At 44.6% G+C, this 57415-nt stretch carries 55 protein-coding genes, 9 tRNA genes and 1 pseudogene (1 of these 65 only partly in view); 61 read left to right on the forward strand and 4 right to left on the reverse strand.

Annotated features, from left to right (window positions below):
- Positions 1-15 precede the first annotated feature (15 nt).
- The 26 genes from HMPREF9389_RS08405 to purH all read left to right on the forward strand — a co-directional run bounded on the left by HMPREF9389_RS08405 (position 16) and on the right by purH (position 19646).
- Positions 16-89 (forward strand) — tRNA-Pro (locus HMPREF9389_RS08405).
- 5 nt (positions 90-94) lie between these two features.
- Positions 95-168, forward strand: a tRNA-Met gene (locus HMPREF9389_RS08400).
- Positions 169-181: 13 nt separating this feature from the next.
- Positions 182-255 (forward strand) — tRNA-Ile (locus HMPREF9389_RS08395).
- Positions 256-267: 12 nt separating this feature from the next.
- A tRNA-Ser gene (locus HMPREF9389_RS08390) sits at positions 268-357 on the forward strand.
- 19 nt (positions 358-376) lie between these two features.
- Positions 377-450 (forward strand) — tRNA-Met (locus tag HMPREF9389_RS08385).
- 5 nt (positions 451-455) lie between these two features.
- A tRNA-Phe gene (locus tag HMPREF9389_RS08380) sits at positions 456-528 on the forward strand.
- A gap of 20 nt (positions 529-548) precedes the next feature.
- Positions 549-619, forward strand: a tRNA-Gly gene (locus HMPREF9389_RS08375).
- Positions 620-652: 33 nt separating this feature from the next.
- Positions 653-726, forward strand: a tRNA-Ile gene (locus HMPREF9389_RS08370).
- A 9-nt stretch (positions 727-735) separates the two neighbouring features.
- A tRNA-Ser gene (locus HMPREF9389_RS08365) sits at positions 736-823 on the forward strand.
- Positions 824-896: 73 nt separating this feature from the next.
- Positions 897-1712: a rod shape-determining protein MreC gene (mreC, locus tag HMPREF9389_RS08360; RefSeq protein ID WP_032906689.1), complete on the forward strand. Its 816-nt coding sequence runs from the start codon at positions 897-899 to the stop codon at positions 1710-1712.
- Position 1713: 1 nt separating this feature from the next.
- On the forward strand, positions 1714-2214 hold the full coding sequence (mreD, locus tag HMPREF9389_RS08355; protein ID WP_002928636.1) for a rod shape-determining protein MreD: 501 nt from the start codon (positions 1714-1716) through the stop codon (positions 2212-2214).
- A 96-nt stretch (positions 2215-2310) separates the two neighbouring features.
- Entirely contained in the window at positions 2311-3525 is a 1215-nt protein-coding gene (pcsB, locus tag HMPREF9389_RS08350) for a peptidoglycan hydrolase PcsB (protein ID WP_032906270.1), read from the forward strand.
- Between the two features lie 124 nt (positions 3526-3649).
- Positions 3650-4615 carry a ribose-phosphate diphosphokinase gene (locus HMPREF9389_RS08345; RefSeq protein WP_002928639.1) on the forward strand — a complete coding sequence of 322 codons (966 nt, stop codon included), beginning with the start codon at positions 3650-3652 and terminating at the stop codon, positions 4613-4615.
- Between the two features lie 308 nt (positions 4616-4923).
- Positions 4924-5493, forward strand: a complete 570-nt coding sequence (locus HMPREF9389_RS08340; RefSeq protein ID WP_002928640.1) for a hypothetical protein — start codon at positions 4924-4926, stop codon at positions 5491-5493.
- A gap of 94 nt (positions 5494-5587) precedes the next feature.
- The gene (srtB, locus tag HMPREF9389_RS08335; protein WP_002928642.1) at positions 5588-6433 is read left to right on the forward strand and encodes a class B sortase, LPKTxAVK-specific; all 846 of its coding nucleotides are present in this window, start codon (positions 5588-5590) and stop codon (positions 6431-6433) included.
- Between the two features lie 178 nt (positions 6434-6611).
- Entirely contained in the window at positions 6612-7784 is a 1173-nt protein-coding gene (locus HMPREF9389_RS08330; RefSeq protein WP_002928645.1) for a pyridoxal phosphate-dependent aminotransferase, read from the forward strand.
- Positions 7777-8550: a DNA repair protein RecO gene (gene recO, locus HMPREF9389_RS08325; RefSeq protein WP_002928646.1), complete on the forward strand. Its 774-nt coding sequence runs from the start codon at positions 7777-7779 to the stop codon at positions 8548-8550. The genes HMPREF9389_RS08330 and recO overlap by 8 nt, the downstream gene beginning before the upstream one ends.
- 5 nt (positions 8551-8555) lie before the next feature.
- Positions 8556-9554 (forward strand): phosphate acyltransferase PlsX, encoded by a 999-nt coding sequence (plsX, locus tag HMPREF9389_RS08320; RefSeq protein WP_002908390.1) that lies wholly within the window; start codon positions 8556-8558, stop codon positions 9552-9554.
- Positions 9555-9556: 2 nt separating this feature from the next.
- A complete protein-coding gene (locus tag HMPREF9389_RS08315; protein ID WP_002926485.1) occupies positions 9557-9805 on the forward strand; it encodes an acyl carrier protein in 249 nt (82 codons plus the stop codon).
- A 153-nt stretch (positions 9806-9958) separates the two neighbouring features.
- Complete coding sequence (gene purC / locus HMPREF9389_RS08310; RefSeq protein WP_002928655.1) at positions 9959-10666, forward strand: phosphoribosylaminoimidazolesuccinocarboxamide synthase; 708 nt, start codon at positions 9959-9961, stop codon at positions 10664-10666.
- A gap of 19 nt (positions 10667-10685) precedes the next feature.
- Positions 10686-14420 (forward strand): phosphoribosylformylglycinamidine synthase, encoded by a 3735-nt coding sequence (locus tag HMPREF9389_RS08305; RefSeq protein ID WP_002928656.1) that lies wholly within the window; start codon positions 10686-10688, stop codon positions 14418-14420.
- Positions 14421-14518: 98 nt separating this feature from the next.
- Complete coding sequence (purF, locus tag HMPREF9389_RS08300; protein ID WP_032906273.1) at positions 14519-15958, forward strand: amidophosphoribosyltransferase; 1440 nt, start codon at positions 14519-14521, stop codon at positions 15956-15958.
- A gap of 59 nt (positions 15959-16017) precedes the next feature.
- The gene (purM, locus tag HMPREF9389_RS08295) at positions 16018-17040 is read left to right on the forward strand and encodes a phosphoribosylformylglycinamidine cyclo-ligase (RefSeq protein WP_002928658.1); all 1023 of its coding nucleotides are present in this window, start codon (positions 16018-16020) and stop codon (positions 17038-17040) included.
- Positions 17037-17588, forward strand: a complete 552-nt coding sequence (gene purN, locus HMPREF9389_RS08290; RefSeq protein ID WP_002928659.1) for a phosphoribosylglycinamide formyltransferase — start codon at positions 17037-17039, stop codon at positions 17586-17588. The genes purM and purN overlap by 4 nt, the downstream gene beginning before the upstream one ends.
- A gap of 44 nt (positions 17589-17632) precedes the next feature.
- Entirely contained in the window at positions 17633-18097 is a 465-nt protein-coding gene (locus tag HMPREF9389_RS08285) for a GNAT family N-acetyltransferase (protein ID WP_002928661.1), read from the forward strand.
- A gap of 1 nt (position 18098) precedes the next feature.
- A complete protein-coding gene (purH, locus tag HMPREF9389_RS08280) occupies positions 18099-19646 on the forward strand; it encodes a bifunctional phosphoribosylaminoimidazolecarboxamide formyltransferase/IMP cyclohydrolase (RefSeq protein ID WP_002928666.1) in 1548 nt (515 codons plus the stop codon).
- Positions 19647-19781: 135 nt separating this feature from the next.
- On the opposite strand, the gene HMPREF9389_RS08275 is transcribed toward purH, so the two are convergent.
- Complete coding sequence (locus tag HMPREF9389_RS08275) at positions 19782-21737, reverse strand: GBS Bsp-like repeat-containing protein (RefSeq protein ID WP_002928668.1); 1956 nt, start codon at positions 21735-21737, stop codon at positions 19782-19784.
- A 320-nt stretch (positions 21738-22057) separates the two neighbouring features.
- On the opposite strand from HMPREF9389_RS08275, the gene purD reads away from it, so the two are divergent.
- The 11 genes and pseudogenes from purD to purB all read left to right on the forward strand — a co-directional run bounded on the left by purD (position 22058) and on the right by purB (position 29479).
- Positions 22058-23323, forward strand: a complete 1266-nt coding sequence (gene purD, locus HMPREF9389_RS08270; protein ID WP_002928670.1) for a phosphoribosylamine--glycine ligase — start codon at positions 22058-22060, stop codon at positions 23321-23323.
- Positions 23324-23519: 196 nt separating this feature from the next.
- Positions 23520-24011, forward strand: a complete 492-nt coding sequence (gene purE, locus HMPREF9389_RS08265; protein ID WP_002928671.1) for a 5-(carboxyamino)imidazole ribonucleotide mutase — start codon at positions 23520-23522, stop codon at positions 24009-24011.
- Positions 23998-25077 (forward strand): 5-(carboxyamino)imidazole ribonucleotide synthase, encoded by a 1080-nt coding sequence (gene purK / locus HMPREF9389_RS08260; RefSeq protein WP_002928674.1) that lies wholly within the window; start codon positions 23998-24000, stop codon positions 25075-25077. The genes purE and purK overlap by 14 nt, the downstream gene beginning before the upstream one ends.
- Before the next feature lie 147 nt (positions 25078-25224).
- Positions 25225-25860 (forward strand): YdcF family protein, encoded by a 636-nt coding sequence (locus HMPREF9389_RS08255; RefSeq protein ID WP_002928675.1) that lies wholly within the window; start codon positions 25225-25227, stop codon positions 25858-25860.
- 14 nt (positions 25861-25874) lie between these two features.
- Positions 25875-26102, forward strand: a complete 228-nt coding sequence (locus HMPREF9389_RS08250) for a hypothetical protein (RefSeq protein ID WP_002928687.1) — start codon at positions 25875-25877, stop codon at positions 26100-26102.
- Between the two features lie 3 nt (positions 26103-26105).
- The gene (locus tag HMPREF9389_RS08245) at positions 26106-26798 is read left to right on the forward strand and encodes an aspartate/glutamate racemase family protein (protein WP_002928689.1); all 693 of its coding nucleotides are present in this window, start codon (positions 26106-26108) and stop codon (positions 26796-26798) included.
- Positions 26799-26800: 2 nt separating this feature from the next.
- Positions 26801-26896, forward strand: a pseudogene (locus HMPREF9389_RS12080) (hypothetical protein); the annotation flags it as partial.
- A 1-nt stretch (position 26897) separates the two neighbouring features.
- On the forward strand, positions 26898-27164 hold the full coding sequence (locus HMPREF9389_RS08240; protein ID WP_002928690.1) for a hypothetical protein: 267 nt from the start codon (positions 26898-26900) through the stop codon (positions 27162-27164).
- 31 nt (positions 27165-27195) lie between these two features.
- Entirely contained in the window at positions 27196-27408 is a 213-nt protein-coding gene (locus HMPREF9389_RS0111245) for a phosphoribosylaminoimidazole carboxylase (protein WP_235787862.1), read from the forward strand.
- 2 nt (positions 27409-27410) lie between these two features.
- Complete coding sequence (locus HMPREF9389_RS08235) at positions 27411-28166, forward strand: hypothetical protein (protein ID WP_032906280.1); 756 nt, start codon at positions 27411-27413, stop codon at positions 28164-28166.
- A 17-nt stretch (positions 28167-28183) separates the two neighbouring features.
- Positions 28184-29479, forward strand: a complete 1296-nt coding sequence (gene purB, locus HMPREF9389_RS08230) for an adenylosuccinate lyase (RefSeq protein ID WP_002928693.1) — start codon at positions 28184-28186, stop codon at positions 29477-29479.
- A 190-nt stretch (positions 29480-29669) separates the two neighbouring features.
- On the opposite strand, the gene HMPREF9389_RS08225 is transcribed toward purB, so the two are convergent.
- Positions 29670-30236 carry an NAD(P)H-dependent oxidoreductase gene (locus HMPREF9389_RS08225; protein WP_002928694.1) on the reverse strand — a complete coding sequence of 189 codons (567 nt, stop codon included), beginning with the start codon at positions 30234-30236 and terminating at the stop codon, positions 29670-29672.
- On the reverse strand, positions 30233-30829 hold the full coding sequence (locus HMPREF9389_RS08220; protein WP_002928695.1) for a TetR/AcrR family transcriptional regulator: 597 nt from the start codon (positions 30827-30829) through the stop codon (positions 30233-30235). Before HMPREF9389_RS08220 ends, HMPREF9389_RS08225 begins: the two co-directional genes overlap by 4 nt.
- Before the next feature lie 216 nt (positions 30830-31045).
- Here HMPREF9389_RS08220 and dhaK point away from each other — a divergent pair, with 216 nt between their 5' ends.
- The 3 genes from dhaK to dhaM are packed head-to-tail and all read left to right on the forward strand — an operon-like array spanning position 31046 to position 32998.
- Positions 31046-32035, forward strand: coding sequence for a dihydroxyacetone kinase subunit DhaK (dhaK, locus tag HMPREF9389_RS08215; RefSeq protein ID WP_002928696.1), 990 nt, complete (start codon positions 31046-31048; stop codon positions 32033-32035).
- Positions 32036-32045: 10 nt separating this feature from the next.
- Positions 32046-32624 (forward strand): dihydroxyacetone kinase subunit DhaL, encoded by a 579-nt coding sequence (gene dhaL, locus HMPREF9389_RS08210; protein WP_002928697.1) that lies wholly within the window; start codon positions 32046-32048, stop codon positions 32622-32624.
- Positions 32624-32998, forward strand: a complete 375-nt coding sequence (dhaM, locus tag HMPREF9389_RS08205; RefSeq protein ID WP_002898815.1) for a dihydroxyacetone kinase phosphoryl donor subunit DhaM — start codon at positions 32624-32626, stop codon at positions 32996-32998. Before dhaL ends, dhaM begins: the two co-directional genes overlap by 1 nt.
- Positions 32999-33326: 328 nt before the next feature.
- Here dhaM and HMPREF9389_RS08200 read toward each other — a convergent pair whose 3' ends face one another.
- Positions 33327-34043: a GntR family transcriptional regulator gene (locus tag HMPREF9389_RS08200; protein WP_002907683.1), complete on the reverse strand. Its 717-nt coding sequence runs from the start codon at positions 34041-34043 to the stop codon at positions 33327-33329.
- A 107-nt stretch (positions 34044-34150) separates the two neighbouring features.
- Here HMPREF9389_RS08200 and HMPREF9389_RS08195 point away from each other — a divergent pair, with 107 nt between their 5' ends.
- From HMPREF9389_RS08195 to HMPREF9389_RS08095, 21 genes are all read left to right on the forward strand, one after another.
- Complete coding sequence (locus tag HMPREF9389_RS08195; RefSeq protein WP_002928698.1) at positions 34151-35971, forward strand: glycoside hydrolase family 35 protein; 1821 nt, start codon at positions 34151-34153, stop codon at positions 35969-35971.
- Positions 35968-36444 (forward strand): PTS system mannose/fructose/N-acetylgalactosamine-transporter subunit IIB, encoded by a 477-nt coding sequence (locus HMPREF9389_RS08190; RefSeq protein WP_002928699.1) that lies wholly within the window; start codon positions 35968-35970, stop codon positions 36442-36444. The genes HMPREF9389_RS08195 and HMPREF9389_RS08190 overlap by 4 nt, the downstream gene beginning before the upstream one ends.
- Before the next feature lie 25 nt (positions 36445-36469).
- Positions 36470-37375, forward strand: a complete 906-nt coding sequence (locus HMPREF9389_RS08185) for a PTS mannose/fructose/sorbose/N-acetylgalactosamine transporter subunit IIC (RefSeq protein ID WP_002928700.1) — start codon at positions 36470-36472, stop codon at positions 37373-37375.
- Positions 37362-38186 carry a PTS system mannose/fructose/sorbose family transporter subunit IID gene (locus tag HMPREF9389_RS08180; RefSeq protein ID WP_002928701.1) on the forward strand — a complete coding sequence of 275 codons (825 nt, stop codon included), beginning with the start codon at positions 37362-37364 and terminating at the stop codon, positions 38184-38186. Before HMPREF9389_RS08185 ends, HMPREF9389_RS08180 begins: the two co-directional genes overlap by 14 nt.
- Before the next feature lie 11 nt (positions 38187-38197).
- Complete coding sequence (locus HMPREF9389_RS08175; RefSeq protein ID WP_002894390.1) at positions 38198-38602, forward strand: PTS sugar transporter subunit IIA; 405 nt, start codon at positions 38198-38200, stop codon at positions 38600-38602.
- Between the two features lie 312 nt (positions 38603-38914).
- The gene (locus HMPREF9389_RS08170; protein ID WP_002928702.1) at positions 38915-40093 is read left to right on the forward strand and encodes an SIS domain-containing protein; all 1179 of its coding nucleotides are present in this window, start codon (positions 38915-38917) and stop codon (positions 40091-40093) included.
- Positions 40094-40107: 14 nt separating this feature from the next.
- Positions 40108-41145: a tagatose-bisphosphate aldolase gene (lacD, locus tag HMPREF9389_RS08165; protein ID WP_002928703.1), complete on the forward strand. Its 1038-nt coding sequence runs from the start codon at positions 40108-40110 to the stop codon at positions 41143-41145.
- A gap of 24 nt (positions 41146-41169) precedes the next feature.
- Complete coding sequence (locus HMPREF9389_RS08160; RefSeq protein ID WP_002928704.1) at positions 41170-42216, forward strand: aldose epimerase family protein; 1047 nt, start codon at positions 41170-41172, stop codon at positions 42214-42216.
- 559 nt (positions 42217-42775) lie between these two features.
- Positions 42776-43774, forward strand: a complete 999-nt coding sequence (ruvB, locus tag HMPREF9389_RS08155; RefSeq protein ID WP_002928705.1) for a Holliday junction branch migration DNA helicase RuvB — start codon at positions 42776-42778, stop codon at positions 43772-43774.
- Positions 43771-44340, forward strand: coding sequence for a nucleotidyltransferase family protein (locus HMPREF9389_RS08150; RefSeq protein ID WP_002928706.1), 570 nt, complete (start codon positions 43771-43773; stop codon positions 44338-44340). The genes ruvB and HMPREF9389_RS08150 overlap by 4 nt, the downstream gene beginning before the upstream one ends.
- A gap of 275 nt (positions 44341-44615) precedes the next feature.
- Positions 44616-45038, forward strand: a complete 423-nt coding sequence (locus HMPREF9389_RS08145; protein ID WP_002928707.1) for a low molecular weight protein-tyrosine-phosphatase — start codon at positions 44616-44618, stop codon at positions 45036-45038.
- Positions 45031-45456 (forward strand): MORN repeat-containing protein, encoded by a 426-nt coding sequence (locus HMPREF9389_RS08140; protein WP_002928709.1) that lies wholly within the window; start codon positions 45031-45033, stop codon positions 45454-45456. Before HMPREF9389_RS08145 ends, HMPREF9389_RS08140 begins: the two co-directional genes overlap by 8 nt.
- A complete protein-coding gene (locus tag HMPREF9389_RS08135) occupies positions 45446-47251 on the forward strand; it encodes an acyltransferase family protein (RefSeq protein WP_032906289.1) in 1806 nt (601 codons plus the stop codon). The genes HMPREF9389_RS08140 and HMPREF9389_RS08135 overlap by 11 nt, the downstream gene beginning before the upstream one ends.
- Positions 47252-47555: 304 nt before the next feature.
- On the forward strand, positions 47556-50210 hold the full coding sequence (gene adhE, locus HMPREF9389_RS08130) for a bifunctional acetaldehyde-CoA/alcohol dehydrogenase (protein ID WP_002928713.1): 2655 nt from the start codon (positions 47556-47558) through the stop codon (positions 50208-50210).
- A 268-nt stretch (positions 50211-50478) separates the two neighbouring features.
- Positions 50479-51159 (forward strand): DUF6796 family protein, encoded by a 681-nt coding sequence (locus HMPREF9389_RS08125; protein ID WP_002928716.1) that lies wholly within the window; start codon positions 50479-50481, stop codon positions 51157-51159.
- 107 nt (positions 51160-51266) lie between these two features.
- Positions 51267-52268, forward strand: coding sequence for an acetylxylan esterase (locus HMPREF9389_RS08120; protein WP_002928717.1), 1002 nt, complete (start codon positions 51267-51269; stop codon positions 52266-52268).
- 382 nt (positions 52269-52650) lie between these two features.
- The gene (locus HMPREF9389_RS08115) at positions 52651-53349 is read left to right on the forward strand and encodes an N-acetylmannosamine-6-phosphate 2-epimerase (RefSeq protein ID WP_002928718.1); all 699 of its coding nucleotides are present in this window, start codon (positions 52651-52653) and stop codon (positions 53347-53349) included.
- A gap of 13 nt (positions 53350-53362) precedes the next feature.
- On the forward strand, positions 53363-54499 hold the full coding sequence (locus HMPREF9389_RS08110) for an ABC transporter ATP-binding protein (RefSeq protein ID WP_002928720.1): 1137 nt from the start codon (positions 53363-53365) through the stop codon (positions 54497-54499).
- Between the two features lie 256 nt (positions 54500-54755).
- Complete coding sequence (locus HMPREF9389_RS08105; RefSeq protein ID WP_002922735.1) at positions 54756-56075, forward strand: ABC transporter substrate-binding protein; 1320 nt, start codon at positions 54756-54758, stop codon at positions 56073-56075.
- 95 nt (positions 56076-56170) lie between these two features.
- Positions 56171-57058: a carbohydrate ABC transporter permease gene (locus tag HMPREF9389_RS08100; RefSeq protein WP_032906291.1), complete on the forward strand. Its 888-nt coding sequence runs from the start codon at positions 56171-56173 to the stop codon at positions 57056-57058.
- Positions 57059-57074: 16 nt separating this feature from the next.
- Positions 57075-57415, forward strand: partial view of a carbohydrate ABC transporter permease gene (locus HMPREF9389_RS08095; RefSeq protein WP_002905745.1) — the 5' end (the start) only. The gene runs 490 nt beyond the window's last position; 341 of the gene's 831 nt are visible here — the first part of the coding sequence; its start codon is at positions 57075-57077; its stop codon lies beyond the right edge, outside the window.

Below are 57415 nucleotides of genomic sequence, written 5' to 3' on the forward strand. Positions count from 1 at the left end.
GTAATAACTTAAGTTCGGGAAGTAGCTCAGCTTGGTAGAGTACTTGGTTTGGGACCAAGGTGTCGCAGGTTCGAATCCTGTCTTCCCGATAGATGGCGGTGTAGCTCAGCTGGCTAGAGCGTCCGGTTCATACCCGGGAGGTCGGGGGTTCGATCCCCTTCGCCGCTATAATGATCTTGTCGGACCTTTAGCTCAGCTGGTTAGAGCTCTCGGCTCATAACCGAGTGGTCGTAGGTTCAAGTCCTACAAGGTCCATAGTGTTATCTTGGAGGATTACCCAAGTCCGGCTGAAGGGAACGGTCTTGAAAACCGTCAGGCGTGTAAAAGCGTGCGTGGGTTCGAATCCCACATCCTCCTTAGGGACGAATAGTAATAACGCGGGATGGAGCAGCTAGGTAGCTCGTCGGGCTCATAACCCGAAGGTCGTAGGTTCAAATCCTGCTCCCGCAATAGTTGGCTCGGTAGCTCAGTTGGTAGAGCAATGGATTGAAGCTCCATGTGTCGGCGGTTCGATTCCGTCTCGCGCCATACATCATCGTATTGGAAATGCGGGTGTAGTTTAGTGGTAAAACTACAGCCTTCCAAGCTGTTGTCGCGAGTTCGATTCTCGTCACCCGCTTTGAATGAAAGTTCATACCAAGTTTTCGAACTTGGGCGCGTAGCTCAGGTGGTTAGAGCGCACGCCTGATAAGCGTGAGGTCGGTGGTTCGAGTCCACTCGTGCCCATTAAATATTGGAGAATTACTCAAGAGGCTGAAGAGGACGGTTTGCTAAATCGTTAGGTCGGGTAACCGGCGCGGGGGTTCGAATCCCCCATTCTCCGTATGAATAAGGAGTTTAGCATTTGCTATCTCCTTTTCTTATACTTTCTTGTCCTGTTTAGTGAGGTTTTTCTGATGAATCGATTTAAAAAGTCTAAGTTTCTGATTTCTTTTTTTGTATTGGTTGTTGCAATGACGATACTCATCTTATCTACCTCTTCTAGTTGGTTTGTATCAACTACTTCAAATATTATTTCATTGGTAGATAGACTTGTCAGCTCTCCTTTTACTTTTGTAGCTGATAAAAAAGAAGAAATGTCAGATTTGATGTCTACTTACAGAGAGAATCAGCAGCTCAAGAAAAATCTTTATGAGGTTGAGGAAAAGGCTGGGAAGGCAGATTCCTTAGAAGATGAGAATGAGCAGTTGCGACAACTTCTGGAATTTAAAGAGGCCGATAAAAATCAAATACAAATTGCCAGCGAAGTGATTGCCCGTACGCCAGCATCTTGGAAAAATGAGCTGACTATTGACAAGGGAGAATCTGATAATGTGACTGATGCTATGTTAGTAGTCGCTAATGGTGGTCTTGTCGGAAGTGTTTCTGAAACTAGTAATCAGTCTAGCTTAGTATCTCTACTGACTAACGAGGAAAACTCAACTAAAATTTCTGTTAGAATTCAAACTAAGTCTGGTCCAGTTTATGGGATTATTACTGGTTATGATGAAAAAAACTCTGCTTATATCATCAGTCAGTTAAATAGTGCTGAAGATATAAAAGAGGGAGATGAGGTTGCAACCAGTGGTTTGGGTGCTTATAATGCAGAAAATATTCCTGTCGGTAAGGTACTTTCTGTGTCTGAGGCTAAGGATCAGTTAAATAAGGTTGTCCTGGTTAAGCCGGCTGCGGATTTGTCGGATATTCGTGCTGTAATGTTGGTAGGGAACTGATATGAGAGATATTAAAGAACATCTTTTGACTCCTATTATTTTATTTTTTGTTTTATTGATTGATGGGCAGATTTCGACTTTTCTGGCTAATATTCTGCCTTTACAATGGCATTTAGTCAGTCATTTTATCTTTATTTTCATGCTTTTTGTGTCCATCAACCTCTCTAGAAACTACAATATTCTCTTGTTTTGCTGTCTGGGGTTGATTTACGATGTTTACTATTTTCATACCATCGGTATTGCTCTTATTCTTTTTCCTCTTTTAAGTCTCTTGGTTTGTCAGTCTAGTTCGACTATGCTTTTAAATAAATTTACTCGCTTTTTATCTGTTTTGATTCTTGTATTTTTATTTGAATTAACTAGTTTTGCTTTTGCAGTATTTTTGAATCTTTCTAGTCTGAATTTACAAGATTTTGTCCTTAGCAGTTTAGTACCGACTATACTCCTCAATAGCTTGATATTCCTCATTTTTCAGCCTATTTTCGAAAAAATATATTTATGATAAACAAGAAATAAAAATGTAACAAATGCGTAACATATGATACGGTATTTTCTGGTATACTAGATAATGTCTTATAAGAAGGAGTGTATTATTTTTATGAAGAAAAAACTACTCACATCAATTTTATTGAGTACAGTTATCCTTTCACAAGGAGCTGCACTTGTGAGCGTTAAAGCGGAGACAACTGATGAAAAGATTGCTGCACAAGACAGCAAGATTAATAGTTTGACAGAGCAACAACAATCAGCTCAGGCACAAGTCAACGAGATTCAAGGCCAAGTATCTGCTATTCAAAAGCAACAAGAAGAGCTTAAAGCAGAAAACGAAAAATTGTCTGCTGAATCTGCAAGACTTTCTGCTGAGATTGACGAACTGTCTAAAAACATCGTAGCTCGTAATGAGTCACTTGCTAATCAAGCGCGCAGTGCCCAAACAAACGGAACTGCTACTAGCTACATCAATACAGTTGTAAATTCTAGCTCTATCACAGAAGCTATCTCTCGTGTAGCAGCTATGAGCGAAATCGTTTCAGCAAATAACAAGATGCTGGAACAACAAAAGAAAGATAAAGAAGCAATTGCTGAAAAGCAAGTTGCGAATAACGAAGCTATCAATACTGTTATTGCCAACCAAGAAAAGTTAGCTGATGATGAACAAACTTTGGCAACAAAACAAGCTGAACTGAAAGCAGCTCAGGCAAGTCTTGCAGCTGAAAAAGCGACTGCTGAAAACGAAAAGAATTCTCTTCTTGAAGAAAAAGCAGCCGCTGAAAAAGCAGCCGCTGAAGCAGCGGCCCGTGAAGCAGCTTATAAAGCAGAACAAGAAGCACAACGTCAAGCAGTTGAAGCTTCAGGAAATACTACTCTGCAAGCTCAGGTCCAAGCAGTTGTTAATTCACCTTCATCATCTGCAGCAGCAGCTCCGGCAGCACCTGCAGTGACTCAATCTGTTGCCCGTGCAAATAGACCAGTTTATAGCTCATCTGCCTCTTCTTATCCAGTAGGTCAATGTACTTGGGGTGCTAAGACATTAGCTCCTTGGGCTGGTGATTACTGGGGTAATGGTGGACAATGGTCAGCAAGCGCAGCAGCAGCAGGCTTCCGTGTTGGTTCACAGCCAGAGGTTGGAGCAATTGCATGTTGGACTGACGGTGGATATGGACACGTTGCAGTAGTAACAGCTGTTCAATCTACTACAAGCATCCAAGTATCAGAAGCAAACTACCTTGGACAACAATCAATCGGTAACTACCGTGGATGGTTTAACCCAACAACTGCACAAGGTACAGTTTCATATATCTATCCGAACTAATCAGTAAAAAGCGCCTCTGGCGTTTTTTATTTTTAATTGAAAAATCAACTGAAAAAAGTTACAATGATAGTTGGGAAAAGTTGTAATTGGACAATGAAAGACGATTTAGAATCTGGAGGGAATCATGTCTTTTTCTGATTTAAAACTCTTTGCTCTTTCTTCTAATCAAGAATTAGCGCAGCGTGTTGCTCAAGAGATTGGATTGCCACTTGGGAAATCAACTGTCCGTCAGTTCTCTGATGGAGAAATTCAAGTGAATATTGAAGAATCTATTCGCGGGAAACACGTCTTTATTTTGCAGTCTACCAGTTCGCCGGTCAATGATAATTTGATGGAAATCTTGATTATGGTAGATGCTTTGAAACGGGCTAGTGCTGAATCAATCAATGTTGTCATGCCTTACTATGGCTATGCTCGACAGGATCGCAAGGCTAGAGCTCGTGAGCCAATTACATCTAAATTAGTTGCTAATATGTTGGAAATTGCTGGTGTGGATCGGATGCTGACTATTGACTTGCACGCAGCGCAAATCCAGGGCTTCTTTGACATTCCAGTAGATCACTTGATGGGTGCACCTTTGATTGCTGACTACTTTGAGCGCCGTAATATGACAGGGGGCGACTATGTGGTAGTCAGTCCTGACCATGGCGGTGTGAGTCGGGCCCGTAAGTTGGCGGAATTTCTGAAAACTCCTATTGCGATTATTGATAAGCGTCGCAGTGTGGACAAGATGAATAGCAGCGAAGTCATGAACATTATCGGTAAGGTAGAAGGAAAAACCTGTATCCTGATTGATGATATGATTGATACAGCGGGAACAATCTGTCATGCAGCTGACGCTTTAGCTGAAGCGGGGGCTGTAGAAGTCTATGCTAGCTGTACGCATCCAGTCTTGTCTGGTCCGGCTATGGATAATATCCAAAAGTCGGCGATTAAAAAATTGGTTGTGTTGGATACGATTTATCTACCTCAAGAGCGCTTGATTGATAAGATTGATCAGATTTCCATTGCGCATCTTTTAGGGGAAGCCATTGTCCGTATTCATGAGAAACGGCCGCTGTCACCCTTATTTGAAATAGGGAAAAAATAATCTGATATGTATGGCTGGGAAGTTTGATTCCTAGCTTCTTTTTATTTCATTCCTACTTTTTTGAAAAAATCTAACATCAACTTTGGAAGACAACTCAAACTACTTGATGTTTCAAATATAAATAAATGACCATTTAAATAGTTGGTAAATTGACAATTTGTCTCATCCCTTGGTATTCTTTGATTTTAGAAATTTTTATGTAGTAAAATTCTTGACTTTTTTTAGAGTTCGAACTATACTTAATAGTAGGTAATATTAGGTAACGGGGAGTTACAATTATTTTTGAAAAGTAAAGAGGAGATGAGATAATGAAAAAGGTTTTACTTTCAAGTGCTGTAGCCCTTTCTCTTTTTGCGGCTGCTGCACCAGTATTTGCTGAGGGTACAGGCAGTCTTTGGGTTAATGACATTGATAATAATGAAGTTCCCCAAGGGAGTACGGACGCAGAATCCAGCAAAGTTATGGATGAACTGCAGGCCTATAGAGACGCACAATCAGCTCTGGATCAGCAAGTTGCTGAAGCTAAGAAAGCTCCAGTTGGTAAAAGTGCAGTGATGGAGGATCAGGCTGGTAACAAAGTTCTTGTTATTGGTGAAGGAGAGTCGGCTAATGCAGATCAGTCTTCAGCGACACCGTCTACTACAGATCCATCTACACCGGCTTATTCGGCAGCACCTTACTCCACAGCTTCTTCATCAGTTCCGACTTTTCCGGTACCGTCTCAATCTTCGGCGGCATCCTCTTCAGCAGCAGGTAAAAAGAGGACTAAAAAATCAGAAAATAAAGCAAAAAAAGCTCCGGAAGTAAAAGAAGAAAACAAGGAAAATGAGGAAAATTCTGAAGACAAGTCACTTCCTAAAACAAGTGCAGTCAAATAATTTTGTCTTTAATTTGTGCTAACGCCTAAATATCACTGAGCCTTCGTTCGGTGATATTTTTTATCAAAAATGAAAAATAAAGGATTTTTAAATTATGCAAGAAAAAGATAGGAGTCAAGCTTCGAATAAGAAACAGCTCCTTGTTGTTGGCATCTGCCTCCTGTTGATTGTTCTGGTTATTTTTTCTGTTTTTTATGCTTTCCGTTCTTCAGGAACAGGCAGTAAGCCTCGAGTTTCGCCTCCCAGCAGGATTGAAACGTCAAGCTCTTCTACAGCAGACTCCAGTCAGACAGAAAAGGATTATTTAGCGGAGCGTTTTGCTAAACTGAAGGCTGTGAATTTAGAAACGATAGGCTATGTCTATGCTCCTGGTACACAGCTGGATGAGCCAGTGGTGCAAACGAAAGATAATGCGACTTATCTGCTGAAGACTTTTGAAGGGAAGCAAGAACCCTATATGGGTGCGGTCTTCATGGATAAAGATAATCATAAAGATTTCAGCGATCGACTTACCTGGCTTTTCGGGCATGCTCGGGGCAGCAAGGCAGGAGATCATCGCATGTTTAATGATGTCAACTACTATGATCGTCAGGATTATTTTGACAAACATAGGTATGTCGTGATTGAGACTCCTGAGCGTAAGTATTATTATCAAGCTATGGGATTGGTCATCGTGCCGGAAGAGACGGCTTTTTATCGGACGGAGTTTAAGGACGACGAGGACTTTACAACTCAGCTCAGAAATATCTATGAAGCTGCTCGCACTAAGGATCCTAAGATCCAGATTAAGGCGAGCGACCGGTATTTAGTTCTCTCAACCTGCCGTGAGGAAGATGACACGATTCGTTCTAACCTTTATTTGCGGCAGATTCCTGATTCAGAACTGCCAGATTTTCTGGCTAAGCATGGCAAGGAATTGACCTATACTCCGACTCGTTGACTGGTCAGTCACGTGAGATGTGGCTATATCCATTATCTAGCAGTAAAGAATTTTAAGGCAAGGAAAAAGGGACTGAGTGCAAGCTTAGTCCTTTTTTTGCATAAGAAATCATGTAATAGCTTTTGCTATGCTTCTGCATTTATAGTATAATAGTTCTATTGAGCGGCTGGAGGTATGTATGGATTTAAGTAAGAAATTTAATAAAAACTTAGGAAAAATAGAAATTTCGCTGATTCGTCAGTTTGACCAGTCGATTTCTGCTATTCCGGGGGTCCTTCGGCTGACCTTGGGAGAGCCGGACTTTACGACACCAGAACATATTAAGGAGGCAGCCAAGGCAGCGATTGATGCCAATCAAAGTCACTACACTGGTATGAGCGGTCTCTTGGAGCTGCGCCAGGCGGCTAGCAGCTTTGTGAAAGAAAAATACAATCTGAACTATCGCCCAGAAGATGAGGTCTTGGTCACGATTGGGGCAACAGAGGCTTTGTCGGCTACACTGACAGCCATTTTAGAAGAAGGAGACAAGGTCTTGCTGCCAGCTCCTGCTTATCCAGGCTATGAGCCCATTGTCAATCTAGTGGGAGCAGAGATTGTCGAGATTGATACAACAGCAAATAATTTTGTCCTTACTCCAGAGATGCTGGAAGCAGCTATTTTAGAACAGGGCGAGCAGCTAAAAGCGGTCATTCTTAATTATCCAGCCAATCCGACCGGCGTGACTTATTCGCGGGAGCAGATAAAAGCTCTGGTGGATGTCCTAGAAAAATACCAAGTCTTTGTGGTCTGTGATGAGGTCTATTCTGAACTGACCTATACGGAGCAGGGACATGTCTCCATCGCGGAGTATCTGCCAGATCAAACCATTGTCATCAACGGCCTGTCTAAGTCTCATGCCATGACTGGCTGGCGGTTGGGCTTTATCTTTGCTCCAGCAGTTTTCACTGCTCAGCTGATTAAGAGCCATCAGTATCTCGTAACAGCGGCCAATACTATGGCTCAGTTTGCCGGCATTGAAGCTCTGACAGTTGGGAAAGATGATGCGGAACCAATGAAATCTGAGTATATCCAGCGTCGCGATTATATCATAGAGAAAATGGCAGAGCTAGGCTTTAAGATCATCAAGCCAGATGGGGCTTTTTATATTTTTGCTAAGATACCAGATGGTTATAATCAAGATTCTTTCGCCTTTCTGCAGGATTTTGCAGAGAAGAAGGCTGTGGCCTTTATCCCGGGGGCGGCTTTTGGTCAATACGGGGAAGGATATATCCGCCTGTCCTACGCGGCTAGTATGGAGACGATTCAAGAAGCCCTGAAGCGCCTCAAGGACTACATGGAGGACTATGCTTAAATCTCTAACAAGTCAAGGTCTGGTTCTCTATAACCGCAATTTCCGTGAGGATGATAAGCTGGTCAAAATCTTTACGGAACAGGCTGGTAAGCGTATGTTTTTCGTCAAGCATGCTGGGAAGTCCAAGCTAGCACCCGTCATTCAGCCTTTGACTGCGGCGAACTTGCTGATGAAAATCAATGATGATGGCCTTAGCTATATCGAGGACTATCAGGATGTAGTCGCCTACCATCGCATCAATGAGGATTTATTCATCATGGCCTATGCCAGCTATGTGGCGGCCTTGGCAGATGCCAGTCTTCAGGATAATCAGCCAGATCCGGCGCTCTTTGCCTTTCTGCAGAAAACCCTGGAGCTGATGAATAATGGTCTGGACTATGAGGTGTTGACCAATATCTTTGAGATTCAGATTTTGTCACGTTTTGGAGTTTCGCTGAACTTCCATGACTGTGCCTTTTGTCATCGGACGGGTCTGCCCTTTGACTTCTCTTTCAAATATAGCGGAGTGCTTTGCCCTGATCATTACCATCAGGATGAAAGACGATGTCATCTCAATCCCAACCTTCCTTTTCTGCTGGACCAATTTCAGGCGGTCCGCTTTAGCGAATTGGAGACCATTTCTTTGAAGCCAGATATTAAAAAGCAGCTGCGAGATTTTATCGACCTGCTCTATGATGAATATGTCGGCATTCATCTCAAATCCAAAAAATTTATAGATTCTCTGGGGGACTGGGGAAACATTTTAAAAGATAAGAACGAGGAATAAATCGAATGAAAAAAATAGCTGTTGATGCTATGGGAGGGGACAATGCCCCTCAGGCTCTGGTCGAAGGAGCCAATCGAGCGGTACAGGAGTTTTCGGATATTGAAATTCTTCTCTATGGCGACGAGGCCAAAATCAAGCCTTATCTGACTGCTGGTGAGCGGGTCCGCATCATCCACACGGAGGAAAAGATTGACTCGGATGACGAGCCGACCAAGGCCATTCGTCAAAAGAAAGAGGCTAGTATGGTGCTGGCAGCCAAGGCTGTCAAGGCAGGGGAAGCAGATGCCATGTTGTCTGCTGGAAATACTGGAGCGCTTTTGGCGGCAGGTTTCTTTATCGTAGGGCGTATCAAGAATATTGACCGACCGGGGCTCTTATCTACTATGCCAACGGTTGGCGGTCAGGGATTTGATATGCTGGATCTGGGAGCCAATGCTGAAAACACAGCCCATCATTTACACCAGTATGCGACTTTGGGTTCTTTCTATGCTGAAAATGTCCGAGGAATCAAGAAGCCGCGGGTGGGTCTCTTGAATAACGGAACAGAAAGCAGCAAGGGCGACCCTCTGCGCAAGGAAGCCTATGAGCTTTTAGCTGGTGATTCAACACTTAACTTTATCGGCAATGTGGAAGCGCGTGATTTGATGGATGATGTGGCGGATGTTGTCGTTGCAGATGGCTTTACTGGTAATGCCGTTCTGAAATCAATCGAAGGAACTGCTATCAGTATCATGGGTCAGCTGAAGAAGTCTATTTTAGGCGGTGGTTTCAAGGCTAAATTGGGAGCTTGGCTGCTCAAGGACAGCTTGCGAGGGCTCAAGAATAGTCTGGACTATTCTAGTGCAGGCGGTGCAGTTCTATTCGGCTTGAAAGCGCCAGTTGTCAAAACGCATGGCTCTAGCGATGCTAAGGCTGTTTATAGCACGATTCGTCAGATTCGGACTATGCTGGAAACGGATGTTGTTGGTAAATCGGTCATTGAATTTTCAGATGCAAAGGAGTAACTATGAGCGAAAAAGAAATTTATGCAAAAATTGTCGAAATCATTCAAGAACATGACAGCAGTAAGCTGCATATCACTCCAGAACTCAGCTTGAAAGAGGAGCTGGGAGTGGACTCTGTTGATTTGATGGAATTTATCATCAATCTGGAAGAAGCTTTTGATATTGAGATTCCTGATGAGGATATGGATAACTTCAAAACGATTTCCGATGTGGTGGCTTATATCCACGAAAAACTGAAGAAGCAACATTAAAAATCAAAGATCGGTATTTTCCGGTCTTTTTTCGTATCTTGGAAAGGAAACGATTTCTTTAACTGGATGCAGAAAGTTTATACGGAATTTCTTGTAAAATATATTTAAAGATGATAAAATGAGGGTATAAAACCACGAAAGGCGAATATTAAAATGTCTAATAAGTTGTTATATTCGGGAAAAGCTAAGGATATTTTCTCTACAGATGATGAGCAAGTCATTCTGGCACGCTACAAGGACCAGGCAACGGCCTTTAATGGAGTCAAGAAGGAGCAGATTGCTGGTAAAGGAGTGCTCAACAACCAGATTTCATCTTTCATTTTTGAGAAACTCAATGCAGCTGGTGTGGCGACACATTTCATTGAGAAGGTTTCGGATACGGACCAGCTGAATAAAAAAGTAGAGATTATTCCTTTGGAGGTGGTGTTGCGCAACTACACAGCGGGTTCTTTTTCCAAACGTTTTGGAGTAGAAGAGGGCATCGCGCTTGAAACTCCGATTGTGGAATTTTACTACAAAAATGATGATTTGGACGATCCTTTCATCAATGACGAACATGTGAAATTCTTGAAGATTGCCAGCGACAAAGAAATTGCCTTTTTGAAAGAGGAGACTCGTTGGATCAATGAGCTCTTGTCAGACTGGTTCCGCCAAATCGGACTGAAATTGATTGATTTCAAGTTAGAGTTCGGCTTTGATAAAGATGGCAAGATTATTCTGGCAGACGAATTTTCACCAGACAACTGTCGCCTCTGGGATGCGGAAGGCCATCACATGGACAAGGATGTTTTCCGGCGTGGCCTTGGTGAACTGACAGATGTCTATCAGGTTGTTTGGGAAAAATTGCAGGCGATTAAGTAAGGACAGGGTGTGAAAAATCATGGACAAGCGTATTTTTGTAGAGAAGAAGAGCAACTTCGGTGTCAAGTCACAGAGCTTGGTGAGAGAGCTGACGCATAATCTCCAGTTGAAAACATTGTCAGATCTTCGGATGATTCAAGTGTATGATGTCTTTCATCTGGCAGAAGACTTGGTAGCTCGTGCTGAAAAGCATATTTTCTCCGAGCAGGTGACAGATAGATTGCTAGCGGAAGAGGAAGTAGAGGCTGCACTTGCAGAGACAGCGTTTTTTGCCATTGAAGCGCTGCCGGGTCAGTTTGATCAGCGGGCAGCCAGCTCTCAGGAGGCCCTCTTTTTGCTCGGTGCTGGGACAGATGTCCTGGTGAGAACCGCTCAGCTTTATTTGATCAATAAAGACATCTCAGACAGCGAGTTGGCAGCAATCAAGAAATATTTGCTAAATCCAGTTGACTCACGCTTTAAAGATATTGAGCAGCCGATCCAGCTGGAGCAGTTCTCTGAGTCTGACAAGACCATTCCGGTTCTGGACTTCTTTAAGGACTATACAGAAGCGGACTTTAAAGCCTACAAACAGGAGCATGGTCTGGCTATGGAAGTAGCAGATTTGCTCTTCATTCAAGACTATTTCAAGTCAATTGGCCGTTTCCCGACAGAAACAGAGCTCAAGGTTTTAGATACTTACTGGTCCGACCACTGTCGACATACGACCTTTGAGACGGAGTTGAAGAAGATTGATTTTTCAGCTTCTAAGTTCGAAAAGCAGCTGCAGGCTACTTATGATAAATATTTGGCTATGCGCGATGAGCTGGGCCGTGGGGACAAACCGCAGACCCTCATGGATATGGCGACTATTTTTGGTCGCTATGAGCGAGCCAATGGCCGTCTGGATGACATGGAAGTGTCTGATGAAATCAATGCCTGCTCAGTAGAGATTGAAGTGGATGTGGATGGTGTCAAGGAGCCTTGGCTGCTGATGTTTAAAAATGAAACTCACAACCACCCAACAGAAATTGAGCCCTTTGGTGGGGCTGCGACCTGTATCGGAGGAGCCATTCGTGATCCGCTTTCTGGCCGTTCTTATGTTTATCAGGCTATGCGGATTTCTGGTGCAGGGGATATTACCCAACCGATTGCTGAAACGCGGGCTGGCAAGCTCCCTCAGCAGGTCATTTCCAAAACTGCAGCACATGGCTATTCTTCTTACGGAAATCAAATTGGTCTAGCAACGACCTATGTCCGTGAGTATTTCCATCCAGGCTTTGTAGCCAAGCGGATGGAGCTTGGGGCAGTTGTTGGAGCAGCTCCTAAGGAAAATGTTGTCCGTGAAAAACCAGTAGCAGGTGATGTGGTTATCTTGCTGGGAGGCAAGACGGGTCGTGATGGTGTCGGCGGTGCCACTGGCTCATCCAAGGTGCAGACAGCTGCGTCTGTGGAGACGGCTGGTGCGGAAGTCCAAAAAGGAAATGCTATTGAGGAGCGCAAGATTCAGCGCCTTTTCCGCGATGGCAATGTAACTCGCCTCATTAAGAAATCCAATGACTTTGGAGCTGGCGGTGTCTGCGTAGCTATTGGCGAATTGGCAGACGGGCTGGAAATTGACCTTGACAAGGTGCCGCTCAAATACCAAGGACTTAACGGTGCAGAAATCGCGATTTCTGAGTCGCAGGAGCGGATGGCAGTGGTGGTCCGCCCAGAAGATGTGCAACAATTTATCGCTGCAGCAGCTAAGGAAAATCTGCTGGCAGTCGTTGTTGCAAAAGTGACGGAAAAGCCAAATCTGGTCATGCACTGGAACGGGGAAACCATCGTCGATATTGAGCGGAGTTTTCTGGATACCAACGGTGTGCGCGTGGTTGTGGACGCCAAGGTTGTGGATGCTCAAGCAGCACTGCCAGGGCAGACTGTGACTTCTGAAGCAACTTTGGAGCAGGACCTCAAGAGCATGCTCAGCGATCTCAACCATACCAGTCAAAAGGGGCTGCAGACTATCTTTGACAGCTCTGTTGGCCGCTCTACTGTCAATCATCCAATTGGCGGGCGCTACCAGATTACGCCGACTGAGGCTTCTGTGCAGAAATTACCAGTTGAGCATGGCAAGACAGAGACAGTATCTGTGATGGCGCAAGGTTACAATCCTTATGTGGCAGCTTGGTCACCTTATCATGGAGCAGCTTATGCAGTGATTGAAGCGACAGCTCGCTTGGTTGCTGCTGGTTCGGACTGGTCCAAGGCTCGCTTCTCTTATCAGGAATACTTCGAGCGGATGGACAAGAAGGCTGAGCGTTTTGGACAGCCAGTCTCTGCTCTGCTTGGTTCGATTGAAGCACAGATTCAGCTCGGTTTGCCGTCTATTGGTGGCAAGGATTCCATGAGCGGAACTTTTGAAGAATTGACAGTACCGCCGACCTTGGTAGCTTTTGGAGTGACTACTTCTACTGCTGGGCGCATCCTGTCTCCAGAGTTTAAGGCTGCAGGAGAGTCCATCTACTATCTACCAGGACAGGCCCTGTCTCAGGATATTGACTTTGACTTAATCAAGAAAAACTTTGAAAATTTTGCGGATATTCAGGCTAAGTATCAGATTACAGCCGCCGCCGCTGTCAAATACGGTGGTCTAGCAGAGAGTCTGGCTTTAATGAGCTTTGGTAATCGCATTGGTGCTCAAGTGGATGTTGCTGACTTGCCTTCCATTTTGCAGGCGCAGCTGGGTGGATTTGTCTTTACCAGTCCTGAGCAGGATATTCCAGGTGCAGTGAAGATCGGTCAGACCAAGCCGGACTTTACCCTGATTGTCAATGGTGTCCAGCTTGAGGGAGCAAAGCTTTTGGCAAGCTTTGAAGGCCGACTAGAGCCTATCTATCCGACAGAATTTAAACAGGAAACAGTTATTGAAGAAGTCCCAGCACTTGTCGCTGATACAGTCATCAAAGCCAAAGAGACAGTGGCGGAGCCACTGGTTTACATCCCAGTCTTCCCTGGAACCAACTCAGAATACGACTCAGCCAAAGCCTTTGAAGCAGCAGGAGCCAAGGCCAATCTAGTTCCATTCGTTACTTTGGATGAAGCAGCCATTGTCAAGTCCGTTGACAGTATGGTTGACAACATTAACAAGGCAAATATCATCTTCTTTGCAGGTGGCTTCTCTGCTGCAGATGAGCCAGATGGCTCAGCTAAGTTTATCGTCAACATTCTGCTCAACGAGAAGGTCAAGAAAGCCATTGATACTTTCATCGCTCGCGGCGGTCTCATCATTGGTATCTGTAATGGCTTCCAAGCTCTGGTTAAATCTGGTCTTCTTCCTTACGGAAACTTTGAAGAAGCAGGAGCTAGCAGCCCAACTCTCTTTTACAATGATGCCAATCAGCACGTAGCCAAGATGGTTGAAACCCGCATTGCCAATACCAACTCGCCTTGGCTGGCTGGTGTGCAAGTGGGAGATATCCATGCCATTCCGGTTTCACATGGTGAAGGGAAATTTGTCGTGACGGCTGAGGAATTTGCTGAACTGCGTGACAATGGTCAGATTTGGAGTCAGTATGTAGACTTCGATGGTCAGCCAAGCATGGACAGTAAGTATAATCCAAACGGCTCGCTTTACGCTATTGAAGGTATTATGAGCAAGAACGGCCAAATCATCGGGAAGATGGGCCACTCAGAGCGTTATGAAGACGGACTTTTCCAAAATATTCCAGGTCAGAAAGACCAGAAATTGTTTGAAAGCGCCGTTCGTTATTTCCAAGCGAGTCACGAATAAAGTTGGCTTGCAAGAGCAAGCAATCAAAAAAGGAGTCTGCTTGGCCTGAAAGGCCAGGTTTTCTCCCTTTTACTAGACAAAAGAATTTAGGTAAAACAATGACATACGAAGTAAAGTCACTGAATGAAGAGTGCGGTATTTTTGGAATCTGGGGCCATCCACAGGCGGCTCAGGTCACCTATTTCGGACTCCATAGTCTGCAGCACCGCGGTCAGGAAGGAGCAGGCATCCTGTCAAACGACCATGGAAAGCTCAAACGCCACCGTGATTTGGGGTTGGTTGCAGAGGTTTTTAGAAACCCAGCAGATTTGGACAATTTGACAGGAGAAGCAGCTATCGGCCACGTCCGCTATGCAACGTCTGGCGGGGCCTTCATCAACAATGTCCAGCCTTTCTTCTTCAGTTTCTATGATATGCAGATGGGCTTGGCGCATAATGGCAATCTGACCAATGCCCATTCACTGAGACGGGAGTTGGAAAAGAAGGGTTCCATCTTTGCTAGCTCGTCTGATACGGAAATTCTCATGCACTTGATTCGCCATAGTAAGCAGGAAAATTTCTTAGACAAGCTCAAGGAATCCTTGAGACGAGTTCAGGGCGGCTTTGCCTATCTCATCATGAGAGAGGACAAGCTCTACGCTGCGCTGGATCCTAATGGCTTTCGTCCTTTGTCCATCGGCCGCATGAAAAATGGAGCCTGGGTCGTTTCCAGTGAAACCTGTGCTTTTGAAGTGGTGGGTGCCGAATGGGTGCGTGACCTTAAGCCAGGGGAAATCGTGATTATTGATGATGAAGGCGTGACCTATGACAGCTATACGACAGATACCCAGCTGGCTATTTGCTCAATGGAATATGTCTATTTTGCTCGGCCGGACAGCGTCATTCACGGGGTCAATGTCCATGCAGCCCGCAAACGGATGGGCCGCAGGCTGGCTCAAGAATTCCAACATGAGGCAGATATCGTTGTCGGCGTGCCTAATTCTTCCTTGTCAGCGGCCTCTGGCTTTTCTGAAGAGTCTGGCCTGCCAAATGAAATGGGTCTGATTAAAAATCAATACATCCAACGGACTTTTATCCAACCGACGCAGGAGTTGCGAGAGCAAGGAGTTCGCATGAAATTATCTGCTGTTTCCAGCATTGTCAAGGGCAAGCGCGTGGTCATGGTGGATGACTCTATCGTACGGGGAACGACCAGCCGACGCATCGTCCAGCTCCTACGAGATGCAGGTGCTGCTGAAGTCCATGTGGCTATCGGCAGCCCAGAACTTAAATATCCATGTTTCTACGGAATTGATATCCAGAATCGGCGCGAGCTCATCTCGGCCAATCATACGGTTGATGAGGTTTGTGAGATTATCGGAGCAGACAGCCTGACCTATCTGTCGCTGGAAGGTCTCATTGAATCAGTTGGTATTGAGACGAACGCTCCGAATGGCGGGCTTTGTGTAGCTTACTTTGACGGTCAGTACCCAACTCCGCTCTATGACTATGAAGAGCGATATCTGGAAAGCCTGAAGGAGAAGACAAGTTTTTATTAAAACGAGGTCAGCGGTAGTTGTCGCAATCTTTTTCAAAAATAAGAGTAAGGAAGAAAATTATGACAAATAAAAATGCATACGCTCAATCCGGTGTGGATGTTGAAGCAGGTTATGAAGTTGTTGAGCGAATCAAAAAGCATGTGGCACGTACAGAGCGGGCTGGTGTCATGGGAGCACTGGGTGGCTTTGGCGGCATGTTTGACCTGTCTCAGACTGGGGTCAAGGAGCCAGTACTGATTTCTGGTACGGATGGGGTCGGAACCAAGCTCATGCTGGCCATTCAGTATGACAAGCACGATACCATTGGGCAGGACTGTGTGGCTATGTGTGTCAATGACATCATCGCTGCAGGAGCTGAGCCCCTTTACTTCCTGGACTATATTGCCACTGGGAAAAATGAACCGGCAAAACTGGAGCAAGTTGTCGCAGGTGTGGCTGAAGGCTGCGTCCAGTCTGGATCTGCCTTGATTGGTGGAGAAACCGCTGAAATGCCTGGTATGTACGGTGAAGATGATTATGACCTAGCTGGTTTTGCGGTTGGGGTCGCTGAGAAGTCAGAGATTATTGATGGCTCTAAAGTCGCTGAGGGCGATGTCCTTCTGGGATTGGCGTCAAGTGGTATCCACTCAAATGGTTACTCGCTCGTTCGCCGGGTTTTTGCAGACTACACTGGTGAAGAAGTCTTACCAGAATTGGAAGGTAAGCAACTTAAAGAAATCCTGCTTGAGCCGACTCGTATCTATGTCAAGGCTTTGCTGCCGCTGATTAAGGAAAAGCTGGTTCATGGGATTGCCCATATTACTGGTGGTGGTTTTATCGAAAATGTGCCCCGCATGTTTGCCGATGACTTGGCTGCTGAGATTGAAGAAGACAAGATTCCAGTCTTGCCGATTTTTAAGGCCTTAGAAAAATATGGTCACATCAAGCACCAAGAAATGTTTGAAATTTTCAATATGGGGTTAGGAATGATTTTGGCCGTAGCTCCTGAAAATGTGAATCGTGTCAAAGAACTTCTTGACGAGCCTGTTTATGAAGTCGGCCGGATTGTCAAAAAAGAAAATGAAAGTGTCCTTATCAAATGAAAAAAATTGCCGTTTTTGCTTCGGGGAATGGATCAAATTTCCAAGTGATTGCTGAGCAGTTTCCTGTTGAATTTGTCTTTTCAGACCATCGCGATGCCTATGTGCTAGAGCGGGCGGATAAACTAGGTGTCAAAAGCTATGCCTTTGAGCTTAGAGAGTTTGACAGTAAGGCGGCGTACGAGCAGGCTATTGTAGACCTTCTAGAAGAGCACCAGATTGACTTGGTTTGCCTAGCAGGCTATATGAAAATCGTTGGGCCAACCTTGCTTGGCGCCTATGAAGGACGCATTATTAATATCCACCCAGCCTATTTGCCCGAATTTCCAGGAGCACATGGTATTGAGGATGCTTGGCAGGCTGGCGTCTCTGAGAGTGGCGTGACCATTCATTGGGTGGACTCGGGTGTGGACACTGGAAAAATTATCCAGCAAGTGCGCGTGCCGCGTTTAGCCGAGGACACGCTGGAAAGCTTTGAAGAACGTATTCATGAGGCGGAGTACAAGCTTTATCCCATAGTACTGGAGAGTTTAGGGGTGGGGAGAAGATAAGAAGTAAATCAAGTTTTGATTGTGCAATATTGCTAGGAGAAAAAATGATTGAGCTGAAATTAGTAGATGAGAGCAGTTTTCAGGCAGTGCTGGATTTGAAAATATCAGAAGCTGATGAACGAGCACGTTTCGTAGCTCCAAATGTGCGCTCTTTAGCTGACGCATGGCTCTACCGGAAAAATGAAGATGTGTTTCCGATGGCAATCTATTGGGATGAGCAAGTGGTTGGCTTTCTTCTGCTGGAAATAGACAAGGATGAAGCGGAATACTTTATCTGGCGGATAATGATTGGTCAGCAGTACCAAGGAAGAGGTTATGGTCGAAAGGCCTTGGAAGTTCTGATCAAAGAGGCTCAGATGAATAGAGATTGCAGTCATATTGTTGCAGATTATGTGGTTGGAAATGAAAAAATGAAGCACCTGCTAACTAGTCTGGGTTTTCAGGAAACAGGATTTATAGAAGAAAATAACGAAATCGCTATGCGCTTGGACCTAAAGAAAGAGGAATAGAATGACGAAAAAAGCTTTAATCAGCGTCTCAGACAAGACAGGTATTGTAGAATTTGCGAAAGAGCTGAAAGCTCTGGGATGGGATATCATCTCAACCGGTGGTACCAAGGTGGCCCTAGACAATGAAGGAGTGGACACGATTGCCATCGATGATGTGACTGGTTTTCCAGAGATGATGGATGGCCGTGTCAAGACCCTCCATCCAAATATTCACGGTGGGCTCCTCGCTCGTCGCGATTTGGATAGCCACCTGCAAGCGGCCAAGGACAATCAGATTGAGCTCATTGACCTGGTCGTGGTGAACCTTTATCCTTTTAAGGAAACCATTCTCAAGCCAGGTGTAGAGTATGCGGATGCGGTGGAAAATATTGACATCGGTGGGCCTTCTATGCTTCGCTCTGCAGCTAAAAATCATGCCAGCGTGACGGTTGTTGTAGATCCAGCTGATTATGCTCTTGTTTTGGAAGAGTTGGCAGCAAATGGCCAAACGACCTATGAAACGCGTCAACGTTTGGCAGCCAAGGTTTTCCGTCACACAGCGGCTTACGATGCCTTGATTTCAGAATACTTCACAGCTCAGGTGGGCGAAAGTAAGCCTGAAAAGCTGACCTTGACCTATGAACTCAAGCAGCCCATGCGCTACGGGGAAAATCCCCAGCAGGATGCGGATTTCTATCAGACTGCTTTGCCACTGGACTATTCCATAGCTTCCGCCAAGCAGCTGAATGGAAAAGAGTTATCCTTCAATAACATTCGTGATGCCGATGCGGCCATTCGGATTATTCGAGATTTTAAGGATCGACCAACTGTTGTGGCGCTAAAACATATGAATCCTTGCGGTATTGGTCAGGCGGATGATATTGAGACAGCTTGGGACTATGCTTATGAGTCTGATCCGGTTTCCATTTTTGGTGGGATTGTTGTCCTCAACCGCGAAGTAGACGCTGCGACAGCTGAGAAGATGCACGGTATTTTTCTGGAAATCATCATTGCACCGAGCTACACGGCAGAAGCGCTAGCTATTTTGACCAATAAAAAGAAAAATCTGCGGATTTTGGAGTTGGCTTTTGATGCGCAGACAGCCTCTGGATCCGAGAAGGAAGTGACTGGTGTTCTGGGCGGTCTTCTTGTGCAAAATCAAGATGTTATCGAGGAAAATCCAGCTGATTGGCAGGTCGTGACCAAGCGCCAGCCGAACGAGCAGGAGCGTGTGGCTTTGGAATTTGCCTGGAAGTCCGTCAAATATGTCAAATCCAACGGGATCATCATCACTAATGACCATCAGGTGCTGGGAGTCGGTCCTGGTCAGACCAACCGTGTGGCTTCTGTCAAGATTGCTATTGAGCAAGCTAAAGATCGCCTTGACGCTGCCGCTCTGGCTTCTGACGCTTTCTTCCCTTTTGCGGACAATATCGAAGAAATCGCAGCAGCTGGTATCAAAGCCATCATCCAACCGGGTGGATCTGTCCGTGATGAGGAGTCTATTATCGCAGCTGACAAGCATGGCTTGACTATGATTTTCACCGGTGTACGGCATTTTAGGCATTAAGAAATATAAAAAATCCTCGGGTCAACCGAGGATTTTTGAGTAGTCTTATACTCAATGAAAATCATGAACAAACTAAGCAGGAGTAGTCTGCTCAAAGCACTGGTTTGAAGTGGTTTTGAGGAGTGCGAAAGCGACTTATTTAGGGTAGATATAGGTCAGGCGACCCCAGTAGGAAGCAGTTGGGTCAAACCAGCCACGGAAGTTGCTGATGTACTGCTTGCCGAGATAGTTAGACTCTTGGATCTGGATGCGGGTATTGGATTCGACATGAGTCACAACACCGACGTGGCCGTAGCCGCCGTCATCCCAGCAGGCGATGGCGCCAACCTCAGGCGTACTGCCGGTACGGAATCCAGCTCTTCTGGCACTAGCTGCCCATTGACCGCCGTTGCCCCACCAATTTCCAGCCCAAGGAGCTAGAGCTTTAGCTCCCCAAGTGCATTGGCCGACAGGATAAGTTGTCGCATTAGCAGCGGCATAGTTAGGCTGAATATTAGCTGATTGAACGCTTGATTTCTCAACCTGATAGCTAGTTCCAGTCAGACCAGTCAGTTGTCCCGCTTTTCTACGATAGACATGGGTGTTAAATAGACCGCTCCCCTTGTGATTCTGAGTATCCACGGTGAATTTGTAAGTTCCATTGCCGACCTTATTTGCAGTATACCATTTGATATCATCTTGCCCATTGACTTCTGACCAAGTTGGCAGAACAATATCGCCATCTCCGTAGGCGTCTGTCACGGTCACCTCATAGCGATTGGCCTCAGTTTTCCTGACTGCAACCTTGGCTTGAATTTGGTCGGTAGACATTGAGACGGTATCTGCTGCGTAGTTGTGTTCGCTACCATCATTGTAAGTGACATAGACATGATTATTATAGGTCCCAGACAAAGCCTGATGATTGCGGATATCAAAGGTCGCACTGAAGGTTCCGTCTCCGTTAGGCGTTGCCTTATACCATTTAAGATTACTCTGATTACTAGTGCTCCAAATGGGAACTTGGACAGACTTTATAGGTTTAGATAAAGCTGTTTCAGCGATTTTTACAGTATAGGTTCCTTGTTTGGGGTTGATATTTTCTACAGTAAAAATCGGCTTTTGCTCCTCTTCAGAAGGCAATTTTCCACTATCAATTTGTACAGTATTCCCTGAGAGACCTGTTAAGTCAGACTTAACATAACTTTCACCGTAAAGGTGGATATTGTAAGTCCCAGTGTCGTAGTTATGCTTTCTGAGTTCCACCCGAGCGCTGTAGCTACCATCTGGATTTTTGCTTGCTTCATACCATTGTAGATCATCTTGCCCATTTTTCTCAGACCAAGTTGGAAGAACAATTCGATGCATAGTGTCAGGTACGTTTTTGACAGTAATTTCCATGATACCGGTCTGAGGGAAGCTAGTTTCAACAGTAGGATTAGGTTTTTCTAAATTGAAAGTGGTTCCGTTTAAGCCAATCATCTTACCATCTTTATTTTCATAAGTATGAATGTGATAAGTTCCATAGCCTTTGTGATTTGAAAGTTCAAATTCAGTAATATCTTGTCCTGCATTGTACCATTTGATATCATCTTGTCCATTTTCATCAGACCAAACAGCATGTAAAATATTAGAATTTATTTGGTCTTTATTGCGATTAAAGTTAATTTGAGCGGTTTTCCCTAGGATATTAGAAGTGACATTAACGGCTGGTTTATTGAGAGTAAAGGTCGTTCCATTCAGCCCAATTAATTTTCCATAGAGATCAATATAGGTATGAACATGAAAGGTTCCGTAACCGGGATGGTTACTTAGGTCAATGTCAGTGTTAGTGGTAGTTGTTGACGGTGCTTCATACCATTTGATATCATCCTGTCCGTTCTCGTCAGACCAAACAGCGTGGAGAATACGATGAGGTTCTTGAGCTTGGGAACGGGTATAACTAATAGAGGCTGTACGATCGTTCACAGTCACATCGACATTGCTGGCACGATCAGTGGGGCCTAGAATTTTGACTTCAGATTCAGGCGATTCGACCGCATGAACTGTTGAGTGGTTCGCAAAGAGACCTAGGACAGCTCCGGATAATAAAAACAGTTTTTGATATTTCTTCATAAAACTCCTTTGTGAGAATGGTTTTGGATGGGCCCACCTGTATTATTCGGAAAACTTGTTTGAAAATGATAGTAAATTTGGCAAGTCTTGATTATTTTTTTCTAAAATGGGTACAATCCACTCAAAAAGGAGAAGGCTGAAGCCAACAATAATTATGGCGATCATATAGAAGAGATATTCTTTTTCCCATTAGAATGGAATAAAACGAACGATTGTGATATAATTTAGATAAATAATTCGTAAAAATGGTGATGATTTTTACGTGATGTGTTAGCTTGGTGCGTAAGCGCCTATGATATGAACATAGAGGTATCTTGGCTATGAAGCTTTTAGTTGTTGGTTCAGGTGGTCGTGAGCATGCGATTGCCAAGAAGTTATTGGAGTCTAAGGGTGTGGAGCAGGTGTTTGTTGCACCTGGAAATGATGGCATGACCTTGGATGGGTTGGATTTAGTAAATATTGGAATTTCCGAACATTCCAAGCTAATCGAATTTGCCAAGGAGAATGATATTACTTGGTCCTTTATTGGCCCGGATGATGCCCTGGCAGCTGGAATTGTAGATGATTTTAACCAAGCTGGGCTCAAGGTTTTCGGTCCATCTCGTTTAGCAGCTGAGCTGGAGTGGTCCAAGGATTTTGCCAAGGAAATCATGGTCAAATACGGTGTTCCGACAGCAGCCTATGGCACATTTTCCGACTTTGAGGAAGCCAAATCCTACATCGAAAAGCAAGGGGCGCCTATCGTGGTCAAGGCGGACGGCCTAGCTCTGGGCAAGGGCGTGGTCGTTGCAGAGACAGTGGAGCAAGCGGTCGAAGCAGCTCACGATATGCTCTTGGACAATAAATTTGGCGACTCGGGTGCGCGCGTGGTCATCGAGGAATTTCTTGAAGGCGAGGAGTTCTCCCTCTTTGCCTTTGTCAATGGCGATAAGTTTTACATCCTGCCGACGGCCCAGGACCATAAGCGGGTCTACGATGGGGACAAGGGACCAAATACAGGCGGCATGGGAGCTTATGCGCCAGTGCCTCACCTGCCACAAAGCGTGGTGGTCCAGTCAATTGAGACGATTATCAAGCCGGTTCTCAAAGGCATGATAGCCGAGGGCCGACCTTATCTAGGCGTACTCTATGCTGGGCTGATTCTGACAGCAGATGGCCCTAAGGTCATCGAGTTCAATGCTCGCTTTGGCGATCCAGAAACCCAGATTATCCTGCCGCGCCTGACGTCTGACTTTGCGCAGAACATCACGGATATTTTGGACAAGAAAGAGCCAGCTATCACTTGGCTGGATGAGGGGGTGACACTTGGCGTGGTTGTTGCCTCAGAGGGCTACCCGCTGGACTATGAGAAAGGCGTTGAGTTGCCAGCCAAAACAGACGGCGACATTATCACCTACTATGCTGGGGCTAAGTTTGCGGAAAATAGTAGAGCACTGCTGTCAAATGGCGGTCGAGTATATATGCTGGTCACCACAGCAGATACCGTCTCAGCTGCGCAGGAAAAAATCTACAACCAACTAGAAAAACAAGACACCACAGGCCTCTTTTACCGAACAGACATCGGAAGCAAGGCTATAAAAGATTAACAGATACTATAGTTGTCATGGCGAGCGAAAGCGAGCCACGATAGCATAATCGTCGCAGTAGTGGAACTCCTAGTAGCAAAGCTACTAGGAGCGGAAAACTGGAGACTTAGGCTCCAGTTTTAGTAATGGAACGCCATAGGCGGTCGCTTACGTCCGCACTACAATAGACGATTATCAAAAAAGAAAAGGAAAAATTATGACTAAACCAATTATTTCCATCATCATGGGCTCCAAATCCGACTGGGCCACCATGCAAAAAACAGCTGAAGTTTTAGATCGCTTCGGTGTTGCCTACGAAAAGAAAGTCGTCTCTGCCCACCGCACGCCTGACCTCATGTTTCAGCATGCGGAAGAAGCCCGCAGTCGGGGTATCAAGGTCATCATAGCAGGTGCTGGTGGTGCCGCGCATTTGCCAGGAATGGTAGCGGCTAAAACCACTCTGCCTGTCATCGGTGTACCAGTCAAATCTCGTGCTCTCAGCGGTCTGGACTCACTTTATTCGATTGTGCAGATGCCAGGCGGTGTGCCTGTGGCAACTATGGCTATTGGGGAAGCGGGAGCGACCAACGCTGCCCTGACTGCCCTTCGGATCTTGGCCATTGAAGATCAAGACCTAGCAGCAGCGCTAGCGGATTTTGCAGAAGAACAAGGAAAAATCGCTGAGGAGTCTAGTAATGAGCTCATCTAAAACAATCGGAATTATCGGTGGCGGCCAGCTGGGTCAGATGATGGCCATTTCTGCTATCTATATGGGGCACAAGGTTATCGCGCTGGATCCTGCGGCGGATTGCCCGGCCTCTCGTGTGGCAGAAATCATCGTGGCACCTTATAACGATGTGGATGCCCTGCGTCAGCTGGCGGAGCGTTGCGATGTCCTGACCTATGAGTTTGAAAATGTTGATGCCGACGGTTTGGATGCCGTTATCAAGGAGGGACAACTCCCTCAAGGAACGGACCTGCTCCGCATTTCTCAAAATCGGATTTTTGAAAAGGACTTTCTCTCAAACAAGGCGCAAGTCACCGTGGCACCCTACAAGGTCGTGACTTCTAGCCAAGACTTGGCAGATATAGACCTGTCCAAAAACTATGTCCTCAAGACTGCGACAGGTGGCTATGATGGCCACGGGCAAAAGGTCATTCGCTCGGCAGAAGACTTGGAAGAAGCCTATGCGCTGGCTGATTCGGCAGACTGCGTTTTGGAAGAGTTTGTCAACTTTGATCTTGAAATTTCTGTCATCGTGTCAGGAAATGGCAAGGATGTGACAGTTTTCCCAGTTCAGGAAAATATCCACCGCAACAACATCCTCTCTAAGACCATTGTTCCAGCTCGCATTTCAGAAAGTCTAGCTGAAAAAGCCAAAGCTATGGCAGTGCGAATAGCAGAACAATTGAACCTCTCTGGTACTCTCTGCGTGGAAATGTTTGCGACAGCTGATGACATCATCGTAAATGAGATTGCCCCACGACCACACAACTCTGGGCACTACTCCATCGAAGCCTGCGACTTCTCCCAGTTTGACACCCATATTTTAGGTGTTCTTGGAACACCATTGCCAGCTATTAAACTGCATGTGCCAGCTGTTATGCTCAATGTACTCGGTCAGCACGTCGAGGCCGCTGAAAAATATGTCACAGAAAATCCAAGCGCTCACCTCCACCTGTATGGTAAAATAGAAGCAAAGTACAACCGCAAGATGGGGCATGTGACCTTGTTTAGTGATGCGCCGGATAGTGTGGTTGAGTTTGGGGAGTAAGACAGGACCCCAGTTATAAGGTCCGTCGTCTTACCCCTGCAAGGTTGACTAGGCTTGTCGTAGCTGATAAAGTCAGCAAGAGAAGCCAGTCAACTACTGCTAGAAGGGATTGATTTTTAAGAAAACCCTACGGAGGGAATGTTATATATGAAACCAATTATCCCAAAAAGTCCAGAAGTTCCGAAAGAGTTCTCTGATAAAGAAATCTCTTTTTTAACTAAGAGTGTTTTCGGGGAAATAATCGAACCTCAGCCGTGTGATGTTTTGTTTGTTTTCAGTGGAACTCACTCAGGCCATTGGGAAAAAGCTATTGAGGCTTACCAAAAAGGTTATGTAAGACGAATCATTGTGACCGGCGGCCGAAGTTTGACAGGAACGCCTCATCCAGATTGGAATGGACATACAGAGGCAGAGGTTATTATCCAGCATCTGATGGCTGGGGGCATTCCTGAAGAAGTGATTAAATTTGAAAACTCCTCTAGCAATACTTTAGAAAACGTACTGTTTGCCAAAGAAATTTTTGATTTTAACACTGTTGAGACCGTTATGTTCATTTGCAAAAGCCACGCGACTGGTAGGCAATGGCGGACCTTGGCTCAGCACTTACCGGAGCATCTTCGCTATATCCCATATACCTTCAATGCCTTTTACAAGGATGTTGAGATTGGTCGGGATAGCTGGATGAGTACAGAAATTGGCAAGTCCAGAGTTTGGGGAGAATATCTGCGGCTTCTCCATTATGGAGAGAAGGGGGATATTTTAAAGTTAGATATTGAATTGTGATATAGGAGGTTTCTATGATTCAAATCATCGTGAATGCTTTTGTGGAAGAAGGCAAAGAAACTGCCGTTGTGGAAGTGCTCTTTGCCAGTGCCGACCATGAAAAAGTAAAAGCTAAATACCAGGAATTAAAGATTCAATATCCAAATAATTATCTGGCTATCTATGATTTGCCATTGGATACAGATCTAAGTAGCTTGCCGCACTATCCGTCAGTAGCTATAAGCAAGGAGGAGTTTAATTAGTCTATGAAAACTATTGGTCTGATTGGTGGTATGAGTTGGGAAAGCACCACATCTTACTACCAAATTATTAACGAAACCATCAAAAAAGAGCTTGGTGGCCTGCATTCTGCTAAGATTCTACTTTATAGTGTTGATTTTGCAGAGATTGAGCATTATCAGGTAGTCGGAGACTGGGAGAAAAGCGGCCAACTTTTGACAGATATTGCTCAGCGCTTGGAGCAAGCAGGTGCGGATTTCATCGTTATTTGTACCAACACCATGCACAAGATTGCTCCGCAGATACAAGAAAAGATTACGATTCCAATCTTGCATATTGCGCAGGCAACCGCGCAGGCCTTGTTGGCTGACGGTATTCAAAAAGTCGGTCTCCTAGGGACCAAGTACACCATGACTCAAGATTTTTACAAGGAAAAATTAATAGAATCTGGGTTAGAAGTGCTGATTCCAGACCAAGCTGGTATTACAGAGGTCAATCGGATCATTTATGACGAGCTCTGTCTAGGAGATATCAAAGAAAACTCAAAGCAGACTTATCTTGCCGTTATAGATGATTTGAAAAAAGCAGGCGCAGAAGCTGTTATCTTGGGTTGCACCGAGATTGGTCTCCTCGTCAAGCAATCCGATACTGACTTGCCTCTCTACGACACAACGGTAATCCATGCAGAGAAAGCCGCGGAGTGGGCGGTGAATGAATGATTATAGAAAACAAGCACAACCGCAAGATGGGGCATGTGACTGTGTTTAGTGATTTGCCGGATGAGGTTGAGGAATTTGGGAAAGGGATTGATTTTTAGGATGATAGAAGAATTTGATGATGTATTTGAAGATGATATTACTACTCTAACATTTACTTATGCGGATGATGTAGTCATTCCAGAAATTCCAGATGCAGAAGGGATTCATATTGTAGAGAGAACAAATAATCAACTAATAATAGAGCATACGCGCGATGATGATGAGGTCTATGATTATATAAAGAGTTTTGGATTAACGAGCCGTCCTATAAAACTTTCGATTGAATTTTTTGCTTACGAAGATCTTGAGGAAGAAGAAAATTTTTAGAATTTAATGGAGAAAATCTATGATTTAACTCATCGTCAACGCATTTGTTGAAAAAGAGAAAACTGGAGCAGTCGTCGAAGTCTTGTATGCTAGTAGCAATCATGAAAAGGTTAAAGCTAAGTATGAAGAGCTAGTTGCACAATATCCTGAAAACTATTTAGCCATCTATGATCTACCGTTAGATACGGATTTGAATACACTGGATCATTATCCATCTGTGTGGATTGGGAAAGAGGAGTTTTGATATTGAATAATGTTACTAATGAGATGTTATTGGATGAAATTCAAAAAATAACAATTAAGACTAATTTACTTACCATATTACCGGGAGTATTAGCATTAATTGGTGTGATAATAACATTAATTATTCAGCAAAGAAATTTGAAAAAAACTAATAAAGAACAAAAAAAACAAGATGCTTTAACATGGTTGTTAAATCTGATTCGTGATTGCCGAGAATTTTATAATGAATTTACTCCTAAGAAAAAGATATTTAAATATGTGGGTAAGTATGATGAGATAGAAAACGATATAGATTTTTCGGAATTTGAATACAATCAATTAGAGTCTATGTCTTCTAAAATTAAAGATAAAGACCCATTGCTTTCAAAATCTGAGATAAAGTCTATAAGAAAGGATTTATTTGAACAGATTAAAAAGAATCCAGAAGTTTTTGATTGGTTTAAAGAGGAATTGACAAAAAGAGAAAACGATATGGATTCGGAAATAACTGTACTTGTTAAACCTAACGCACGTAGATATTTATCTGACATAGAATTTTATCTGAGGCGAGCTCAATTAATTAAAAGTATTCAAGTTGGTTTGACATATTTAAATGTAACATTGTCAAATAGCAAGCGGTTTGCAGATTTATTACCAATTATTGACTACTTAAAAAATGAAATTAGTGTTTTCGCAAATTTAAGGGATATGTCCCAAACGTTGTCGTACGATTTTATTAAAAAAGTAGATGAAATTGAAGATTTATCAAGAAGATTATAGTTAAAGGAGAAACAACAATGATCAACCGTTACTCTCGCCCCGAAATGGCGAACATTTGGACTGAGGAAAATAAGTACAAGGCTTGGCTGGAGGTAGAGATTCTGGCTGATGAGGCCTGGGCTGAGCTGGGTGAGATTCCCAAGGAAGATGTGGCCTTGATTCGTGAGAAGGCAGGCTTTGACATTGACCGCATTTTGGAGATTGAGCAGGAGACGCGCCATGATGTGGTGGCTTTCACGCGTGCGGTTTCTGAGACGTTAGGCGAGGAGCGCAAGTGGGTGCACTATGGCCTGACTTCAACCGACGTGGTAGATACGGCCTACGGTTACCTCTACAAGCAAGCCAATGACATCATCCGTGAGGATTTGCGTCGCTTCACGGACATCATTGCAGAGCGGGCGCGGGAGCACAAGTTCACCATCATGATGGGACGGACCCACGGGGTGCATGCGGAGCCGACGACCTTTGGTCTTAAGCTTGCGACTTGGTACAGCGAAATGAAGCGCAATATTGAGCGTTTCGAGATTGCGGCTGCGGGTGTGGAAGCTGGGAAAATCTCTGGTGCGGTTGGGAATTTTGCCAACATTCCACCATTTGTGGAAAGTTATGTCTGTGAGAAATTAGGCATCCGTCCGCAGGAGATTTCGACTCAAGTCCTGCCACGTGATCTCCACGCCGAATACTTCTCAACTCTAGCCTTGATTGCGACGTCTATCGAGCGCATGGCGACTGAAATCCGTGGTCTGCAAAAGTCTGAGCAGCGCGAGGTCGAAGAGTTCTTTGCTAAGGGGCAAAAGGGTTCATCTGCTATGCCTCACAAACGCAACCCTATCGGCTCTGAAAATATGACTGGTCTGGCGCGTGTTATTCGTGGTCACATGGTGACAGCCTTTGAGAATGTGTCTCTCTGGCATGAGCGCGACATTTCCCACTCATCAGCTGAGCGGATTATCGCACCGGACACGACCATTCTCATCGACTATATGCTCAACCGCTTCGGTAATATCGTCAAGAACTTGACCGTCTTCCCAGAAAATATGAAGCGGAACATGAACTCGACCTTTGGTCTTATCTTCAGCCAGCGGGCTATGTTGACCTTGATTGAAAAAGGCATGACTCGTGAGCAAGCCTATGACTTAGTGCAGCCAAAAACAGCCCACTCATGGGATAACCAAGTGGACTTCAAACCTCTGCTCGAAGCGGACCCAGAAGTCACTTCCCGTCTGACTCAGGAAGAGATTGATGAAATCTTCAACCCAGTTTACTACACCAAGCGCGTAGATGAAATCTTCAAGCGCGTGGGGCTGGATTAGACATAAAAACGAGCCTGGGCAAAAGTCCAGGCTTTTGAATCTAAATTAGAAAAAATAGATAACGCAGTGGTTGATTGGCCTCTTTCTTCGCTTTTTAAGTTCCAAACATGACCTAATCAATTGTGCGGGGGTGGGAAGACGACCTTTTTTAACTTGTTTAAAGTTCTTTCCCACTCCCGTTTTCTTTATCCTAAATTTGACTGGCTAGCTGCCCGATTTTCTTGAGCATTTCTTGGCGTTGTTGATCTGTTTTGCGTTCTACTCCATTGAGCTCTGTCAGTTTGACAGGAGAAATACCACAAAGTTTCAGGATTTGATTTTTAAGTACCTTGCCGTAGTCTTGGACAAAAGGCAGGGCAAAACCTGGTGTGTTGTGGCTGACGATAATCCAGCTGGACTTGCCTTGCAGGTGGCCTTGGAGGCCGACTTTCTTATAAGAATAGGCAAAGTCAGCAGTAAAGACGCGGTCGATAAAGCCTTTGAGAATGGCCGGCATACCGCTCCACCAGATAGGGAAAATGAAAATCAGATGGTCTGCCCAAGTAATCAGATCCCTGTATTTTGCCATTTCAGGGTCTTTGTGCAGGTCACGGCGTCTATGTTCTTGGTCAAAGCGCAAAATCGGGTCAAAATTTTCAGCATACAAGTCCAAGGTTTTCACCTCGTGCTTTTTAGAAAGATTGTTTTGAACTTCTTTGAGAATAGCAGCATTGAAGCCAGTTGGGCTGGGGTGGGTGTAAATAATCAAGGTTTTCATGATCGTTCTCCTTTGATATAAATATCAAGCATGTGCTCAATCGTGCTTTGGATGGCTTGAGGATCAAGGTCTTGTCCGATGGGACTGTTGGCTAGAACGGCTAGGCCTGTGATAAAGCTCCAAAAGTGAAAAAGACTTTCTGCTTCGCTATTGCTAAAATTTTCCTCCTTGCGAAGCGTTAAAACAAGCTCCTTAAATTTATCAAATCCAGGCAAGTCCGACTCCAAGAGAATTGTGTCCTGGGTCACCTTCATATATTTAAAAGGGAATTTGATAAAGAGAGCTTCGAAAAAATGAGGGTAGGTCTTAGCAAAAATAATGAAATTAAGTCCAAGCCGGGTCAGCTGATCACGCGCAGAACCTGTCGCATCAATATTTTCATTGATTTCCTGATTGAGAAAGAGCGAAAGCTGGGTCAAAACTACCTTAAGATAGCCTTCCTTGCTCTCAAAATGGCGGTAAGGGCTGCCGTGAGTTACACCGCAGGCCTTGGCAACAGTCCTGAGCGAAAGCTGTTCAATTCCGTGTTTTCCGATTTCGTCAATCCCTGTTTGGATGAGTTGTTCTTTCAGCTGGGCAGTATTGCGTTTCATGTATCGCCTCCAAAAGTATACACTGTCTACTTATCTATCTTTAGTATACACTGTCTACTTTATCTCGTCAACTAATTTGATGCTTTCTTCTAGTCTAAGATGTGGCAGAATTTGCTTTCGGTAAGATAAAATGTTAAAATGATATCAAAATGATAGCGCTTTCTTTTTAGGGCAAATTGCTCATTTTAGAGAAGCGCCGAGAAACGGAGGACTCCTATGAAGAAAATTATCAACGACCCAACAGCAGTTGTGGACGAGATGCTGAACGGCTTGGCCTATATCCACAGCGATTTAGTTTATCGGGTGGAGGGCTTTGATATCATTGCCCGCAAGAGTGAAAAGACAGGCAAGGTCGGCTTAATTTCTGGCGGTGGCAGTGGTCATGAGCCTTCCCACGCTGGCTTTGTCGGCGAGGGCATGCTGTCGGCTGCTATTTGCGGAGCGGTCTTTACTTCACCAACTCCTGATCAGGTCTTGCAGGCTATCAAGGAAGCAGATGAGGGAGCCGGGGTCTTCATGGTAATCAAGAATTACTCCGGTGACATCATGAACTTTGAAATGGCTCAGGAAATGGCTGAGATGGAAGGGATTGAGGTGGCTAGTGTCGTCGTAGATGACGATATCGCAGTGGAAGACAGTCTCTATACTCAAGGTCGCCGTGGAGTGGCTGGCACCATCCTTGTCCATAAGATTCTAGGGGATGCGGCGCGTGCAGGCAAATCTCTGACTGAAATCAAGGCTCTGGCTGATGAGCTGGTCAAAAATATTCACACAGTTGGCTTGGCTCTGAGCGGGGCAACCGTACCGGAAGTCGGCAAGCCTGGTTTTGTTTTGGCTGATGATGAGATAGAGTTCGGTATTGGCATCCATGGTGAGCCAGGCTATCGCAAGGAAAAGATGCAGCCGTCTAAGAACTTAGCCAAGGAATTAGTCGAAAAGCTCAGTCAGTCTGTTGAGCTCAAATCTGGTAAGAAAATTGGTATCCTCATCAATGGTATGGGTGCAACACCGCTCATGGAGCAGTATGTCTTTGCGGCCGATGTAGCAAATCTTCTGGCAGATGCTGGAGTCGAAGTCATCTATAAAAAGCTGGGTAATTACATGACCTCCATTGATATGGCAGGGATTTCTCTGACCTTTATCGAGCTGGACCAGCCAGACTGGCTGACAGCTCTCAACAGTCCTGTCATGACAGCAGCTTGGTAAGGAGGTGCTTATGGACGCAGCAAGAGCAAAAAAATGGATGCAGTTGTTCAGCGATAAGATCCAGGACCAAAAAGACTATCTGTCTGACCTTGATACTCCTATCGGCGACGGCGATCATGGTGCCAATATGGCTAGGGGAATGGCAGCAGCAGTAGAGAGTTTAGCTGCTAAAGACTTTGCCAGTGCGGCTGAGGTTTTTCAGGCTGTTTCCATGCAGCTGATTAGCAAGGTCGGCGGTGCTTCAGGCCCTCTTTATGGCTCGGCCTTCATGGGCATGGCCAAAGCCGAAAAAGACGGCAAAGACTTGTCAGAAGTCATCCAAGCTGGGCTGGACATGATTCAGAAGCGGGGCAAGGCTGTGCCTGGTGAGAAAACCATGGTGGATGTCTGGTCGGGGATTCCTGTTTCTCTGCAGTCTGGAGATTTGACCCATGAAAAGATTGGTTCCCTAGTGGAAGCGACCAAGGATCTGAAAGCGACCAAGGGGCGGGCTTCCTATGTCGGGGGGCGTTCTATCGGTCATATTGATCCCGGTTCGGCTTCATCTGGTCTCCTCTTTGAGGCTCTTCTAGAAACGGAGGCAGGCTGATGGCAGATACTGGCATTCTTATCGTTTCTCATTCCAAAAACCTGGCCCAAGGCTTGTTTGACCTCATTTCGCAGGTGGCGGCAGATGTGGCCATCAGCTATGTAGGTGGGTTGGACGACGGCAGCATCGGGACGAGCTTTGAAGGGATTCAGGCAGCTTTAGATGCCAATGACAAAGACACTATTTTGGCCTTTTTCGATCTGGGCTCAGCTCGGATGAATCTGGAAATGGTCGCTGACTTTTCTGACAAGGAAATCATTATCAATAATGTTCCCTTGGTAGAGGGAGCCTATACGGCTGCTGCCCTTCTTCAGGCTGGGGCAGATTTACCTAATGTTTTGCTTCAGGTCCGTGAATTAGAAATAAAAAAATAGCAGGTTTTCTAGAGACTTAATAAACGACTTCATTTGCAAAATAAGGAACATTTTATATCAAAAAGCTGGGATTCAATCTCAGCTTTTTTGCTTTATCATTGTACCAATTTTCAGGGAAACAGCCAGTGTTTCTTATTTTTTCTTCTTTAGGATGGTTGAAAAACAGGACAAATTAATAGGTCGTGTTTACTTTTTGAGACAATTCACTTTTTAATGAACAAAAGTTCTTAGAATGGATTGCAAATTGGTATAGATAGACTTATAATAGATATAAGCACACAAGATGAAACAAAAAACGACAGCTGATTTGAAGCCATCGTTTTCGGTCTTAATGGTCCCGATTGCAGGAAATGAACTTGATCTTGAAGAAGTCGCCGCGTTTGTAAGTTTCGCTGTACTCTAAGATCTGCCCAGTGCTTTCCAGTTGGGTAATCTTCACCTGATGAACGGTCGGGAAGTTGGTATCAACTTCCAGTACTTTCGCAACATCTTTTGGTGTTGGGAAGACAATTTCATTGGTCTCTTCAAAATGCTCATCATTCATGTGAATGTGGTAGTCAGTTTTGAAGCGGTTGTAGATAGAGCTATAGTAGTCCATATCTGGATAGTTTGGATTGATGTACTGCTCAGGGATATAGGTCTGGTGATAGATATAGACTTTATCGCCAGTCCGTCTGATCCGGTCAATCTTATAGTAGAACTGCGTTGGTGCTAGTTCTAGCTTATCCAAGATTTTCAGGTCATTCCCACGCTTGATGGAGAGAACAGTCACCTTATCTTTTTGGATAGGGAAGGTCTCAACGTCAGAAAATTCCACCAGCTTGTGCTTTCTTGCACGTGAAACGAAGGTCCCCTTGCCTTGTTGGCGGATGATGTAACCATCGTTGGCCAGTTCATTCAAAGCGCGGACAACGGTAATGGAGCTGACATTAAACATCTGAATCAGCTCAGCCTCTGTGTAAAACTTATCGCCATTTTCAAATTTGCCAGAAATGATTTGCTGCTTGAGCTCATCTTTGATTTGTTGGTATTTTGGAATAGCCATTTTGTTCACCTCTCTTTGTTTTACTTATCTTACTTAAGATTTTAACATATTTTTAAAAAAAATGTTGACATTTATGCAAAAATTTATTATATTAATATTAATAAGAGATGAAAGCGGTTTTAAACCGAAGGGAACATCAGATGGCAAGATTCAAAATTGGTCATTCCTTCTGTTTGGATGATCGGGAGTTTAAGATTTTATCGGGAGCCATTCACTATTTTCGGGTACAGCCTGAGGACTGGTATCATTCCCTTTATAATCTCAAAGCTCTGGGCTTTAACACAGTGGAGACTTATCTTCCCTGGAATATGCACGAACCTCAAAAAGGTGTCTTTAACTTCCAAGGGATTTTAGATATTGAGGCATTTTTACAGACAGCTCAGGATTTGGGACTATATGCCATTATCCGCCCTTCGCCTTTTATCTGCGCGGAGTGGGAGTTCGGTGGTCTGCCGGCCTGGCTGCTCAATGAAAATATGCGCATCCGCTCATCAGATGAGGCCTTTCTGCAGGCCGTAGCCAGCTATTATGACCAGCTGCTGCCGCGACTGACTCCAAGGCTTCTGGACAATGGGGGAAATATCCTCATGATGCAGGTGGAAAATGAGTACGGTTCTTATGGAGAAGACAAGGCCTACCTAAGAGCAATCAGACAGCTCATGGAAGAACGAGGTGTAACCTGTCCGCTCTTTACTTCAGACGGACCTTGGCGGGCTACGCTTCAAGCGGGTACATTGATTGATGATGATGTCTTTGTGACAGGAAATTTCGGCTCTAAGGCAGATTACAATTTTGCCCAGATGCAGGAATTCTTTGACGAGCATGGCAAAAAGTGGCCGCTCATGTGTATGGAGTTCTGGGATGGCTGGTTCAATCGCTGGAAAGAACCTATCATCAGGCGAGATCCAGACGAGCTGGCTCAAGCTGTCCACGAAGTGCTCCAGCAGGGCTCAATCAATCTCTATATGTTTCATGGCGGTACCAACTTTGGCTTCATGAACGGCTGTTCGGCCAGAGGTGTCATTGACCTGCCACAGGTAACTTCCTATGACTATGATGCTCTACTCGATGAGCGAGGCAATCCGACGGACAAGTACTATGCAGTCCAGAGGATGCTGAAAGAGTATTATCCAGATTATCCGCAGATGGAGCCGCTGGTGAAAGAGTCTTTTGAGCTTAGGAATATCCCGCTCAGTCAGAAAGTCAGTCTCTTTGAGACATTGCCTGACTTGGCAGAGCCTATCGAAAGTCTCTATCCGATGAAGATGGAAGAGCTGGCGCAAAATGTCGGCTACCTACTCTATCGGACTTGGGCTAGTTGGGATGCTGATCAGGAAAGGCTTCGTGTCATTGATGGCCGCGACCGTATGCAGCTCTATGTGGACGGTCAGCACATTGCAACCCAGTACCAGACAGAAATCGGTCAGGATATTATGGTGGACGGCCAGAAAAAGGCAGAGCACCAGCTTGACATTCTGATGGAAAATATGGGCCGGGTCAATTATGGCCACAAGCTCCTGGCAGAAACCCAGCAGAAGGGCATTCGTACCGGTGTCTGCAAGGACCTGCACTTCCTGCTTGACTGGCAGCATTATCCATTGCCGCTGGACCATCCAGAAAAGATCGACTTTTCAAAAGGGTGGCAGGAAAAGCAACCAGCTTTCTACGCTTTTGACTTTAAAATGAAAGCGCTTAAAGATACTTATCTGGATCTGTCCGACTTTGGCAAGGGCGTTGTCTTTGTCAACGGTGTCAGCATTGGCCGTTTCTGGAATGTCGGACCGACCCTATCGCTCTATATCCCGCACAGCCTGCTCAGAGAAGGCGACAATCGCATTATTATCTTTGAGACAGAAGGGATTTGCAGCGAAACCATTCACTTAGTTAACCAACCTACATTTAAAACAATAAAGGGGGAAAATCTATGACAATAGTAGGTGCACGTATCGATGGACGTTTAATCCATGGACAGGTAGCCAATCTTTGGACTACCAAGCTTAACATTTCACGCATTATGGTGATTGACGATGAGGTAGCTGAAAATGCTATCGAAAAGAGCGGGCTCAAGCTCGCAACGCCAGCTGGTGTGAAACTAAGTGTCTTGCCAATCGCTAAGGCAGCAGAAAATATCTTGGCCGGCAAGTATGATTCACAGCGACTCTTGATTGTCGCTCGCAAGCCAGACCGCTTCCTGCGGTTGGTCGAAGCTGGTGTTCCGCTGGAAACGCTGAACGTCGGCAATATGTCTCAGTCAGACGAAACTCGCTCCATTACCCGCTCGATCAATGTGGTGGATGCAGATGTTGAAGCTTTTTATAAGCTGCACGAAAAAGGAGTCAAGCTGACCGCGCAAATGGTTCCCAACGATCCAGTTGAGGACTTCATGAAGTTATTAAAATAAGACAAAATTTTAGGAGGACATTGTTATGATACAATGGTGGCAAATTTTACTACTCACTTTGTACTCAGCTTATCAAATCTGTGATGAGTTGACCATCGTTTCGTCAGCAGGATCACCTGTATTTGCTGGTTTTATTACTGGCTTGATTATGGGTGATTTGACAACCGGTTTGTTTATCGGTGGTAGCCTGCAATTGTTTGTTCTTGGTGTAGGGACATTTGGTGGAGCTTCTCGTATTGATGCGACATCAGGTGCCGTTTTGGCGACAGCCTTCTCCGTAGCACAAGGCATTAAGCCAGAGTTGGCTATTGCGACAATTGCAGTACCGGTAGCAACTTTGTTGACTTACTTTGATATCTTAGGCCGTATGACAACGACTTATTTCGCACACCGTGTGGATGCAGCAATTGAACGCTTCGACTATAAAGGTATTGAACGCAACTATCTCTTAGGTGCTATTCCTTGGGCCCTGTCTCGTGCCCTTCCAGTCTTTCTAGCTCTGGCATTTGGTGGAACATTTGTTCAAGCGATAGTAGATGGTGTTGCTGGTGTGAAATGGCTGGCTGCAGGTTTAACACTGGCAGGTCGTATGCTTCCAGGACTCGGGTTTGCCATCTTGCTTCGTTACCTTCCAGTTAAACGTAATCTTCACTACTTAGCTCTTGGTTTTGGCTTGACTGCTATGCTGACTGTGCTTTACTCAAACATTCAAACTTTGGGTGGGGCTGTATCTAGTATTGTTGGAACTCTTCCAAAAGATGCTGCGATCACATTTGCCAACAACTTCAAAGGCTTGTCTATGATTGGTGTAGCTATCTTTGGTATCTTCCTTGCAGTACAGCATTTCAAATACAGCCAAAGAACAGTAGCTGCTGCGCCAGCTGCTAGCACAAACTCAGAAAGTGAGGAAATTGAAGATGACGAACTCTAATTATAAATTAACAAAAGAAGATTTTAAACAGATCAACAAACGCAGCTTGTTCACTTTCCAATTAGGCTGGAACTACGAGCGGATGCAAGGTTCAGGTTATCTCTACATGCTTTTACCTCAGCTGCGTAAAATGTACGGAGACGGCACTCCAGAATTGAAAGAAATGATGAAATTGCATACGCAATTTTTCAATACCTCACCTTTCTTCCATACTATTATTGCAGGGTTTGACCTAGCTATGGAAGAAAAAGACGGTGTTAAGTCAAAAGATGCGGTCAATGGTATCAAGACAGGTCTTATGGGACCATTTGCTCCTCTTGGAGACTCTATCTTTGGCTCTCTTGTGCCAGCCATCATGGGATCTATCGCTGCTACCATGGCTATTGCAGGCCAGCCTTGGGGAATTTTCCTTTGGATTGCTGTAGCAGTTGCTTATGACATTTTCCGTTGGAAACAGTTAGAATTCGCCTACAAAGAAGGTGTCAATCTCATCACCAACATGCAAAGTACTTTGACAGCTCTTGTTGAAGCGGCTTCTGTACTGGGTATCTTCATGGTGGGTGGTTTGATTGCGACTATGATTAACTTTGAAGTATCATGGGTGCTGAAGATTGGTGAAAAAGCTATTGATTTCCAAGATATGCTCAACCTTATCTTCCCACGTTTGATTCCAGCAGTCTTTACAGGCTTTATCTTCTGGCTTTTGGGCAAGAAAGGAATGAACTCTACTAAGGCTATCTTCATTATCATTATCATGGCAGTAAGCTTCTCTGCTATCGGCTACTTCCTGCTGGGACAAGTACCAGAATAATGGAGTGATTTATGAGTAAGAAATTAGTTTTAGTCAGCCACGGTCGCTTTTGTGAAGAACTGAAAACAACTACGGAAATGATTATGGGGCCTCAGGAAGACATCCATGCAGTAGCCCTGCTTCCGGAGGAAGGTCCAGAAGATTTTGCAGCTAAATTCTTAGAAACGGTCAAAGATTTTGAGGATTACTTGGTTTTTGCGGATCTCTTGGGGGGCACTCCTTGTAATGTAGTCAGCCGCTTCATTATGGAAGGACAGGATATCGAGCTTTATGCGGGGGTCAATCTGCCCATGGTCATTGAGTTTATTAACGCTTCTTTGACAGGAGCAGAAGTCAGCTATCCATCCAAGGCAGCAGAGAATATTGTTAAGGTCAATGATGTTCTAGCTGGCCTAATGGATGATGAAGATGAATAAAAGCTTGAACAATCACTTCTAGTTGGGTGAAGTCCTTGCGCTGTCAGCAGATGGGAGACTGCTGATAGGTAAGGCCAAGCCACAGTGGATGATTCAAGCATATTGGTCTAAGAGGAATTTGGGAGATGCCTCTTGACCTAGGGAAATTTGATGGTTCAGCATTGCAAAATGCAGTCGCTGTCTGGTTTGAAAAAGCTTGTTAAAAGCATATTTCAAGTCTAGCCATCGTTGCGGGGGTGGGACAGCGAGCCGAAAATCTTAGATTTTCTGGATTTCTGTTTCGCTCCCTCTTTTTTCAAATAATGGAAAGGAATGAGAAAGAAAATGTTAGATTATTCACAGGAAGAATTGCAGCGTCTGGGGGCTGACATCACAACGAGAGAAATCTATCAGCAGCCTGAGGTTTGGCAGGAAGCCTTTGAACATTACAAGGCTCAGGCCGCAGACATCGCTGCTTTTCTGAAAAAAATCGAGGACAAACATGACTACATCAAGGTCATTTTTGCTGGAGCCGGCTCATCAGCCTACGTCGGAGATACCTTGACGCCTTATTTCAGGCAGATTTATGATGAGCGCAAATGGAATTTCAATGCCATCGCGACGACAGATATCGTGGCCAACCCCTTGGTACATCTGAAAAGAAAAGTGCCGACAGTGTTAGTTTCCTTTGCCCGCAGCGGAAATTCCCCAGAAAGTGTAGCGACTGTGGACTTGGCCAAGCAGCTGGTGGATGACTTGTACCAGATTACCATTACTTGTGCTGCCCAGGGCAAGCTGGCTCAGCAGGCCCAAGGTGATGAAAAGAATCTTTTGCTCCTGCAACCAGAAGCTTCTAATGATGCTGGCTTTGCCATGACCTCTAGCTTCAGCTCCATGATGCTGACAGCCCTTTTGGTCTTTGACCGAGCTGATCTAGCTCAGAAGGAAGCCAAGGTTGCGGCTCTGCTTCAGCTCAGTCAAGATGTTTTAGAACGCGTTGTAGATGTGCAGCAGCTGGTTGATTTGGATTTCAGTCGGGTCATTTATCTGGGAGCAGGGCCTTTCTTTGGTTTAGCACATGAAGCCCAGCTTAAGATTTTAGAGCTGACAGCCGGTCAGATTGCGACTATGTACGAAAGCCCAGTCGGTTTCCGACATGGACCTAAGTCGCTGATTAACCAAGACACAGTCGTTCTGGTCTTTGGTTCGGCAGATACCTATACCAAGGCTTATGATTTGGACTTGGTGCGGGAAGTGGCTGGTGACGGGATTGTTCGCAGACTAGTCTTGCTGACTGACCGGGAGGAGCAGTTGGAAGGAGTCGAGCAAGTAGTGCTAAGTACCCAAGAGCCTCTGGGAGATAGCTATCGCATCTTCCCTTACATCGTTTACGCTCAGCTCTTTGCCCTCTTGTCCTCGCTCAAGGTCAAGAACCGTCCAGATACACCATCTCCGACAGGCACGGTCAATCGCGTAGTACAGGGGGTTATCATTCACCCTCTTGGGCAGTAAGAAAAGGAAAAGTTATGGAGAAATTAAAAATCAGCCACAAAAAAGTGAGCCATTTGAAAAAACTATCAGACGAGCAGGGGATTATCGGGGCTTTAGCCATTGACCAGCGTGGATCGCTCAAGAAAATGCTGGCCAGCGGAGAAGATGCGCCATCTGGTGATCAAGCTCTGGTTCAGTTTAAAGAATTAATCTCTAGTCAGCTGACGCCCTATGCCAGCTCCATCCTGCTGGATCCGGAGTTCGGTCTGCCGGCAGCGGAGCTGCGGGATGCTTCCTGCGGGCTAATAGTAGCCTATGAGAAGACTGGCTATGATGCGACAGCGGAGGGCCGCTTGCCGGACTTGCTGCCAAACTGGTCAGCTAGTCGCATCCGAGACATGGGCGCAGATGCCGTCAAGGTCTTGATTTACTATGATGTGGACGACAAACCAGAAATCAACGACATCAAGCAGACCTGGGTTGAGCGCGTGGGCAGTGAATGCTTAGCTGAGGACATTCCCTATTTTCTGGAGATTTTGACCTATGATGCTAAGAGTGACAGTGTTTTGGATGCTAACTATGCCAAGCTTAAGCCGCACAAGGTCAACGAGGCAGTCAAGTTCTTTTCAGATCCCCGTTATCATGTAGATGTCTTAAAGGTTGAAGTGCCGGTCAATATGAACTTTGTCGAGGGCTTCACCAAAGAAGGAGTCGAGCCAGTCTACAGCGTGACGGAAGCCCAAGCTTTCTTTAAAGAACAGTCAGATGCGACGCACTTGCCTTTTATCTTCCTCAGCGCTGGTGTCAGTGCCAAGCTTTTCCAAGAAACGCTGCGGCTAGCCCATGAAGCGGGTTCACAGTTTAACGGAGTTCTGTGCGGACGGGCTACCTGGAAGGATACGGTTTCTGTCTTTGCCCAAGAGGGAGCTGCAGCAGCTCAAGCGTGGCTGGACGAGACAGGCCGTCAGAATATCGAGGATCTTAATCAAGTCTTGCGCCAAACAGCAGTGTCTTGGGTGGACAAGCTTGACCTGCCTTTTGAAGACAGGACTTGGCAAGTTCGTGATTTTTAATAGGATAGATAAAAGAGGTTTGGTATGAAATCTTACCGAGAATCCATTTTTGGAAAGCTGGGAAGTCAAGAGATTCTAGCTTACACTTTTGAAAACGATCGAGGTTATCGTCTAACAGTCATGAACTACGGAGCAACTGTCGTCCAGTATGTTACTCCTGATAAGGATAATCACTTTGACAATATCGTCGTCGGGTTTAATCGGTTTGAGGATTATATTGGAAACAGTCCCAAGCACGGAGCCAGTATTGGTCCAGTCGCTGGGCGTATTGCTGGTGCAACTTTTGAGCTGAATGGCCAGACCTTTAAGCTAGAGGCCAATAATGGCCTAAACTGTAACCATAGTGGATCCAGCGGCTGGGACAATGCAGTTTTTGAAGTAGAGGAAGTCAGTAATGACGGACTTATCTTTTACGCAGAGCGGACTGACGGAACTGGCGGCTTTCCTGGCAATCTGAAAATCTGGGTTTCCTATACCCTGACAGAGAAGGGCGAGCTGGAAATCTCCTATCAGGTCCAGACAGATCAGGATACCTTGGTCAATCCGACCAACCACAGCTATTTCAACCTGTCTGGTCGTTTCAATCAGCCCATCGATGACCATATCCTGCAGCTCAATACTGGTGGTGTCTATCCTATCGCAGCTGACGGCCTTCCTGAAAAAAAGGCTGATGCAGAGCGCGACTTTGTTAAGAAGCTGACCAAGGGCGCTTCCCTCAAAGAAATTTTCGATGCGACCGATGAGCAAATCCAACTGGTATCTGGCTTGGATCATCCGTTTGCTCTAAACCCAAGCCGAGATCAGGCAGGGACGCTCTATCATCCAAGATCGGGTCGCCGTCTGACCATTCAGACTCAGGCGCCCTGCCTAGTAATTTATTCAGCGAATTGCGTGGATGATTCGGTTCAATTTGACGGCCAGCCTATGATTCAGCATAATGGCTTGGCTCTGGAAGCCCAGGCTCTGCCGGATGCCATTCACAGCAGCCAGCAGTCAGATGTCATTCTCAAGGCCGTTCAGATTTTTACCAGCAGAACAGTGTATTTTGCTGATGTACCAGTAACATTATAAAGAAACAATCGCGAAAGAGCACAAAAAACGGCAGTACCTCCTTCTGCCGTTTTTCTTTGTCCAGTTTTCAGAGACTATGTTTTCATAAGTAGCTAATCTTAAGCAAGGAAAAAGCCTCCACAATCAAAAGCAAAATCTTTTTTGCTAACTGAATTTTACTTTAAGTTTTTCTTAAGCTAAGGCTGCTATACTTATTTTTATCAAATGAAGCCCCCTAACTTTGTTTGATAATCCTAAACTTTTTCATAATAATCTCCCATAAAGGCCACCCAATCCGGTGGTCTTTTTTTGCTCAAATTTTAGAATAAGACAGGAAGTTTATCGGATTGTAACTCAAATGTTAAATTTTAAAGGATACGTTATACAAAGTTAAGGTTTCTTTAAGTTAGGGACAGTATACTATGAATATCAAATGAAGACCTCCTAACTTTATTTGATAGAAATCCTAAACTTTTTCATAATAATCTCCCATAAAGGCCACCCAATCCGGTGGTCTTTTTTGTGTTCAGACGCGAATTAGATTTGCTTCCTCGGCTTTATTTTCTGCTATAATAGTTCTATGAGTAGAATTTTAGATAATGAATTAATGGGTGATGAAGAATTGGTGGAGCGCACCTTGCGTCCCCAGTATTTACAGGAGTATATCGGTCAGGACAAGGTCAAGAATCAGCTGAAGATTTTTATTGAAGCGGCTAAGCTAAGGGATGAGGCGCTGGATCACACCCTGCTTTTTGGCCCTCCAGGTCTGGGGAAGACGACCATGGCCTTTGTCATTGCCAATGAACTAGGCGTAAATCTCAAGCAAACTTCAGGTCCGGTGATTGAGAAGTCTGGTGATTTGGTTGCGATCTTAAATGACCTTGAGCCGGGTGATGTCCTCTTTATAGATGAGATTCACCGCTTGCCAATGGCAGTAGAGGAAGTGCTGTACAGCGCTATGGAAGACTTTTACATCGACATTATGATTGGCTCAGGCGAGACCAGTCGCAGTGTCCATCTGGATTTGCCGCCTTTCACTCTGATTGGGGCGACCACTCGGGCAGGTATGCTGTCCAATCCTCTGCGGGCTCGCTTTGGAATTACTGGTCACATGGAGTATTATGAAGCTGGCGACCTGACAGAAATTGTCGAGAGGACGGCAGAGATTTTTGAGATGGATATTACCCACGAGGCTGCTAAGGATCTGGCTCTGCGTAGCCGAGGCACACCGCGGATTGCCAACCGTTTGCTCAAGCGGGTTCGGGACTACGCGCAGATTGTGGGCAATGGCCTGATTGATGATAAGATAACCGACCAGGCTCTCTCTATGCTGGATGTGGACCAGGAAGGGCTGGACTATGTGGACCAGAAGATTTTGAAAACTATGATTGAGGTCTACGGTGGCGGTCCAGTGGGGCTGGGGACCCTCTCGGTCAATATTGCCGAGGAGCGCGAAACAGTGGAGGACATGTATGAGCCTTATCTGATTCAGAAAGGCTTTGTCATGCGGACACGGACTGGGCGCGTGGCGACTCGTAAAGCCTATGAGCATCTAGGATATGAGTATATGAAGGAATGATGACAGAAAAGGAGATTTTAGACCGACTAGGTCAAGATCCAGACATCCGAGCGATTTTGGAAATTATTCGCAGTCTGGAGCTCAAGGATTCTTGGTTAGCGGCTGGATGTGTGAGGAATTTTATCTGGAATATGCTGTCAGAGCGACCAGGTTTTGACTCAGAGACGGATGTAGATGTCATTTTCTTTGATCCGAGTTATGCCGAGGCAGAGACGATAGAGCTGGAAGCCAAGCTCAAGTCAGACTGGCCACAGTATCGATGGGAGCTGAGAAATCAAGCCTATATGCACCGCCATAGTCCTGGAACGGCACCTTATAAAAATGCTTGCGAAGCCATGAGTAAGTATCCTGAGCGCTGCACGGCTATCGGACTGCGCTTGCTGGCAAATGATAAACTGGAACTTTTTGCTCCCTATGGTTTGGAGGATATCTTAAACTTTCAGGTCAGACCGACTCCTCATTTTCTTGAAAATAAGGAGCGCCAGCGTGTCTATGCTGAACGCTTGGCTAAGAAGAATTGGCAGAAACGCTGGCCGCAGCTGGAATGCCACTATCCCAATAAATAAGTACAAGATAAGAGTAAAATGTTTAAGTTATTTTAAGGAAGTTTTAAGGAATGGATATTATACTATAACCAAGTTAAGAAATTAACTTAACTCCTAAAACTTTTTTCTTTTTAAAAAATAATCTCCCTACAAAAAGCCACCAAACGGTGGTTTTTTGCTATTTTCAGACATGAGAGGGGCAGGGCTTGCCAGTTTTCAACGAGAATCAGGAAACTGTAAACGATTCAGGGCTAGTTTTTGCCATTATTTTGTTATAATAGATAGCGAGGTATTGTATGAAGAAAATTGTATTTGTATGTTTGGGCAATATCTGCCGCAGTCCAATGGCAGAGTTTGTCATGAAGAGTTTAACAGACCAGCTGAAAATCGAGAGCCGAGCAACTTCAAGCTGGGAGCACGGCAATCCCATTCATCGGGGAACACAGGCTATTTTTAAGAAATATGCCATTTCTTATGATAGGAACAAGACTTCTCAGCAGATTTCGGCAGCTGATTTTGCGGATTTTGACTACGTCATCGGTATGGATGAAAGCAATGTCCGAGATTTGAAACGGATGGCGCCTGAGGATTTTCAGCATAAAATTTATCAGTTTGAAGAAGAAAGTGTGCCGGATCCTTGGTACACAGGAGATTTTGACCAAACCTATGATTTGGTCTTGGCTGGCTGCAAGAAGTGGCTAGAGCGTTTGGATGGATAGGAATATGGATAAAGTAAAAGAATTTTACGATAAATACAAGGTCTATCTGACCCGGCAGAATTTAGAACTCTTGGCTGTAACGGTCATTGTACTGTCAGCTATTCTGGTCTTTACTTCGGGGGTTCCTGGTAAGGGCGTTTTAACGCTGGATCAGGGCAAGATCAAGTATGACGGGACCTTGGTTCGCGGGAAGATGAACGGTCAGGGGACTATGACTTTTCAAAATGGGGACAGTTATAGCGGTCAATTTCGCAATGGCATCTTTGACGGCAAAGGGACCTTTACCTCGCAGGCTGGCTGGAAATATGAAGGAGACTTCAGCAAGGGTCAGGCCGATGGACAAGGAAAGCTAACGACAGAAGGCAATGTCGTTTATGAAGGAACGTTTAAACAAGGAATTTATCAAAATGCGCATTAAATGGTTTTCGCTCGTCAGGATTACGGGGCTGCTTCTAGTTCTGCTTTATCATTACTTCCAGGGCGTTTTCCCTGGCGGTTTTATTGGCGTGGATATCTTCTTTACCTTTTCTGGCTTCTTGATTACCGCTCTGCTTATTGACGAGTTTGCCAAGAAGAAAGAAATCGATATCCAAGGCTTTTTCAAACGGCGTTTTTATCGGATTGTACCGCCTCTGGTCTTTATGATTTTGGTCATTATGCCCTTTACCCTCTTGATTCGTAAGGATTTTGTGGCTGGGATTGGGACGCAGATTGCGGCTGCCTTGGGCTTTGTGACCAACTTTTATGAAATGCTGTCTGGCGGCAGTTATGAGAGTCAGTTTGTACCGCACATCTTGATCCATACTTGGAGTCTGGCTTTAGAAGTGCACTATTATGTTCTTTGGGGTTTGGCTGCTTGGGGCTTGGGCAAGGTTGCTAAGTCAACGGCCCGCTATCGCGGTATGATTGCGCTGCTTTCTGCAGGTCTCTTTTTGGTCAGCTTTGTATCAATGTTTGCTGGCGCTTTGACCACTAAGAATTACTCTGACATTTATTTTTCAAGTTTGACCCACGTCTTTCCTTTCTTTGCGGGAAGTATCTTAGCTACCTTGTCTGGAGTCGGCCATGTCAGCAGTCGCTTTAAGATGCTGGAGCAAAAGCTGGCTCTCAAGCAAGTACTAGGAATTATGGGGGGCAGTGCAGCTATTTTGCTTTTGCTCAGCTTCCTGCTCAAGTTTGACAATCTTTGGACCTATCTAGTAGGGTTCTTAACTTCGACTATCTTGGCCTGCCTGATGATTTTGGCTGCTAGGATGCTGCATGACAAGCTTCCTGATGTGAAGGAGCCTAGCCTTATCAACTTTATCGCAGATACTAGCTATGGTGTTTATCTCTTCCACTGGCCATTCTATATTATCTTTACCCAGCTGATGAGTAATGGTTTGGCTGTTCTCTTGACCACGCTGCTGTCTCTTACTTTTGCAGCCTTGTCTTTCTATATCTTGGAGCCAACTCTTGCTGGTCGTCAGCCAGTTATCATGGGAACCAAGATGGATCTGTCATCTCTCACCAGACCAATCTTTTACAGTATGATTCCGCTGACTTTGATTATGTTCTTCATCTCGGTGACAGCACCAAAGGTAGGAGCTTTTGAGGAAAGTTTGATTGTCAACGCTCTGAATCAAGCTGACACTAAGATGCAGACAACTCGCAGTCAGGTTGATCAGTCCAAGGCGACTGAGTACAATGTGGCGGACGGGATTACCATGATTGGTGACTCGGTTGCCCTACGCTCTAGCGATCAATTGCAGCAGATCTTGCCAGGAATTGAGCTAGATACTGTTGTTAGTCGCAGTCTGAGCACAGGCTTGGAGGTCTATAAGACAGATATTGCTAATAGAGTGCTGAAGAAGCAGGTTGTCTTGGCTCTTGGAACCAATTCGTCCGGTTACTCGAATGAACTTTTGGATGAGTATGTTTCCAGCCTGCCTAAGGGGCATCAGCTGATTCTCGTGACTCCTTATGACGGTCGCTCAGAGGGTGGCGTCTTGGCTCAGCAGAGGGAGTATGAGCTGGAATTAGCCAAGAAGTACGACTATGTCTTTGTAGCTGACTGGCATCAAACTGCTATCGAAAATCCGCAGATTTGGGAAGGAACAGACTATGTCCACTTTGGATCGAACTCAGAGTCCATCATTGAAGGGGGAACCCTTTATGCCAATACCATTAAGCAAGCTATAGATGAAGCCAATTCAGGTAATGTGAAACCATAAAAGATCAGCTCGGTTCATCCGAGCTTTTTTGCCCAATCAAAGGAAAGCGCTTTCATATATTATGTGAAAACAAAAGTATGTGAAATCTCTAAAAAATTAAAAAAGTTTTTCACAAAATAGATAAAAATAATCTTATAAATCAGTGCTTGTTTTATAACATTCACAAACTAATAGAGAAAAGTTTGTGAATGTTAAGTGAAAGTGTTTACAAAAATCATTAAATAGGTTATAATTAAATTGTGAAATATTTAACAAAGGTTAGTGTTCTTCGTCTAACCTAAGGCAAAACCATTGGAGGAATAGAATGGCTGAAAAGAAGAAAACGGTAGAACAAGAAGACAAAGCTTTGGCAGCGCAAAAGCATGTCGATGAATTGGTGCAAAAAGGTTTGGTTGCACTAGAGGAAATGAGAAAGCTGAATCAGGAGCAGGTGGACTACATCGTAGCCAAGGCCTCTGTAGCAGCTTTGGATGCCCACGGTGAGTTGGCTCTGCACGCTTATGAAGAAACAGGCCGCGGAGTTTTTGAAGACAAGGCAACGAAAAACCTTTTCGCCTGTGAACACGTTGTGAATAATATGCGCCATACGAAGACTGTTGGCGTTATTGAAGAAGATGATGTAACTGGTTTGACCCTGATTGCGGAGCCAGTGGGTGTTGTCTGCGGTATCACACCGACTACCAACCCGACTTCAACAGCGATTTTCAAATCTTTGATTTCCTTGAAGACTCGTAATCCGATTATCTTTGCTTTCCACCCATCAGCTCATGAATCTTCTGCTCATGCAGCACAAATCGTGCGTGATGCCGCGATTGCAGCAGGTGCGCCTGAAAACTGTGTACAGTGGATTACAGCGCCATCTATGGAAGCAACTTCTGCCCTCATGAACCACGAAGGGATTGCAACAATCCTTGCGACAGGTGGTAATGCAATGGTGAAGGCAGCTTACTCTTGTGGTAAGCCAGCTCTTGGGGTTGGTGCTGGAAACGTACCAGCTTATGTGGAAAAATCCGCTAATATCCGTCAAGCAGCGCATGATATCGTTATGTCTAAGTCCTTTGACAATGGTATGGTCTGTGCCTCTGAGCAAGCGGTTATCATTGATAAGGAAGTTTATGATGAATTTGTAGAAGAGTTCAAATCTTATCATACTTACTTTGTAAATAAGAAAGAAAAAGCTCTGTTGGAAGAATTCTGCTTCGGTGCTAAGGCAAACAGCAAGAACTGTGCTGGTGCTAAGCTCAATCCGGATATCGTTGGTAAGCCAGCTACTTGGATTGCAGAACAAGCAGGCTTCAGCGTGCCAGAAGATACGAATATCTTGGCCGCAGAGTGTAAAGAAGTTGGTGAAAAAGAGCCATTGACACGTGAAAAATTGTCACCTGTCATTGCTGTGCTCAAGTCTGAATCCCGTGAAGACGGTGTTGAAAAAGCTCGTCAAATGGTAGAATTCCATGGTCTTGGTCACTCAGCCGCTATCCATACAGCGGATGAAGAGTTGACTAAGGAATTTGGTAAGGCTGTTCGTGCTATCCGTGTTATTTGCAACTCACCTTCTACTTTCGGCGGTATCGGTGATGTTTATAATGCCTTCCTGCCATCACTGACTCTGGGATGTGGATCTTATGGCCGCAACTCAGTTGGTGATAACGTTAGTGCTGTGAATCTCTTGAACATCAAAAAAGTAGGAAGACGTAGAAATAATATGCAATGGATGAAACTCCCTTCAAAAACTTACTTCGAGCGTGACTCTATCCAATACCTGCAAAAATGTCGTGATGTGGAACGTGTCATGATCGTAACAGACCATGCTATGGTAGAGCTTGGTTTCCTAGATCGTATCATCGAACAACTTGATCTTCGTCGGAATAAGGTTGTTTACCAAATCTTTGCAGACGTAGAGCCAGATCCAGATATCACAACCGTTGAACGTGGTACAGAGATTATGCGTACCTTCAAACCTGATACAATCATCGCGCTTGGTGGTGGTTCGCCAATGGACGCAGCTAAAGTAATGTGGCTCTTCTATGAGCAACCAGAAGTGGACTTCCGTGACCTTGTGCAAAAATTCATGGATATCCGTAAACGTGCCTTCAAATTCCCATTGCTTGGTAAGAAGACTAAGTTTATCGCAATCCCTACAACATCTGGTACAGGTTCAGAAGTAACACCGTTTGCCGTTATCTCTGACAAAGCTAACAACCGCAAGTACCCAATCGCTGACTACTCTCTAACTCCAACTGTAGCCATCGTAGACCCAGCTCTGGTACTGACTGTTCCAGGATTTGTCGCAGCGGACACTGGTATGGACGTACTGACTCACGCAACAGAAGCTTATGTATCTCAGATGGCCAGCGACTTTACAGATGGTTTGGCTCTCCAAGCGATCAAACTAGTCTTTGAAAATCTGGAAAGCTCTGTTAAGAATGCTGACTTCCACTCTCGTGAAAAGATGCACAATGCCTCTACTATCGCTGGTATGGCCTTTGCCAATGCCTTCTTGGGAATTTCTCACTCTATGGCCCATAAGATTGGTGCTCAGTTCCATACAATCCACGGTCGTACAAATGCGATCTTGCTGCCATACGTAATCCGCTACAACGGTACACGTCCAGCTAAGACAGCGACATGGCCTAAGTACAACTACTACCGTGCGGATGAGAAATACCAAGATATCGCACGCATGCTTGGACTCCCAGCTTCTACTCCGGAAGAAGGGGTTGAATCTTACGCAAAAGCTGTTTACGAACTAGGTGAGCGCGTAGGTATCCAAATGAACTTCAAGGCTCAAGGTATTGACGAAAAAGAATGGAAAGAACATTCACGCGAATTGGCCTTCCTTGCCTATGAAGACCAATGTTCTCCAGCCAACCCACGCCTTCCAATGGTTGACCACATGCAGGAAATCATCGAAGACGCTTACTATGGCTACAAGGAACGCCCAGGACGCCGCAAATAAACGAGTAGCTTCCTCAATAAAAAATAAGACAGTTTGTCGGTCATCCCCTGCCATTTGGTAGGGGATATTTCTATGTGTCTTAGCTAGGCAAGACCTCTGGTCGAAGCTGAGCTTAGAGACATTGATGCTGAGGAGAGGAGTGACGTGAGCTCTAGGTCTCTTAACGAAAGGAGCTTGCTAGGGTAAAAAGATGTAAACCTTCTGACTACTTGTGATTGAGTGAGCTTTTGTGCTAAGATAAGGGGACAATGGAAAAAAGGAGAGTAATGTGATTTTTTTATCTTTATGGGCTGGGCTTTTGAGTGGTCTTTGCTGGTTATTGGGGGATATTCTGTTGGTTGGCTTTGAAGTAGACAAGGAAAGCTATGCCTCTTTTACGGAGCAGAGTCGGATTGGCAATAAGAATCTGGCTATGCTGATGCTTTCCGGATCTGTCTGTCGGCTGCGTCTGGGCGCTCTGGTAGCTAACTTCTCAATTCCTCTTATGTTAGTCTCGCTTTATGCTCTCTTTGGTTTGACAAATAAGGGCTTGTGGGCCTACCTGTCAATAGCCTTGTTAGGAATTGGATTTGCCCTGTCGCCGGTGGCACATGTGGCCTTTTACTACGTTGGGATCATCAGTAAAAAGGCTTATAAACGAAGCAACGGACAGGTCTGCTCAGACGAAGACAGCGGGCTTATCAATGAAGCAGTGCTCTTTCTAGACATAACTTGGCGGACAGCTATCGCTCTGACTGGTCTAGGATGGCTCGTTTACTCACTGCTAATAGTTGCCGGTCAGACAATATTGCCTGCTTATCTGGGGCTGCTGACGCCTTTGCCGCTCAGTCTGCTGACTATCTTACTGGTAGAAAAGCTGAGAATCGGACGCCCCTGCCTTAACGGAGCTGGCCTAAACATAGGTCTCAGTTTCTTCTATTTGCTGCTCCTGCTTCATATAGCTTCTTAGGCAGTGAATCGGTAAAATTTCAGGAAATTTATATATTAATCTATTGAAAACTTCCTCTTTCTATGGTATGATGAAAGAGGTTTCAAGAATCGTTGGGAGGATAAGACATGAAAAACCCTACTTTACTTAAAGAAATGTTACATTATCACGGAAGAGATGAAATGCCCGACGATTTTGATACCTTTTGGAATAAACAAGTGGCGGAGGTGGAAGTGCCTCAGGACTACCAGTTGCTGGAAAAAGATTTTCGAATTGCATATGCAGCTTGTTACGAGCTAACCTTCAAGACTGGAAATGGTGGACTAATCTATGCTAAGCTAGTTGTGCCTAAGTTATCAGAAAAAGTTCCGGTATTGTTTCATTTTCATGGTTATATGGGGCAGGGCTGGGATTGGGCTGATATGCTGGCCTATACGGCAGCAGGCTGGGGTGTGGTGTTAATGGATGTCCGTGGTCAGTCAGGCTATTCACTGGATGGTAATAGAGAAGTTCGCGGGAATACTGTTAAAGGACATATTATACGCGGGGCTCTAGATGGACCGGATCAGCTTTTTTTCAAGGATGTCTATCTGGATGTTTACACCTTGGTTGAGCTAGTGGCTGGTTTGGACTTTGTGGATGAAAACCGTTTGTCTAGTTTTGGAGGTTCACAGGGTGGGGCCTTGGCCTTGGTAGCGGCTGCTTTAAATTCTCGGATTAAGCAGACTGTAGCCATCTATCCCTTCCTTGCTGACTTTAGACGGGTTTTGGAGATTGGCAATACCAGTGAAGCCTATGATGAGCTCTTTCGTTATTTCAAATTCCATGATCCTTTTCATGAGACAGAAGAACAGTTGTTGCAGACACTTGCTTATATTGACGTGAAAAATCTGGCCCATCGTATTAGCTGTCCTGTTAAAATGATTATTGGTCTGGAGGATGATGTTTGCTATCCTATCACGCAGTTTGCCATTTATAACTGCTTGGCTGGACAAAAGGAGTATCATCTCCTGCCTGAGTATGGGCATGAGACTATGAATGTCCATGTCAGTGATACTGTCTTTAACTGGCTCTGCGGAACCAAAATAAAAAGACCTTGTCTCATTTCGGACTTTAAATCCGAGAGATAATATTCGTCCCCCCTTTGGGGCTAGGCAATGGCCTAGCCCTTTTTACTTGCCCGAGGGAGTATAGATAGAAATAAGAATCTTTTTTAGAAGTTCGCTTGCTCCTTAATTGGCTTTTCTACAAAACGAAATCCTAAAAGTACTTTCAGGATTTTCTGTTTTTCTGGAAAATTCGGAAACTAAAATCTAAATCTCAAACAATATTGAAAGCGCTTTAAAAATTATTTATAATAACATTATGAAATACTCGAGTTAAAAAATGGAGTCTAGGATAAGGAAGTAAAAATATTTGTTTACGGCCTTCTTCTCTACTCCGCCTGAGGTCCTAGATAGTTGTTAGACTATCTGATCAGACAGATGTCTTACGAAAGGAGATTGTATATTCATGTCACAGATTCTAAAAGATGACTTGATAGCCAAGATTAAAGACGGCATCATTGTTTCTTGTCAAGCCTTGCCCCAGGAGCCGCTTTATACTAAAGCTGGAGGAGTCATCCCTCTCTTGGTCAAGGCTGCTGAGCAGGGCGGTGCTGTCGGTATTCGAGCTAATAGCGTTCGCGATATTCGGGAGATCAAGGAAGTAACTTCTCTGCCCATCATCGGAATTATCAAACGCGACTATCCGCCACAAGAGCCTTTTATCACGGCTACCATGCGGGAAGTGGATGAGTTGGCTGCTCTGGATATTGAAGTGATAGCTTTGGACTGTACTAAGCGGGAACGCCATGATGGCTTGACAGTTGCGGATTTCATCAAGCAGGTCAAGGCCAAATATCCTCATCAGCTATTGATGGCAGATATCAGCACCTATGAGGAAGCTGCTGCTGCAGTAGAAGCTGGTGTAGATTTTGTCGGAACGACCTTATCGGGCTACACTTCCTATAGCCCCAAGGTTGACGGACCGGACATTGAGCTCATCCGCCGCTTGTGTCAAGCAGGCTTTGATGTCATCGCGGAAGGAAAGATTCACTATCCGAGTCAAGCCAAGCAGATACATGATTTGGGTGTAAGAGGCATCGTTGTCGGCGGAGCCATTACTCGGCCTAAAGAAATTACAGAGCGCTTTGTTGCAGGATTAAAATAAGTGAGGTAGATGAATGACAACCTTAACACTAAATAAACTATATAAAAAATATCCTAATAGTGATTTTTACTCTGTTGAAAATTTTGATTTGGATATTAAGGATAAGGAGTTTATCGTTTTTGTAGGACCTTCTGGTTGCGGGAAATCAACAACCTTGCGGATGATTGCAGGCCTTGAGGATATCACAGAAGGGGAGCTCTATATTGATCAAAACCTTGTCAATGACATTGCTCCTAAAGATCGGGATATCGCCATGGTTTTCCAAAATTATGCTCTTTATCCTCACATGACTGTTTATGACAATATGGCATTCGGACTCAAGCTTCGCAAGTATGACAAGGCTGATATTGACAAAAGAGTTCAGGAAGCGGCGGAAATCCTTGGGCTGAAAGAGCTGCTGGATCGTAAACCAGCCGACCTGTCGGGTGGTCAGCGCCAGCGTGTAGCTATGGGGCGGGCGATTGTCCGTGATGCCAAAGTTTTCCTCATGGATGAGCCCTTGTCTAACTTGGATGCCAAACTGCGCGTGTCCATGCGGGCAGAAATCGCAAAAATTCACCGCCGTATCGGAGCGACGACTATCTATGTAACCCACGACCAGACCGAGGCCATGACCTTGGCTGACCGCATCGTTATCATGTCAGCTACTAAGAACGAAGCAGGAACAGGTACTATCGGTCGAATCGAGCAAATCGGTACGCCGCAGGAACTTTATAACGAACCAGCCAATAAATTTGTGGCAGGTTTTATCGGCAGTCCAGCTATGAATTTCTTTGAAGTGAACTTAGAGGGCAATCAGCTTACAGATGGACAAGGGTTTGCTGTAGGACTTCCAGACGGTCAACGTAAAATCCTAGAAGAAAAAGGCTATCAAGGAAAGAAAGTGATACTGGGCATTCGACCGGAGGATATCTCGGCTGAGTTGATAGTAGAAGATACTTTTCCAGATAGTACTGTAGATGCTGAAGTTACCGTTTCTGAGTTGCTAGGCAGCGAGTCTGTTCTCTATTGTAAGGCTGGCGTACAAGAATTTTCGGCCAAAGTGGAAGCTTCTAACTATTTGGAGCCTGGCTCTAAGATTCGCTTTACCTTTAAGATGCCTAAGGCTCATATATTTGACTTTGATAGTCAAGAACGAATCGAAATTTAAGAATTTTAAACAAAAATGAAAACGCTATCTATAAAAAGAGATTTATTAAAAAGGAGTGAATTTATCGAGTTAAGATTCTAAAATAGTTATTTACTGTTCTGAAGAAGCAGTAAAACAAGAAGGGCTAACAGGTCCATGTCTATCACCAAGTCCAATTCTTGCTTGAAGCTGGAAAAACAAAGACAAATAAGTCTTTCAGTTTTTGTAAAGAAAAGGGCCATATTCAAGAGAAATTCATTTTTAAGGAGAAAAGGATATGAAATTCGGAAAATTATTCGCATCGTTATTGACAGGTGCTGCAATTGTTTCTTTAGCAGCTTGTGGAAACAATGGCGGATCAGATAAAACAGCTAGCTCTGGCAGTAATTCTGGCAAAACAGAGATTACTTGGTGGGCTTTCCCAGTCTTCACACAGGAAAATGCCAACGATGGTGTTGGAACTTATGAAAAATCAATTATCGAAGCTTTTGAAAAAGCGAACCCAGATATTCATGTCAATCTAGAAACTATTGACTTTAAATCTGGTCCTGAAAAGATTACGACAGCTATCGAAGCAGGCACAGCACCAGATGTTTTGTTTGATGCACCAGGTCGGATTATTCAGTATGGAAAAAATGGTAAATTAGCTGATTTGAACGATCTCTTTACTGATGACTTTGTCAAAGATGTCAATAATGATAACATTATCCAAGCTAGCAAGGCAGGAGACAAAGCTTACATGTATCCTATCAGCTCTGCTCCATTCTATATGGCTTTCAATAAGAAAATGTTGGAAGATGCCGGTGTAGCAAATCTTGTCAAGGAAGGCTGGACAACATCTGATTTTGAAAAAGTGCTGAAAGCTCTGAAAGATAAAGGCTACACTCCAGGTTCCCTCTTTAGTAATGGTCAAGGTGGTGACCAAGGAACTCGTGCCTTCATCGCTAATCTTTACGGCGGATCTATTACAGATGAAAAAGTTACCAAATACACAACTGATGATCCTAAGTTTGTCAAAGGACTGGAAAAAGCAGTTGGCTGGATTAATGACGGTTTGATGATGAACGGCTCTCAATATGATGGTGGAGCAGATATTCAAAACTTTGCTAACGGCCAAACATCCTACACTCTTCTTTGGGCTCCTTCTCAAAACGGTATTCAAGCACAACTTTTAGAAGCCAGCAAAGTCGATGTAGTGGAAGTACCGTTCCCATCAGAATCTGGCAAACCAGCTCTTGAATATCTTGTAAATGGATTTGCAGTCTTTAACAATAAAGATGAAAAGAAAGTAGCAGCTTCTAAGAAATTCGTCCAATTTATCGCTGATGACAAGGAGTGGGGACCTAAGAATGTAGTTCGTACAGGTGCTTTCCCAGTTCGTACTTCGTTTGGAAAACTCTATGATGATAAACGTATGGAAACCATCAGTGGATGGACTCAGTACTATTCACCATATTACAACACTATTGATGGCTTTGCGGAAATGAGAACACTTTGGTTCCCAATGCTCCAATCTGTATCCAATGGCGATGAAAAGGTTGAACCTGCTTTGAAGACATTTACAGAAAAAGCAAACGAAACAATTACTAAAAAATAAGCAAATGTGAAATCCTCCCCTTTTTCTGTTGACAGTTTCTAGAAGTAGAAAAAGGGGGATTTTGTTAGAAAATCTTGAAAGAGGGGTACCTCATTGTGAAAGTCAATAAAATCAGAATGAAAGAAACCCTAGTATCATACGCGTTTTTAGCTCCAATTCTGATATTTTTCACGGTATTTGTCTTGGCACCTATGATTATGGGTTTTGTTACTAGTTTTTTTAACTATACGATGACCTCCTTTACTTTTGTCGGATTTGATAATTATATTCGGATGTTTAAAGATCCGGTCTTTATGAAATCTCTGATTAATACGGTCATTATCGTGGTCGGCTCTGTGCCGATTGTAGTTCTTTTCTCTTTGTTTGTGGCTTCGCAGACTTATGAGATGAATGCTGTCTCTCGTTCCTTTTACCGTTTTGTATTCTTCCTGCCAGTTGTTACAGGGAGCGTAGCTGTGACGGTTGTATGGAAATGGATCTACGATCCGCTGTCTGGTATTTTGAACTTTGTTTTGAAGTCAGGTCATGTCATCAATCAAAATATTTCTTGGCTTGGCGATAAACATTGGGCATTGCTAGCGATTATCATTATTCTCTTAACAACTTCTGTGGGTCAACCTATCATTCTCTATATCGCAGCTATGGGAAATATTGACAATTCTCTAGTTGAGGCTGCGCGAGTGGATGGTGCAACAGAAATGCAAGTCTTCTGGAAGATCAAATGGCCTAGCCTGCTTCCAACAACCCTTTACATTGCTATCATTACTACAATTAACTCATTCCAGTGTTTTGCCTTGATTCAGCTCTTGACATCAGGCGGACCTAATTACTCAACCAGTACGCTCATGTACTATCTGTATGAAAAAGCCTTCAAGTTATCTGAATACGGCTACGCTAATACCATGGGAGTCTTTTTAGCAGTCATGATTGCCATCATCAGCTTCGCCCAATTCAAGATTCTTGGAAACGATGTAGAATACTAGAGAAAGGAGAAAGAAGATGCAAACTAAAAAAATGAATGTTTTTAAGGTGGTATCAGGCTTTGTTCTGGCCATACTAACCATCCTCTTTGTCTTTCCTTTCTATTGGATTTTGACAGGAGCTTTCAAATCTCAACCAGCAACGATTGTCATTCCGCCAGAATGGTGGCCAAAAATGCCAACAGTTGAAAACTTTCAGCAATTGATGGTGCAAAATCCAGCCATGCAATGGATGTGGAATAGTGTTTTCATTTCGCTTGCGACCATGTTTCTGGTCTGCGCCACTTCTTCTTTGGCAGGATATGTTTTGGCCAAGAAGCGGTTCTATGGTCAACGGATTCTTTTTGCAATCTTCATTGC

Source organism: Streptococcus sanguinis SK355, from assembly GCF_000212855.1.
GTDB lineage: Bacteria > Bacillota > Bacilli > Lactobacillales > Streptococcaceae > Streptococcus > Streptococcus sanguinis_A.

Coding starts and splice junctions, on each gene's coding strand:
- mreC (WP_032906689.1), top strand. CDS start 897: ATGAATCGATTTAAAAAGTCTAAGTTTCTGATTTCTTTTTTTGTATTG.
- mreD (WP_002928636.1), top strand. CDS start 1,714: ATGAGAGATATTAAAGAACATCTTTTGACTCCTATTATTTTATTTTTT.
- pcsB (WP_032906270.1), top strand. CDS start 2,311: ATGAAGAAAAAACTACTCACATCAATTTTATTGAGTACAGTTATCCTT.
- HMPREF9389_RS08345 (WP_002928639.1), top strand. CDS start 3,650: ATGTCTTTTTCTGATTTAAAACTCTTTGCTCTTTCTTCTAATCAAGAA.
- HMPREF9389_RS08340 (WP_002928640.1), top strand. CDS start 4,924: ATGAAAAAGGTTTTACTTTCAAGTGCTGTAGCCCTTTCTCTTTTTGCG.
- srtB (WP_002928642.1), top strand. CDS start 5,588: ATGCAAGAAAAAGATAGGAGTCAAGCTTCGAATAAGAAACAGCTCCTT.
- HMPREF9389_RS08330 (WP_002928645.1), top strand. CDS start 6,612: ATGGATTTAAGTAAGAAATTTAATAAAAACTTAGGAAAAATAGAAATT.
- recO (WP_002928646.1), top strand. CDS start 7,777: ATGCTTAAATCTCTAACAAGTCAAGGTCTGGTTCTCTATAACCGCAAT.
- plsX (WP_002908390.1), top strand. CDS start 8,556: ATGAAAAAAATAGCTGTTGATGCTATGGGAGGGGACAATGCCCCTCAG.
- HMPREF9389_RS08315 (WP_002926485.1), top strand. CDS start 9,557: ATGAGCGAAAAAGAAATTTATGCAAAAATTGTCGAAATCATTCAAGAA.
- purC (WP_002928655.1), top strand. CDS start 9,959: ATGTCTAATAAGTTGTTATATTCGGGAAAAGCTAAGGATATTTTCTCT.
- HMPREF9389_RS08305 (WP_002928656.1), top strand. CDS start 10,686: ATGGACAAGCGTATTTTTGTAGAGAAGAAGAGCAACTTCGGTGTCAAG.
- purF (WP_032906273.1), top strand. CDS start 14,519: ATGACATACGAAGTAAAGTCACTGAATGAAGAGTGCGGTATTTTTGGA.
- purM (WP_002928658.1), top strand. CDS start 16,018: ATGACAAATAAAAATGCATACGCTCAATCCGGTGTGGATGTTGAAGCA.
- purN (WP_002928659.1), top strand. CDS start 17,037: ATGAAAAAAATTGCCGTTTTTGCTTCGGGGAATGGATCAAATTTCCAA.
- HMPREF9389_RS08285 (WP_002928661.1), top strand. CDS start 17,633: ATGATTGAGCTGAAATTAGTAGATGAGAGCAGTTTTCAGGCAGTGCTG.
- purH (WP_002928666.1), top strand. CDS start 18,099: ATGACGAAAAAAGCTTTAATCAGCGTCTCAGACAAGACAGGTATTGTA.
- HMPREF9389_RS08275 (WP_002928668.1), bottom strand. CDS start 21,737: ATGAAGAAATATCAAAAACTGTTTTTATTATCCGGAGCTGTCCTAGGT.
- purD (WP_002928670.1), top strand. CDS start 22,058: ATGAAGCTTTTAGTTGTTGGTTCAGGTGGTCGTGAGCATGCGATTGCC.
- purE (WP_002928671.1), top strand. CDS start 23,520: ATGACTAAACCAATTATTTCCATCATCATGGGCTCCAAATCCGACTGG.
- purK (WP_002928674.1), top strand. CDS start 23,998: ATGAGCTCATCTAAAACAATCGGAATTATCGGTGGCGGCCAGCTGGGT.
- HMPREF9389_RS08255 (WP_002928675.1), top strand. CDS start 25,225: ATGAAACCAATTATCCCAAAAAGTCCAGAAGTTCCGAAAGAGTTCTCT.
- HMPREF9389_RS08250 (WP_002928687.1), top strand. CDS start 25,875: ATGATTCAAATCATCGTGAATGCTTTTGTGGAAGAAGGCAAAGAAACT.
- HMPREF9389_RS08245 (WP_002928689.1), top strand. CDS start 26,106: ATGAAAACTATTGGTCTGATTGGTGGTATGAGTTGGGAAAGCACCACA.
- HMPREF9389_RS08240 (WP_002928690.1), top strand. CDS start 26,898: ATGATAGAAGAATTTGATGATGTATTTGAAGATGATATTACTACTCTA.
- purB (WP_002928693.1), top strand. CDS start 28,184: ATGATCAACCGTTACTCTCGCCCCGAAATGGCGAACATTTGGACTGAG.
- HMPREF9389_RS08225 (WP_002928694.1), bottom strand. CDS start 30,236: ATGAAAACCTTGATTATTTACACCCACCCCAGCCCAACTGGCTTCAAT.
- HMPREF9389_RS08220 (WP_002928695.1), bottom strand. CDS start 30,829: ATGAAACGCAATACTGCCCAGCTGAAAGAACAACTCATCCAAACAGGG.
- dhaK (WP_002928696.1), top strand. CDS start 31,046: ATGAAGAAAATTATCAACGACCCAACAGCAGTTGTGGACGAGATGCTG.
- dhaL (WP_002928697.1), top strand. CDS start 32,046: ATGGACGCAGCAAGAGCAAAAAAATGGATGCAGTTGTTCAGCGATAAG.
- dhaM (WP_002898815.1), top strand. CDS start 32,624: ATGGCAGATACTGGCATTCTTATCGTTTCTCATTCCAAAAACCTGGCC.
- HMPREF9389_RS08200 (WP_002907683.1), bottom strand. CDS start 34,043: ATGGCTATTCCAAAATACCAACAAATCAAAGATGAGCTCAAGCAGCAA.
- HMPREF9389_RS08195 (WP_002928698.1), top strand. CDS start 34,151: ATGAAAGCGGTTTTAAACCGAAGGGAACATCAGATGGCAAGATTCAAA.
- HMPREF9389_RS08190 (WP_002928699.1), top strand. CDS start 35,968: ATGACAATAGTAGGTGCACGTATCGATGGACGTTTAATCCATGGACAG.
- HMPREF9389_RS08185 (WP_002928700.1), top strand. CDS start 36,470: ATGATACAATGGTGGCAAATTTTACTACTCACTTTGTACTCAGCTTAT.
- HMPREF9389_RS08180 (WP_002928701.1), top strand. CDS start 37,362: ATGACGAACTCTAATTATAAATTAACAAAAGAAGATTTTAAACAGATC.
- HMPREF9389_RS08175 (WP_002894390.1), top strand. CDS start 38,198: ATGAGTAAGAAATTAGTTTTAGTCAGCCACGGTCGCTTTTGTGAAGAA.
- HMPREF9389_RS08170 (WP_002928702.1), top strand. CDS start 38,915: ATGAGAAAGAAAATGTTAGATTATTCACAGGAAGAATTGCAGCGTCTG.
- lacD (WP_002928703.1), top strand. CDS start 40,108: ATGGAGAAATTAAAAATCAGCCACAAAAAAGTGAGCCATTTGAAAAAA.
- HMPREF9389_RS08160 (WP_002928704.1), top strand. CDS start 41,170: ATGAAATCTTACCGAGAATCCATTTTTGGAAAGCTGGGAAGTCAAGAG.
- ruvB (WP_002928705.1), top strand. CDS start 42,776: ATGAGTAGAATTTTAGATAATGAATTAATGGGTGATGAAGAATTGGTG.
- HMPREF9389_RS08150 (WP_002928706.1), top strand. CDS start 43,771: ATGATGACAGAAAAGGAGATTTTAGACCGACTAGGTCAAGATCCAGAC.
- HMPREF9389_RS08145 (WP_002928707.1), top strand. CDS start 44,616: ATGAAGAAAATTGTATTTGTATGTTTGGGCAATATCTGCCGCAGTCCA.
- HMPREF9389_RS08140 (WP_002928709.1), top strand. CDS start 45,031: ATGGATAGGAATATGGATAAAGTAAAAGAATTTTACGATAAATACAAG.
- HMPREF9389_RS08135 (WP_032906289.1), top strand. CDS start 45,446: ATGCGCATTAAATGGTTTTCGCTCGTCAGGATTACGGGGCTGCTTCTA.
- adhE (WP_002928713.1), top strand. CDS start 47,556: ATGGCTGAAAAGAAGAAAACGGTAGAACAAGAAGACAAAGCTTTGGCA.
- HMPREF9389_RS08120 (WP_002928717.1), top strand. CDS start 51,267: ATGAAAAACCCTACTTTACTTAAAGAAATGTTACATTATCACGGAAGA.
- HMPREF9389_RS08115 (WP_002928718.1), top strand. CDS start 52,651: ATGTCACAGATTCTAAAAGATGACTTGATAGCCAAGATTAAAGACGGC.
- HMPREF9389_RS08110 (WP_002928720.1), top strand. CDS start 53,363: ATGACAACCTTAACACTAAATAAACTATATAAAAAATATCCTAATAGT.
- HMPREF9389_RS08105 (WP_002922735.1), top strand. CDS start 54,756: ATGAAATTCGGAAAATTATTCGCATCGTTATTGACAGGTGCTGCAATT.